The sequence below is a fragment of the Streptomyces sp. NPDC093094 genome (assembly GCF_044754345.1).
Taxonomy (GTDB): domain Bacteria; phylum Actinomycetota; class Actinomycetes; order Streptomycetales; family Streptomycetaceae; genus Streptomyces.
The window spans coordinates 1-56623 of the sequence record NZ_JBIVOX010000020.1 but is presented as its reverse complement, the minus strand read 5'-3'; the positions used below and the strand labels follow the sequence as shown (position 1 = coordinate 56623).

Genomic DNA, 56623 nt, shown 5'->3' with positions numbered 1-56623 from the left:
CCGCTGCCGTCGGCACCCGCGCGCACCCCGGCCGACGAGGCCCAGCGCCGCTTCGCGGACTTCGCGGCCTACGTCGCCGACACCTACGGCGCCCGGCTCGACCTTCCCTACGACGAGTTGGGGGTGCTGGACGACACGGCCCGGATCGATCTCGTCCTCAAGCTGCTCCAGGAGGCCGCCGACCTGCCGGCCGCCGTCCTGGCCCACCAGCGCACCTCGTACCTCGACCTGCGCAGCGGTGAGCGTCACACACCGGGCCCGTACGCGGGCCGCACCCTGCTGTACCGGGCGACCCGGCCGGCCCCGCACACCGTGCGCGACCCCCGCTACGAACGCACCGACGCCGCCCTCGGCTGGGACGCGTACTGCGGCGACCTCACCGTGACGCCGCTGCCCGGCCACCACCTGGAACTGCTCGACCCACCGGTCGTGGACACGCTGGCCGAACAGCTGGCCCGCGCGCTCCCCTCCCCCTGACCACCGGCAGGCACACCCTCTGGAGCACCCATGCCCCGACACCGCCGCCCGCACGGAACCACCCGTCCGGCCGCGCTCGCCGTCGCCGTCCTCCTCGCCGCCGGCGGGACGCTCACGGCCTCCACCGCGAACGGCGCGGCCCCCGCCTCCGCCGTACCCGCCGGCCGTGCCGCCGCCCAGGACGGTGCCCGGATCGTCGGGCAGCGCCGGCTGGACGAGCGGACCGTCGACCTCACCGTGCGCTCCCCGGCCGTGGGCGCCGACGTGCCGGTGCGCGTCCTGCTCCCGGCCTCGTACGACGACGCTCCGGAGCGCGAACGGCCGGTGCTGTACCTGCTCCAGGGCGCGCACGACGACCACACGTCGTGGACGCGGGAGACCGACGTGGAGGAGTTCCTGGCCGGGCAGGAGGTCATCACCGTCATGCCGTCGTCGGGGCCCACGGGCATCCCCACCGACTGGTGGAACTACGGCCGCCGCACACCCGACTACGAGACCTTCCAGGCGGACGAGCTGGCGCAGCTGCTGCGCGACACGTTCCACGCGGGCCCGCGGCGGGCCGTCGCCGGAGTGTCCACCGGCGGCTACGGCGCGCTCGCCCTGGCCGCGCGCCGGCCCGGCACCTTCGCGGCCGCCGCCTCCTACAGCGGGGTCCTCGACACCACGGCCCCGGGGATGGTCACCGTCGTCCACGCGATCGTCGCCCGTGAACTCCGGTCGCCGACGGCGCTGTGGGGCAGCTCCGTCCTGCACCGCGAGATCTGGAACGCGCACAACCCGTACGCCCTCGCGGACCGGCTCAGAGGCACACGCCTGTACGTCGCGCAGGGCAGCGGTGTTCCCAGCGACGACTTCGGCAACCTCGAAGGGGCCGTCCTGGAGGGGACGTTGTGGGCACAGGCCCGCAGGTTCACGGCACGCCTGGCCGCCCTCGGCGTACCCGCGCAGACCCATCTGTACCAGGGCGGCACACACGCCTGGTCGTCCTGGCAGGCCGAGTTCAGGGCGTCGTGGCCGACGCTCGCCGACGGCCTCGGACTCCCGCGGCGATGACCCCGCCCACCCCCCACATGTCCCGAGCACAGCCCGAGAGGAACGCGATGCGACACGATCCGCTCGCCGAGGCCGTGGTGGCCGGAGCCACCGCCGCCGAACTGGCCGAACTGCCCGTGCCCGCCGAGTACCGGGCGGCCCATCTGCGGGTCGAGGATGTCGGCATGTTCACCGGAGTCGACGACAAGGACGTCCGCAAGTCGATCCAGGTGGGTCCGGTGCCGATGCCCGAACTGGCCCCGGACGAGGTGCTCGTGGCCGTGTTCGCGAGCAGCATCAACTACAACACCGTCTGGTCGGCGATGTTCTCCCCCGTGCCGACGTTCTCCTTCCTCCGGCAGTTCGGCCGCCAGGGCGGCTGGGCGGCCCGGCACGACGCCGCGCAGCACGTCATCGGCTCGGACGCGGCGGGCGTGGTGGTGCGCGCCGGCGCGGGCGTGCGGCGCTGGCGGATCGGTGACCGGGTCGTGGTCACGCCCGCCTACGTCGACGAGGAGGATCCGGCCGCGCACGCGGACGGCATGCTCAGCGCCGCCCAGCTGGCGTGGGGCTTCGAGACGAACTTCGGCGGTCTGGCGCACTACTGCGTCGCCCGCGCCAGCCAGCTCCTGCCCAAGCCGGACCGTCTGACGTGGGAGGAGGCGGCGAGCAGCCCGCTGTGCGCGGGCACCGCCTACCGGATGCTCGTCGGCGAGCACGGGGCCCGGATGAAGCAGGGCGACGTGGTGCTGATCTGGGGGGCGGCCGGCGGACTCGGCGCGTACGCCGCGCAGCTCGTGCGGGGCGGCGGCGGGATCGCGGTCGGTGTCGTCAGCAGCGAGGAGAAGGCACGCCGGGCGCGGGAGTTCGGCTGCCACGCGGTCGTCGACCGGCGCGAGATCGGTCTCGGCTCCGCCGCACCCGCGGATCCGTCGGTGGTGGGCCGCCGTCTGGGCCGGGCGATCCGGGCGGCGGTCGGCGAGGACCCGCACATCGTGTTCGAGCACGTGGGCCGGGCCACGTTCGGTGTCTCGGTGTACGTGGTGCGGCGCGGCGGCACGGTGGTGACGTGCGGATCGACGACCGGCTACCGGCACGAGTTCGACAACCGCTACCTGTGGATGCGGCTCAAGCGGGTCATCGGCAGTCACGGCGCCAACCTCGACGAGCAGGCCGCCACCCAGCGCCTGCTGGAGCTGGGGCTGCTGCGTCCGGCCCTGTCGGTGACGTACCCGCTCGAAGCGACCGGTGAGGCCGCGCGTCTGGTCCAGCGCGGCGGGCACAGCGGAAAGGTGGGCGTCCTGGCGCTCGCGCCGCACACGGGGCTGGGCGCGTCGGAGCCCCGGGACCGGCGACCGGCCCTCCTTTCCTAGCAGTCGGCCGACACCGCACGGGAAGCGGACTGTCAGGGGTGTGACAGTGTTCGCCGGCGGGGCGGGGCAGGGGTTGGCACACGGGGCACGGCGGTCACACGATGACGCCCCCCTGTCCGAGCCGTTCGCCGGAGACTCCCCATGCCCACATGCCTGGCACAGCCCTACCCCTCCGCCCCGCCGCCGCGGGAGGTGCGCCGTCTGCTCGGCCCGCACGTCCAGGCCGCCGTCACGGAGATGGAGGATCAGGTCGCGGCCCGGCTGCCCCAGTACGCCGAGACGTTGAACCGCACCCGGGAATTCGCCCTGCGCCGCGTCATCGACCGCACGGTGCACCTGTTCCTCGCGACCCTCGGCACGGGCAGCGCCGACGGCTCGCACCTCTCGGACCTGACCTCGCTCTACGAGCGGATCGGGGCCCAGCATCACCGCGTCGGCTACCCGCTGGACACGCTGCACACGGCGCTGAGTGTGGCGGGGCGGGTGGCGCACCGGCGGCTGATCAAGGACGCGTACCGCTTCCGGTGGCCGGCGTCCACGCTGGAGTCGCTGGTCGAGAGCGCGTCCGCGACGATCCGGGCGGCGACGGAGTCCGCGGTGGGCGGCTTCGAGCACGAGGGCGGCCCGCGGTCCCTGGTACGGCAGCACCGGGCCCGGCTGCGTGACGCCCTGACCGCGGACCTCACCCTGGACCGGTCGTCGCTCGCTGCGCTGGCCGAGGCCGCGTCCTGGCCGCTGCCCGAGACCGTCGCCGTGCTCGCGCTGCCCCCGGGCACCCGCACCCACGGCATCGTCCTGCCGGAGGAGGTCCTGGCCCGGCACTTACCCGACGGGCCGTTCCTGATCCTCCCGGACGGGCGGCGGCACTTCCCGCTGCTGCGCACCCGAGGAGCGGCACTCGGGCCCGTGGTGCCGGTCGACCGGGCCGCGGACTCGCTGAGCTGGGCACGGCACGCCGTGGACATGATCCTCCAGGGCCTGCTGCCCCCGGACGCGCCGCTGGACTGCGTCGACCATCTCGCCGCACTGGCCGCGTCCCGGGCGGGGGACCTGCTCGACGCCGTGGCGGCGCAGACGCTCGGGCCGCTTCTGAAGCTGCCGGAGCGGCGTCGCGTGCCGCTGCTGCAGACGCTGTTCACCTATCTCGACAGCGCCGACAACGCCGTGGTCACGGCGCGGCGTCTGTTCGTGCACGAGCAGACGGTGCGCTACCGGCTGCGGAAGATCGCCGAGGTGACCCGGGACGAACTGCCCCGCACGGAGCGGCGGCTGGAGACGATGCTCGTCCTCGCCCGGCTGCTGGGCGGCTCGGCGGCGTCCCCGGTGCCGGCGGCATCCCCGGTGCCGGCGGTGTCGGTGGCGTCGCAGGTGTCGGTGAGGTCGGCGGTGAGAGAGGCGCCCTTGTGCGGTGACGGGGCGCCGCATGCCGCCCGGCCCGTGCGGGAGGCGCGATGAAGCCGATCGGCCACGGCACGGAGCCGTACCGGGACCACGAGCGCGCGGCCGCGCGCTCGTCCGCCGGGCCGCTGCTCACGCCCGAACCGCCCTGAGGCACGCCAGGAACGTCAGGTGCGTCTGGCGGGAGCGCGCTTGGGCTTTTCGGGTGAGGCGGACTTCCGGCTCCGCGCGGTTCTCGGGGCCCGCTCGGGTGCGGCCTCCGGGGCGCTCTCGGTCTTCTTCGCCGCGGTGCGGGCGCCGGAGGAGGGGCGCGTCGGCCACTTCAGTTCGATCTCCAGCTCGATCTCGCCGTCACCGACCTCCACCTCCACCTCCGTGCGGAGCTCGTCGGGGAAGCGCAGGCTCACCACTCCCGCGTCCAGCTCCAGCTCCGCCTCCCCGCCCTTCCTGAGCGCCTCGGCCAGCGCCGCGAGGCGGTCGGCGGCCTCATGACGGGACAGCGACTTCTTCCACTCGAAGCTCAGATCTTTCGCCATACCTCCACCAATCCCAATAAAACAGACGGACAGCCAAGACTCATTGTGGTGTCCCCTGTCCGATCCGCATCCCGCGGGACGGCAGGGCGGCACCGCGCGGAAGCAGCAGCGGGGTCGCCAGGAGGAGGACGCCGGCCAGGCCGATGGCCGTGCGCAGGCCGAGCAGGGCACCCAGCGCGCCCCAGAGGGCCGTCAGCAGCGCGGCCGAGGCCCTGGCCGTCACCGCCCAGGCCGACAGCGTACGGACGGCCCGGTCCGCCGGGACGCGCTCCAGCCGGCAGGTGGCCTGGACGGGATTGAAGACGCCGCAGCAGAGGACGAGGCCGAGTTCGACACCGATCACCAGCAGCAGCCCGCCGGTGCCCGGACCCGGGAAGGCCAGGCCGACGGGCCAGATCGCGCGCAGCGTCCCGGCCGTGAGCAGGACCCGGCGCCGTCCGAACCGGGTGACGAGCGGCCGGGCCAGCCATGAGCCGAGAAGCCCGCCGATCGAGGGTGCGGCGAAGGCGAGGCCGTACTGCCACGGCGCGAACCCGAGCCTTCCGAGCATCAGCACGGCCAGCAGCGGCTGCGCGGCCGTCACCAGGCCGTTGAACAGGACGGTGTTGAGGAACAGCGGGCGCAGCGCCGGGTCGGCGAGGATGTGGCGCCAGCCGTCGAGCAGGTCCCCGGCCCGCGCCGGCGTGTCCTTCCGGTGTCCGGGACGGGGCTCCCGGCCGCCCATCACGTACAGGCCCAGGGCCGAGAGCAGGTGGCTGACGGCGTCGGCCACCACCGTCACCACCGGGCCGAGGAGCCCGATGGCCGCGCCGCCCAGCGGCGGACCGATGATCGTGGTCGTCCAGGTCGTGGACTCCAGGCGGGCGTTGGCGACGAGCAGGTCCTCGGCCGGCAGCGACGCCTTCAGCCAGGCGCCGGAGGCGGCACGGAAGGTGATGTCGGCCGCCGCGACGACGACCGAGACCAGCAGGAGCTGGACGAGGGTGAGCACGCCGAGCACGTACGCGGCGGGGACCGTGAGCAGCGCCGCGCACCGCACCAGGTCCGCCCCGATCAGCACCGGCCGCTTGCGGCGGAACTCCACCCACGGGCCGAGCGGCACCGCCATCGCCGCACCCGCCGCGGACCCCACGCAGGAGAGCGCGGCGACCTCGGCCGGCCCGGCGTGCAGCACCCGGACGGCGATCAGCGGGAAGGCCCCGAAAGCGAGCCAGGTGCCGAGCGCGCTGGTCCCGTACGCTCCCCAGAGCCAGCCGAACCGACGGCCCAGCCTCGGTCCGCCCAGCCGCTGCCTGCGCCGCTGTCCGCTCCTCATGTCCGACGCCCCTCGTTCCCTCGGCCGCACGGCCGATCCGCGACGGGAAGCATCCAAGCGAGGGCCGGGCCCGAGGATCAAACAACCACGGAGCCGCCTCGGCACAACCCATGGTTGTGGCCGTACGGTGTCGGCATGGACCTCAACGCCGTACGGACCTTTGTCGCCGCCGCCGACGCGGGGCGGTTCCAGGAGGCCGCCATCGAGCTGGCGGTCACCCAGCAGGCCGTCTCCAAGCGCATCGCCGCGCTGGAACGCAGCCTCGGTGCGCGGCTGTTCAACCGCACACCACGCGGCGCCGAGCTGACCATCGACGGACAGGCGTTCCTGCCCCACGCCCAGAAGTTGTTGCGGGCCGCCGACCGGGCCGCCGCGTCCGTGGGCGCCGGCCGGCGTCCACTGCGCGTCGACGTGATCAACCTGCGCGGTGCGGCATCGGGCCTGATGCGTGGCTTCCACCGCACGCATCCCGCGACCGAACTCGACCTGGTGACGCTGTCCGGCATCGACACGGCCGTCGCCGCCGTCCGGTCCGGCACGATCGACGCGTCCTTCCGCGCCGTCGCCGCGCCCGGCCGGCCCCTCCCCGAGGACATCGCGTCGGTCCGGGTGATCGACGAGCCGCTCCAGCTCCTCACAGGCCCCGCCCACGCGCTGGCGTCCGCCCGGTCGGTGCCCCTCGCCCGGCTCGCCGGGCACCGGATCTGGATGCCCGGCATCGTCCCCGGAACCGAGTGGGCCGCCTACTACGACGACCTCGTCGGCGAGTTCGGCCTCACCATCGAGGCGACCGGCCCCAACTTCGGCTCCGACGCACTCCTCGACACCGTCGCCGACACCCCGGCCCTGGCCACCTTCATGGGCGAGCACACCCGCCTGGTGTGGCCCGCGGGCCACGGCCTGCGCCGCATCCCGCTCACCGGTCCGACCCCCGTCTACCCCCACTCCCTGCTCTGGCACCGCGACAACCCCCACCCCGCCCTGGCCGCGCTCCGCGCCCACCTCGCCGCGACGTCGACGGGGCCTCATGACGCCACCGGGACCTGGCGGCCGGACTGGGTCGTCCCGGCCTGAGGGCCGCGCGCCCCTCCCGGGGGACCGAGGCCGGCCGAGCAGCCAGGCGCGGGCCCAGGTCTCCGCCGGGTCGAACGCGTCCGCGTGCCAGGTGACCGAGGTCAGGGTGCCCCTTCCCCGGTACGCGCGCATGATCTCCCCATGGGACCGCAGGCCGACGAACCGGTGCTGTCCCGCCTCGACGAGACGCCGCTTCGCACCCAGGCCGCACTGGCCGGGGCCGTCCACGCCGACAAGACGCGGATCATCGCCGTACTCGACGACCCGGAGTCCCGCGAGCTGCTGATCCGCCGACCCGACCCCCAGGACCGCCGGGTGCGTCTGCTCTCCCTCACACCCGAGGGGCGCCGCCTCCGGGACACCGTCAGTGCGGCCGTCCAGGCGGGCGAGGAACGCCTGCCGGGGCAGATCCCCGCCGCCGACCGCGAGGTGTTCCTGCGGGCCCTCGGCGCCCTGCACGAGGCGAGCCGGGAGCGCGCGGGTCACTGAACGGCGAGGGCGCCGTTCACCTCGCAGGGTCTCTCGGGCCTCATCCGGTGTGGCGGACCCGGAAGCGGTCCGGATCCTTCGGGTCACGGTCGGCCACCTGGACCGGAGGCCAGGCCCATTGCCGGACACCGATGCCCGGTGTGCGGGTGAACCGGATCTTCCCGCGGGTGCCCTCGACCGCCACGTGCGGCCAGGACGCGGCGACACGGGCCCGGTCCGTGCCGCAGGAGCGCAGCACGTCGGCGAGGACGGCGCCGGTGTCGTAGCCCTCGAAGGCGACGAAGGAGGGCTCCTCCCCCAGGCGCTCGCGCAGGGCCGTCCCGGCCCGGGCCCCGAGAGGGGTGAGGCGATCGGGCAGGTAGCGCAGGAACGGGACACCCGCGCCGTCGGCGCCGAGCAGCGCGGCCCATCCTGCGAACTCCGGCTGTCCTGCCGGGGCGCCGAGCAGGAGGCCGGCGAGGCGCTCGTCCCGGCGGACGGCCCTGACGACCGACACGGCGGGTTCGGGCGTGCCGACCAGGAGGAGAAGGGCCGTCGCGCCGCTGCCGGCGAGTTCCTCGCACAGTGCCGCAGGCGTGAGCGCGCTCATGTCGAGTTCGACGACGGTACCGCCGCGCGGAGCGAGGTGGTCGCGCAGGACACGGGCCCCGGACGCCCAGTAGACACTCGGCTGGACCGCCAGGGCGATACGGCTGTGCCCCTCGCCGAGAAGGAAGTCCGCGTAGATCCGCCAGCCGTGGGACTGCGCCGGGGCGAGGCGCGCGACCCATCGCGTCGGCTCGTCGGTGAGCGCGTCGAGCACCGCCGAGGAGCAGAGGAACGGCAGTCCCAGGGCGTCGGCCCGCGCGGCGGCGGCGCGCGCGACGACGCTGTGGTACTCCCCCGCCAGGGCGGCCACGCCCAGACCGGCCAGCTCGTCCACGGCTGCCGCCGCTTTTTGCGGATCGGCCGCGGTGTCACGGACCAGCAGCTCCAGCGGTCTTCCGCCGATCCCGCCCGTGTCGTTGGCCTCGTGGACGGCCAGTTCGAGCCCGGCGAGCAGATGCCGGCCCGCCTCGACCCAGCCCGGCGCGGACAGCGGGGCGAGAGCGCCGATGCGGACCGACGCTCCGTCAGCCCGCTCCGTTTCGGGGCGCGATGGGGGCGTGCTCATGCGTGGGTGTCTCCTGATTCACGATGCCGGTGCCGTGCCGTGCCGTGCCGTGCTGTGCCTTGCCTTGCCTTGCCGTGCCGTGCCGGGGAAGGACCGTCCGACGCCGGCCGGGATGCGGCGGTCCGGCGCCCGGCACCACAGATCCAGAACGGCCGCCGGGATCAAGGAGTTCCCGGGGACCTCCCGCCCGTGGCCCGCGGCGCCCGGCCGGGCGGCCACACGCTCGACCGGGCCCTCGCGCACGCCCGTCAGACGTCCAGGGCCGCGAGGGCGGAGGCGGCCTCGCCGTGGCGCGGGCTTCTCAGCGCGGCGAGGGCGTCCCGTGCGGCGAGCAGCGTCTCGCGGGCCTCGGGATGACGCAGGGCGCCGAGGACATGGCCCAGATCGAGCCGCGCCGGTTCGGTCCAGGCCGGCATGCGCACGGCCTGGAAATGCGCCAGGGCCCGGCGCAACGGCGGTTCGGCCTCGTGCCAGCGTCCCAGGGCGGCGAGGTCGTTGCCGATCTGCTGCTGGGCGACGGCCCGGTACATCGCGATCAGCTCGTCGGGCAGATCCGGGTGCCCGGCGTCGCAGATCTGCTCGCAGCGGCGGTGGATGTCCAGGGCCTCCGCCGTACGGCCCGCCTGCCGCAGATAGGCACCGAGGGCGTTGAGGGTGGTCAGCTCGGCGAGACGGGCCTGCGGGGAGTCCTGGGAGGCGAGGCTGCGGGCCGCCTCGCGCATACGGGCGTGGGCCTCCTCCGTACGGCCCAGCCGGTGCAGCGCCCCGGCGCCGTAGCCGAGCGCCCACCCGGTCTGGAGTCCGTCACCGCTCTCGCGGGCCGCCGCGAGCGCGGCGTCGGCGGTCCTCAGGCCGGCGTGGTGGTCATGGGCGCAGAGGTTGTAGGCCCAGGCCAGGTAGTTCAGATGCACCGCCTCCTGCTGCCTGCTGCCCAGCGCGCGGGCCGCGTCGGCGGAGCGCCGGAACACCTCCACCCACTGCTCCCAGTGCTGGTTGAGGTCGGAGAACCAGTGCATCGCCTCCGCGGTGTCCACGACCTGCCGGTGCAGGCCGCTCTCGTGGGCGCGGCGCAGCGCGGCGAGCCACTGGAAGCGTTCGGCCTCCAGCCAGGCCCGCGCCTCCTCCCGGTCGGCGGGTGCTCCGGCGGGGTCGGGGTCGCCGTGCGGGTCGTCCCGGTGGTGCTCGACGTCGAAGCGGAGCGCGGCGGCGGTGGCCCGGCCGAGCGTCCACCGGGCGGTCCGGTCCAGCACGGCGTCCCGGACCTCGGGGCCGTCCTCGGCCGTCAACTGCTCGGCCGCGTACAGCTTGAGCAGGTCGTGGAAGCGGTAGCGCTCGGTGGCGGGGTCGCTGTGGAGCAGCCCGACATCGGTCAGTTCCTCCGCGCAGTCGGCCGCGTCGGCGCAGGACAGGCCGGCCAGGAGCGCACCGGTGGCGGGGCTGAAGTCCGGTCCGGCGGCGAGCGCGGCCCGGCGCAGGAACGTACGGGCGTCGGGACGGAGCTGGGCGTACGACAGTGCGAAGGCGGCGCGTACCCCGAGGCCGCCCGTCTGGAGGGTGTCCAGCCGGCGGCCCTCGGCGGCGAGCCGGGCGACGAGCTTGCCGAGGCGTTCGTGCGGCCTGCTCGCGAGCCGCTGGCCCACGATCCGCAGGGCGAGCGGCAGATGTCCGCACAGCTCGGCCAGGTCGCGGGCGGCCTGGGCCTCGGCCCGGACCCGGCGCGGCCCGACGATACGGGTCAGGAGCTCGACCGCCTCCTCGCGGCGCAGCAGCGTCAGATCGGTGCGGTGGACCGCTTCCAGACCGGCGAGGGCGCTGCGGCTGGTGACGAGGGCCAGCGACGGTCCCGTGCCGGGCAGCAGGGGGCGCACCTGCGCCTCGTCGGCGGCGTTGTCCAGCAGCACCAGCGCACGCCGGTCGCCGAGGACCGAGCGCCACATGCCGGACCGGTCCTCCGTCGCGGCCGGGATCGCGGCGTCGGCGACGCCCGCCGCCCGGAGCAGCCTTCCGAGCACGTCGTGCGGCGTGACGGGCTCGGGATCCATGCCGTGCAGGTCCACGGCGAACTGCCCGTCGGGGAAGCGCGGCGCGAGGCGGTGCGCGGCGTGCACCGCGAACGCGGTCTTGCCGAGCCCGGGCTGGCCCGCGACGACACCGACCACGGCATGGGCGGGGTCGGCCCGTTCGGCGAGGTCGAGCAGGCGGGCGAGGGCCGGGCCGCGGGCGGTGAAGTCCTGGATGTCGCGCGGCAGGGCCAGAGTGTGACCGGCGGACGGCAAGGGGGCCGTACGGGGGCGCGGCCGGCCCCGCGCGGCGGCCTCCTCCAGCCGCCGTGCGCCGGCCTCGTCGAGCGCGAGCCCCGCGGCCAGCGCCCGCACGGTGCGACGCTGCGGCCCGCGGGTCCGCCCCCGCTCCATGTCCGCGAGCGCGCGCACGCTCACGCCGCACGCGTGGGCGAGCGCCTCCTGGCTGAGCCCGGCGCTCGTCCGCAGTTCACGCAACTGCTGCCCGAAGTCCCCCGCGGCGGGCGTGCCACTGCCCACGGTCGATGCCCCCTGATCCCCTGCTCGCCCCGCTCGCCGGGACACGAGTCTCCGGCAGAAGTATCGCGGACGGCAGTTCTGCCGGTGGAACCGCCTGGGCCGCCGTCGAGGGGCGTGGTCGACTGAGGGCAGGCGAGGGACCGACCACCCCTCCATCCGCTCAGGAGCCCGCGCCCGCGCGGACCGCCGACCGACCATCGGGGAACTCCACATGACCGACACCGACCGGCGATCCACCGCTGTCTCCAGGCGTACGGTCCTGGCGGCGGGGGCGTTGACCGCCGTGGCCGGCCAGACGAAGTGGGCCCCGGGGGCCTCGGCCGCCGCCGAGCCGGCCATCTCCCGCTCGCCCCACCAGGACGACGGGGCGAAGGCCGAGCGGAACGCCGTCTACGCGTACAACACCCGGGCCCCGGGCCGGAACCTGTACGCCCTCGGCCACCACAGCGCCCCGGAACTCCTGAGCGCCCCGGAACTCCTGGAGGCCGCGCACGGCGATCCCCGCGAGTTCGTGTACACGCTGCCGTCCGGCTACCGCCCGGGCAAGGGCAACTGACCTTTTCCTGGAACGGGGGGCTCCGCCCGGCCGTGGCCGACACCTTCCGGCCGCGGTCGGGCGGGGGGGGCGCCCGCCCCTCCGCGTGCGCCGGCGGAGATCCCGCTTGCCCGAGCCGGTCCGGCCGTGGAACAGTGGGACCGGCTCTGCGGCCTCGCAGCAGCACTCACAGTGAGGAACGAAGTCCATGCTCTCGGCGTCCCCCAGCGGCCGCCGCCGGAACTGAGCACCTGCTCCACAGCGGTCTCGGTCCTTCCGCACCCTCTCCCGCGGCGGCCCCACGAAGCGGTGCCTGACGCACCGCCCCTCCTCCGCGCCCCGGACTCCCCGAGTCCGCCAGGGCCCCCGAGACTTCGTGAGGTCGACACCCATCATGGACATCCAGGTCCAGAGTTTCGCCGTCAGCAATCTCCGCCGCCGTCCCGTCGTCGTCGAGACGGGCGGCTTCGTCGCCGGCTTCAGCCCCGACACCGACAGCCCCTACCTCAACTACGCGACCCCGCTGCCCGGCGCCGAGCCGACCGCGCAGGACGTCGCGGCCCTGATCGGGGTGTTCCGGGAGCGCGGTCTGCTGCCGCGGCTGGAGTTCGCCCCGCAGGCCGCCCCCGGCGTGGAACCGGCCCTGCGGGCGGCGGGGTTCGGCACCGAGGCGGCGCACGAGTACCTCGTCTGCACTCCCCGCACGCTGGCACTCCCCGTGGCGGCCGGCTCCCCGCTCGTCGAGACCCCGGCGACCGACGAGGAGTTCGCCGGGCTCGACGCCGCGCTCGCGGAGGCGTTCGGCGGCGTGTTCGCGCCGTCCGCGGAGGGCGCGGCACGACTGCGGCGTACCCAGCACAGCGGTGGAGCGGTGCGCTTCGTGCGCGCCCCGCAGGGCGGCGTCGCCGGCGGGGCGACCTGTTCCCCGCCGGCCGAGGGCACCGCCGAACTGGCCGGTGTGGGCACCCGCCCCGCCCACCGCGCCCGGGGCATCGCGGCCGCGGTGACCGCCGCCCTGACCGAGACGATGTTCGCCCGGGGAGCCGGATCGGTGTGGCTGGAGTACTCGGGGGAAGGGTCACGCCGCGTCTACGAACGCGTCGGCTACCGCCCCCGGGGCACCCGCCTCTACGTCTCCCTGCCCGCGACGCGCCAACTCTGAGGGGGCGCCCCGTCGGTGACTGTGCGTGAGGTGTCTCCCGCGCAGGGCGTTGTCAGTGGGCGCGGCTACTGTCTGCCGTATGAGGATCGAATCCCTTCTGGAGGACCTGGCCTGCGACGACACCGCGCGGGCCGAGGCGGCCGCCGGGCGGTTGGCGGCGCAGGCCGGCCATGTGGTGCCGGAGCTGTTGCGCGGCGTGGCCGGTGTGCGCAACGCCGACCTCAGACCGGCCGCCCGGGCGCTGCGGCACATCGGGCCGCCGGCCTTCGACGCCGTCCTGGCGGCCTGGCGCCGCGGGGAAGTGACGGACTCACAGGTGGGCGTGCTGCTCGCGGGGTTCGACGAGCGCTCCGCCGATCAGTACGCGGCCCTGGCCGCCGACCCGCACCGCGGCAGGTCAGGCGACGGCTTCCAGGGGCTCCTCAGACTGAGGACGGACTCCGACGCGGGGCTGCGGGCGCTGGTGGACACCTGCGCCCGCAGCCGCCTCGTCCCCTACAAGGCGTCCGACTACGCCCGGCTGATGCACGCGTCCTTCCGGCCGCGGCTGCGTTCCCTGCGGCGTGATCCGGCCGCGTCCCCCGGGACCCGGCGGGGCGCGCTGGCCGCGCTGGTCACGGGCGGTGGCGCCGACGCGCTCGACGACCGCGACCGCGCTCTGATCCAGCGGCTGATACGGGTGAAGATCCTGACCGAGACCCCACGGTTGCCGTCGTCGACCCTCTTCGGCTGGTGGATGGCCGTGCCCGGGGCGTCGTACGAGGGGGTGTTCGAGGTCCTGGGCCTGCACGACCGGCAGCCGGTGACGGTCTCCGCCGGTGTCGAGGCGGCCGAGGGCCGGAGGGTCCTGGTGCCCGGACCCGACGGCGGCGGCCGTACCGCGGGGCGGGTCTTCGTCACCCCGGAACTGGACGGCTGGCGCCTCGTCCTCGGCCCGTTCGACCTGCTCGTCGGCGACGACGACCCCTGGGGCGGCATGATCGGGACGGTCGAGCGGCTCAGCGTCCGCTGCGGCCAGGCCCAGCTCTTCTTCCTGGACGACGCGGGCGGCTCGGACCTGTGGTTCGTCGCCGAGAACGGCCGGGTGATCCGCCGGTACGCCGCCGAGAGCGACCCCGAGTGGGAGGGCGACCCGCTGCCGTGGGAGACCCTCGCGGTCGACGACCCGGAGTACGACCCCGAGTACGACGACGCCGAGCCCAACGCGGGCACCACAGGCGCCCGGTCCGCCTGCCGGTACCTCTCCCTCGACCCCGGTGAGGTCGGCCCGGACACCCGGGTGCGCGGCCACGGCTGGCTCGCCGTCACCGAACCGGACGTGGGCCACGGCGCGTTCCCCGGGACGCTGCACATCTGAGGCGCTGCGGACGCCTGGTCCCGAGGACCTGGAGGAGGTGACGGGCGGGAGGCGGGACCGGCCGGATTCGAACCGGCGTCCTCGCGGTTTTGGAGACCGCGCGCGACGACCTCTGCGCTACGGCCCCGCCCGGCCCGTCACCCTAGCCCATGCCCCACCGTGCCTCAGCCGGTCAGCTCCTCCAGGCGGCCGAGGTCCTCGGCGGCCGACTCCCGTTCCTCAGGGGTGAGCCGGATCGCGGCGGCCTCGGCGAGGGCTGTCGCGGCGGTCTCCTCGTCCCCGAGCCGCACGGCGACGTCTGCCCGCAGCACCAGCAGGCGGAGCAGCTGCACGGGCGTGGGCCGTTCGTCCCGAAGGTGCAGCACCCGGTCGACGACCTTCGCGGCGCCCTCCCAGTCCTCCTTGGAGTCGGCGAGGAGGGAGGCGTGGTGCAGGGCGCGGGCGAAGATCTCCTCGGGGGCCCGGCGATGATGCCGGTCCTCGCTCGTGGGCTGCCCGATGCGGAGGCAGTTGCCGCCCGGGTCGGTCACGAGGAACTGACGCACCCCGTACGACATGTCCTTGAGCGGCCCGATCCGCGGCAGCCCCCGGGCCGGGACCTTGCCGTACGCCGCCTTGAGACCTGCCCGGAAGGCGGCGTGCAGCCCGTCGACGTCGTCGGTCCGGACGTAGCACGTGCTGAACGACTCCGCCGGCTCGTACCGCTTCATCGCGAAGAACTGGAGTTCGATGCCGCCGCGTTCCACGACCGCGTACGGGTTGGGGCTCTTCTGCCGGAAGGTCACCTCGAACCCGAGGGCGACATAGAAGTCGATCACTGGCTGGACGGTCCGGCACGGCAGGATCGGAATGGTTCTCTCGGCCATGCCGTTCACTCTAGTCAAATTTGACCAACCGAGGAAACGGCTGTTTCCGGCCACGCCGGCCGGCGGTCTCGGGCCAGGGTCAGGACGTCAGGTCCAGGTCGGCGCGCAGCATGTGGTGGTCGGAGTACGCGGTGGGCTGCACCTGGTGGCCGGCCCGGGCGACACCCCGCAGGAAGACGTAGTCGAACTTGAGGTTCCAGTCGGTGGTCGGCTCGCAGGCGTCGGCGGCCGCGGGATCGCACTGCGGGTCCGCGTCCGTGGCCAGTTCCCACAGGGGGGCCAGTTCGGGAGCCTGCGGCACGGCGTTGAAGTCGCCGAGGACGATCGCGCGGTCGTACCCGGCGACCGTCGCGGCGAGGACACGCGCCTGGTCCGACCGGACCTCTTCCTGACTGCGCTGCGCGAGGTGGGTGTTGAAGACGCGGACGGGCCTGCCGTCCACCAGGGTGGTGACCGCCAGGTACCCCCGGTCCTCGGATCCTCCGTCGGGGTACTCCGCCCTGACGCGGTCGGTCATCGGCGCGGCGGAGAGAAGGGCCTGGCCGAAGCCTCCCGGGTTCCACGGCGTTCCCCCGCAGCGGCCCCAGTCCTGGAGGACCGGCCCGTACTCGACGTGGTACTCCAGCCCGTAGAAGATCTCCAGGTAGTCCCGGATCCGCTCGACGTCACGCACGCACGCCTCCTGCATGCCGACGACCTGGGGCGCGTAGGTGGCGATCTCCGCGGCCCGGTCGGCGTTGCTCTCCTCGCAGGGGTTGCACATGTTCCACGTCATGACCCGGTTCGGCACGACGTCCTTGACGGCGCCGGCGGGCAGCGATCTGGCGAAGAGGGCACCGCCGCCCGGCGCGCTGGGGCCGACGAGCACCATGCAGGCCACGATCACCGCACTCGCGAAATACCGCGTGCCCCTTGCGAGCACCATCGCCTCCTCCGTACGGATGCACGGGGCATCCGGCTCCCGCTTCCCCCGCCGCACAGTGAACGCGGCGGGCCCGGCGGATGGTTCCCGGGCCCCGGAGCCGGGGCGCGGCCCTGGCCCGGGCGGCATCGGGGCGCCGCCGCCCGGGTCGGCACCCGGGCGGCGGCACGGGGCCGGTCAGGCCGCCGCGGCGGCCGGCGTCCGTTCCTCGGCGTCGTCCAGCCAGCAGATCAGTGTGGTGCGGGCGCGGGCGACCCTTGAGCGCACGGTGCCGACGGGACATGCGCTGACGTCGGCCGCCTCCGCGTAGGGAAGGCCGACCAGCTGGGTGAGGACGAACGCCTCCCGGCGGTCGCGCGGAAGCATGTCCAGCAGTTCGGCGAGCGCGATGCCGTCGTCGAAGCCGGGCAGATCCCGCGGCTGCGTCCGCTCGGCGGCCGTCTGCCAGTCCTCGGTGTCCGACAGCCGGGGCCGGGTGGAGGTGTAGCGGATGCTGTCGACGACGGCACGCCGGGCGATGGACAGCAGCCAGGTGCGGGCCGAGGAACGTCCCTCGAAACGGGGCAGACTGCCCAGGGCCCGCAGGAAGGTGTCCTGGGTCAGGTCGTCGGCACTCTGCGGGTCCGCGCCGAGGAATGCCACGTAGCGGCGGACGTCCTGGTGCAGAGCCCGGACGAAGCGCTCCACGGCGACGGGGTCTCCGCCGCGCGCGTCGAGCGCCCAGGCCGTGATGGATTCCTCCCTCGACGCGTCCGTGACGTCTGCGCGCGACGAGGACGATGAAGACAGGGCAGGCGTGATCACCGGGTGTCTCTCCTTCTCGGAAAGCACCGGACCGGCTGTCCGCGTCCGGGCGCGCCGAAGCGCCGCAGGCACGGTGCGGTCCGGTGAAAGGGGTCGGGCGGCCGGGCACGGAGGTGCGCGGCCGATGCCCGAGGCGCACGAGGACGGTCGTCGTCCTCGTGGCACGCCTCGGGAAGCCGGCTGCCGTCAGACGGCGGCAGCGGTCCCCGAAGGCGGTCCCCGAGAAGTGATCGCGTGGGTGAGAAGGAGCTGCCGGGGGGCACGGTCCGACCGGCTCCGGCGGCCGCGGACACGCGGCCGGTGGGGCGGCGCGGGCAGCCGCAGCAGCACACGCAGCGGTGCGACGAGCCGGCCGGCGAGCGCGCGCAGGATACGGAAGGCGGCCCGCTCGCCGTGGGCGAGCCACAGACCGCACAGCAGCGCGGCCAGCAGGTGAGCGGCGAGCATGCCCGTCGAGGACATGCCGCCCATGGCGTGGTCCAGGGGGTGGCCGGACACCGTGTGGTGCATGGGTCCCATGGAGTCCATGTCCATGGGACCCATGCTCATGCCCATACCGTCCGTCACCCGGCCCGGCATGGTGTCGGACGGTGTGCCCGGCCCCGTGGGTGCACCGCACAGCAGGTGGCCCAGCCACCTCTGGCCCAGCGACCCGGCGCCGGAGGTCCGCGGCTGCGCGAGTGCCTGGGCCAGCGAGAACGACGTGTGGAGCAGGGCCTGGGCGGCGACCGTGACGGCACCGACGAGGAGCGGTCCGCGTTCACGGCCGGCCAGCAGCCAGGCCGCGCCGCCGGTCGTTGCCGCGCCCACGGCCACGGCCCACCAGGGCACGGCGGTCCCCGACATCATGATGTGTCCCAGGGAGGCGAGCAGCACACAGACGGCCGCGAAGACCGCGGCCCTGAGTATGCGGGAACACCCCCCGGCATTCATGTCGGCCTCATCCTCGCAGTCCTGTGCTCACACGTCACGAGAGGGTACGAAAGCGGTCCGGGTTCCCCACTCAGCGGCCTGTTGTGATACATGCCACAGCAACGGCCCGGAACCCGGGGGCTGTTCGCGCCGACTCCTGCCGTGGACCCGTGAGGACCAGCGGGCTTGAGGAGGGGGCGCCGGTGGCGGCGGAGCGGAGCAGCGGGACACGGGCCGACGCGGTGGGCGGCCCCGTGGACCCGGGTACGTCACGGGCGAGTACGCGGATGACCGTGCTGCTGACCTTCGCGATGGCCTTCTCGATGATGCAGCTGTTCCTGCTCGGCGCTCTCGGGCCGCGGCTCGTGGACGATCTCGGCGTGTCACCGACGGTGCTGGGTCTGACCACGACGGTCGGTTTCGGGGCGGCTGCCCTGCTCTCGCCGGCCGGCGGACAGGTGGTGGACCGGATCGGCCCGAGGCGCTGCCTGGTGGCACTGCTGCTGGTGTCGGCGGCGGCTCTGGCGATGATCGGGGCGGCGCCGGGGGCGGGGTTCCTGCTGGCGGCGGTCGCGCTGGGCGGAGTGCCGCAGGCACTGGCGAACCCCGCCACCAACAAGACGATCCTGGCCGCCGTTCCCGCCGGGCGGCGCGGCTCGGTGACGGGGACGAAGCAGTCGGGGGTCCAGCTGGGCGCGTTCACCGCCGGGCTGCCGCTCGCCGCGCTGGCCGGCGGCATCGGCTGGCGCGGCGCGGTGTGGACGGCCGCCGCGGCCGCCGTGGTGACGGCCTGCTGGGCGGCGCGCGTGCTGCCCGCCGATCCGCCCCCGGCGTACACCCCCGGGTCATGGGTCCCGCGCGGCACGATCGCCTGGCTGGCCGTCTTCTCCCTGCTGCTCGGCTGCGGCACCGCCTCCGTGAACACCTACCTCGCCCTGTACGGGGTGCGGCGGCTGGGACTCGGTCCGACCGCGGCCGCCGCCCTGGTGGCCGTGCTGGGCGTCGCGGGCGTGGCCGGGCGCGTGGGCTGGTCCCGGGTCGCGGGGCGGCCACGGCGTGCCCTGTGGCTGCCGGCGGGCCTGGCGGCCGGGGCGGTGGGGGCGGCGCTGCTGCTCGCGGCCTCGGCGTCCGCGCGTCCGCTGGTCTGGGTCGCGGCGGTGGCCGTGGGCGTCTTCGCGGTCGCCGCCAACGCGGTCTCGATGGTGCTGGTGATGCAGCGCGCGGCGCCCGGCCGGGCCGGGCAGGACTCGGCTCTGGTCTCGGCCGGTTTCTTCGCCGGGTTCGCCGCCGGTCCGCCGCTGTTCGGCCTGCTGGCCTCGGCCGGGCGCTACGGCGCGGGCTGGCTGCTGGTCGCGGCGGAGTTCGCGGGGGCGGGCGGGGTGGCCCTGGCCTGGGCGGTGCGCGAACGGCGACGGCAACGGATCGACGGGCGCGGCGCGGAACGGGCGACAGGGCTTCGGCGATGACCACGGCACAGGAACAACGACGAGACCCCGGCCACGACCACGACACACGACACACGACACACGACGACATCAGAACCCCGGCCACGACCACGGCACAGGAACAACGACGAGACCCCGGCCACGACCACGGCACGGGAACAGCGGCGAGGCCCCGGCCATGAACACGACACAGAACGACATCGGAACCCCGGCCACGGCACGGGAACAACGACAAGGTCCCGGCCATGAACCCACCGCAGGAACAACAGCGAGGCCCCGGCCGTGAGCATGGCGCATGAGAACCGCGGCCCCGCCCGGCGCCCCGCCGACGTGCCCGCCCGGGAGCCCGTCGGCGTACCTGTCGGCGCCCCTGAGTGGGCGGCACCCGCGCTGAGCGCCCTCCTCGACCGGGCCGCCGCGACCCGCGCCGAGGCCGGCGACCGCTTCCCGCTGTTCGCCGAGCCGGGCACGGGCGTATGGACCACGACCGGACGGGCGTCCTGGGCGGGCGGGTTCTGGGCGGGCCTGCTGTGGCTGCGGGCGCGGCACACGGGTCTGGCGTCCGACCGCGAGGCCGCGGCGCGGTCCACCGGCCGCCTCGCGAACCGGCTGGACGCCGACACCGTCACCCGCGGACTGATCTTCTGGTACGGCACCGCCCTGGCCGACACCGAGGAGGCCGCCGCCCTGCGGGACCGCGCCGCGCTCGCCTGCCGGGCCGCGTACGACCCCGTGCCGGGCGTGGTCCCGTGGGGTGCCGCGTTCGGCGGCCCCCGTCTGCTGGCCCGCGCCGACGGCGTCCCCGGCACGGTTCCGCTGCTGGCCGCGCCGGCACCCGAGGTGGCCGGGTCCCATCTGCGCCGTCACCTCGAACTCTGTCTCGGCACCGGCTCCTTCCGCTGGTCCTGGCAGTACGAGGGGGCCGCGGGATGGATCCCGCGCGACGATCCGCCGTCCGGCTGGAGCCGTGGGCGGGCGTGGCTGCTGCTGGCCGTCGCCGACGCCGCCCACCGGCTGGACGCCTGCGATCCGGCGGAGCCGGTGGGCCGGCTCCTGCCGGGGCTCACGGTCCCGCCGGCCGACGAGGCTCGTCCCGACGGCCCCCGCGACACCTCCGCCGCGGCGGTCACGGCGGTGGCCCTGCTCAAGCTCGGCCGCCGCGACGAGGCCGTCACGCTGCTCGACGCGCTGGTCCACGGCCATCTCACCGCCGACGGCCGTCTCCTGAACGGCTGTCACGACCTGGGCGCGGGGACGGCCACACGGCACGAGCTGATCTGGGGCAGCTTCTTCCTCGCGTACGCGCTGGCCGTGCTCACCGGTCTCGTCGACCCGCACACCGCCTAGTGACCCGAGTCCTTGATTCCCTACGGTGGTTGCCGCACACCGAAGGGGTGGACGGCGAACCGCGGCACGGGCCCGGTCGCCGTGAGCACGGGGGGTAGCAGTGGGACAGCCGACGACACGTCCGGGTACGCCGCCGCCGGGGACGCCGCCCCGCCTGGCCCCCGTACCCGTCTTCCGTACGGTCCCCGCGGCGCGGCGCGGCGTCCTGTGGTGGCTGGGCTGGCTGGTGCCGGTGATCGCCGCGCACCGGCTGTGCTCGCCGACCCGTCCCGACCGGGTCGTGGACCCCGCGATGGGCAGGCTCCAGTTCTGGCGTGCCGCGCTCGGCCTGGCCCTGACCGTCGCCGCGTGGCTGACTCTCGGGCTGGTGCCCCTGCGCGAGATACCCGGCCGGTTCGGGGAGAGCCTCGCCTACGGCTTCAGCGCCATTCAGATGATCTTCTACGTGGCGTGGGTCGCGGTCTCGATGACGCCCAAGGGCCGCAAGTGGGCCGCGACCCTGCGGTGGCGCGGCCCGTTCCTCGCCTTCGTCCTCACGGTCACGGCGTGGATCGTCTTCATGCAGACCGACCTCTCCGACTGGCCTCCGCATTCGCCCGGGTCCGCCGTCTGCGGCCTCTGGCTCGCTCTCTTCGGCGGATACGGAGGCATTCTGCTCCTGCTCAACGGAGGACGTACCGCCGACATCAACGACGGTCTGCCGGCCCTCCTGCCCATCTTCTCGATGGTCGCCCTGACCCTCCCCACGCTCGGGGACCCCATGTACGACAAGGTTTCCATGCCGGTACGCCTGATGCTGGGCCTCACCGGCCCGCTGACCCTGGTTCTCCTGGCCCGCTGGCAGCTGCGGCGCCTGCGCCGGCTGCACGGCGTACGTCTGTCGGACATGTGGCACCGGATCTGACGACACGCGGACCGGCGGGGCGGACGGCGACGGTGCACAGCCGCTTGGTGGCGCGGGTGAGGGCGACGTACAGGTCGCGCTCACCGCCGGGGCGGGCGGCGGCGATCTCGTCCGGGCCGACGACGACGCTCGCGTCGAACTCCAGGCCGCGGGCCTCGGAGGCCGGCACGAGGCGTGCCCATCGTCCGGCACCGGCGGCCGCCATCTCCGCCACCCGGCCGTCCGCGCAGATCACGGCGAGCAGTTCGCCCGGGTGCGCCGCGGCCTGCGCCCGGAGTTCCTCCGTCACCGTGGCGGCGAGTGTGTCCGGACCTGCGGTGAGACGGCGGGGAGGAGCGCCGTGGCGGATCGACCGGCTCGGTTTCCGGCCGGGTGCGATCCGGGCGAGCAGGCCGTGGGTGCTCTCCAGGATCTCCGCGGTGGTGCGGTAGCCGACGGTCAGGGTGTGCAGGCGGTACCGGCCGCCGAGGTGCGGGCCGAGGGCCTGGGACCAGTCGCCCGCCGTCGCCGCGGGGCCGGCCTGGGCGAAGTCGCCCACCAGCGTCATCGACCTGGCAGGACAGCGGCGCATCACCATCCGCCACTGCATGGCGGTCAGTTCCTGGGCCTCGTCGACCACGACGTGCCCGTACGTCCGCTCCGGCGGCCCGTCCACCAGGTCGGCCGCCTCGTCCAGCAGCGGTATGTCGGCGTCGGTCCACGGGGCGCCGGGAGGACGCGCCAGCCGGGAACGCTCGTCGTCGGTGAGCGAGGACGGACGCCCGGCCGGGGTGCGGGGGTCCGCCGACAGGGCCCGTACGACCGCTTCGGGCGTCAGCCGCGGCCAGAGGGACTCCACCGCGCGGTCGACGTGGGCGTCGTCCAGGAGGTTCGCGCGGGCGGCGTCCGCGTCGAACACCTCGGCGGGGTCCGCGGGCGGTGCGTCGTCGAAGCCGAGCGCCCGCAGATCGTCCCCGGCCGCGGCGTCGAGGTCCAGGCCCGTGCTCTCGGCGATCTCGGCGTCGATGTGTTCGAGGGCCTCGACGGTGCCGCGCTCCAGCGCGCCGGTGACCGCGCCGATCAGATGCTCCTTGAACACCTGCCGCGCACGGTTGTGCGGCAGGCCGCTCGCCACCGCGGCCCGGCGTGCCGCCGCGACGTCCGTGTCCGTCAGGCGGACCCGCTCCTGCCCCACCCGCACCGCGAACCCGCCGTCCGGTGCCTGCCGGGAGCGCACCAGGTCCGCCAGCGCCACGGCCAGCGCCGGACTCCCCTTGAGGCGGGCGGTGTCGGACGGTTCCACCGCCGCGGGCTCCGGCCCGGCCAGCTCCGCGCACGTCGCCAGGACCACGTCGTTCTCCCCCAGCGACGGCAGCACCTGGGAGATGTGGTCCAGGAACCGCGCGTTCGGCCCGAGCACCAGCACCCCCTGGGCGGCGGCGCCCCGGAACGCGTACAGCACGTACGCCGCCCGGTGCAGCGCCACGACGGTCTTGCCGGTGCCGGGGCCGCCCTGCACCACGGTCACCCCCCGGTGCGGGGAGCGGACGATCTCGTCCTGCTCCGACTGGAGCGTCGCCACCGCCGCACGCATCCGCCCCGTGCGCCTGGCCTCCAGTGCCTCGGTCAGCGGGCCGTCGCCGACGATGTCACCGGCCGCGGGAGCCGATCCGTCGAGCAGTTCGTCGCTGACCGCGCGCACCGTACGGTCCTCGACCCGGAGGTGACGGCGCCGCCGCAGCCCCATCGGGTGGACGGCCGTCGCCGCGTAGAAGGACCGCGCCGCCTCCGCCCGCCAGTCGACGAGCAGCGGCAGGTCCCGGCCGCCCTCGTGCAGGCCGATCCGTCCGATGTGCAGGGCGGTTCCGTCCGCGCGGTCGATCCGGCCGAACGCCAGCCCCTCCTCGGCTCCCTCCAGCCGGCGCAGCCGACGTGCCAGGCGCTCGGCGGCGACATCGCGTGCGTACACCTCGCCCGCGCTGTCGGCCGGGGACCCGAGCACGTCCGCCAGCTGGGCCCGTGTCTGCGCCGACTGCTCGTCGAGCAGCGTGTACAGGGCGGTCACGTGTTCCTGCTCCCTCTCGGTCTGTCCTGCGGTGTCCTCGTCGGTCTGCGGCAACAGCGGTTCTCCTCCCGGCTCGGCCCCTCACTATGCAGATTGATTTCCGTAAAAGTAAGGCTTGACTTACTTGTCCGGGTCGACCGCCCTGGTGCTTCCGGCGCCGGTGGTCCGCAGGACGCGGCGGGCGACGGAGGTGATGTGCAGTTCGTCCGGGCCGTCGAGGATGCGGGCCGCCCGGCCGGTGCGGAAGAGGGCGGGCAGGGCGGTGTCCGGGCCGAGGCCCGCGGCTCCGTGCACCTGGATGGCCGCGTCGGCCACCTGCTGCAGGGTGCGGGCGGCGGCCACCTTGGCCAGTCCGACCTCCACATGGGCGTCCCGCCCCGCGTCCAGGAGGGCCACGGCCTCGTACACGAGGGGCCGGGTGGTGCGCAGGGCGAGCAGCGACTCGAACACATGGCGCTGGACGAGCTGGAGGTCGCCCAGCGGCCCCTGGGAGCGGCCCCGGGTCGTGGCACGCTCGCGCATGAGGTCGAAGGCCCGCCGTGCCTGCCCCAGCCAGCGCAGACAGCGCAGGGTGCGGCCGAGCTGGAGGCGTTCGCCCGCGACGGCCAGGGCCCCGCCCCGGCGGCCGACGAGGTGATCGCCGTCCACGACGACGTCGTCCAGTGCGATCTCCCCCTGTCCGCCCGCCCCGAGCACGGGCAGCTCGCGCACCACGCGGAAGCCGGGCGAACGGGCGGGCACCAGCAGCAGCGTCAGGCCGTCGCGGTCCGGCGGGTCGCCGTCGGTCCGTGCGAGGACCGTGACCAGGTCGGCTCCGGCGGCGCCGCTGACGAACCACTTCCGGCCGCTCACCCGCCAGGTCCCGTCCTCCCCCGGCACCGCGCGGGTGGCCGTGAGGAAGGGGTCGGTGCCCGGCGTCCCGGGCTCGGTCATGGCGTAGCAGGCCCGTGTCCTGCCGGCGGCCAGCGACTCGGCGTACCGGTCACGGACCGCCGCGCTGCCGTGCCGCCACAGCATCAGCACGTCGAGCAGGGGTGCGGAGCCGAGGGCGGCGGGCCCGTGGTCGCTGGCCCCCTCGGCCTCCGCGACATACGCGTACGTCCTCAACGGCATTCCTCCGCCGCCCAGTTCGGCGGGCAGCGGCAGCGCCCACAGCCCTTCGGCGCGCGCCTCCTCCTGCAAGGCGCGCAGCACGGCGGCCGCCTGGGGTCCGCCGCCGTCCAGCACCTGCTCGCACGGCACCACCCGGTCGCGTACGAACGCCGTGACGCGATCCCTCAACTCGGCTGTCTCCCGCGGGCATCGGGGGCCGCCTGTGATGTCCGGCATAGGGATGTCTCCTCACTTTCCACGGCGTCACGGGAACCCCGGCCGTCAGCCGTCCGACTGCTTCTTCCGTGGAACTGGTCGGGGGCGACCGTCCCCGGGTTCCCGCGCGTCACAGAAGGAGAGGCATGGCAACTCCAGCCACACCGGTCATCGCGCGGACGGCCGGACCGCTCGGCGGACTGCGCTTCGAGGGGTCGGGCCCACCGGGTGCGGCGGACACCCTGGTCGCGGAGCATCTGCGCATGCTCGGCGCCCGGTGCGACGGCGGTCCGGGAGGCCGGTTCACCGTCACCGGAGGCGGCCTGGGCGACGTCACCGCCACCACCTCCTGGGGCGGGGCCGCGACCGACGAGGCCACCGTCCAGGCGGCCACCGGCGTCATGGCGGTGCACGGGCGCCGCACCGGCGCTCCGCGGGGTCTCGCCGTCGACTACACCTCCACCGCCGCCGGCGTCCTCGCCGTGCAGGGGCTGCTGGCCGGGCTGCTGGCGCGTGCGCGCGGCACCGGGGACGTCGCCGAGGTCGGGGTGAGCGCCGAGCGGGCCGGACTGCTCGCGGTCTCGCAGTATCTGGCCGCCGCGGGCGCCGAGGAGGGCGAGGCCGTGGAACCGGCCCCCGGCGGACCGCCGTTCACCTCCGCCGACGGGGTGGTCTTCGAGCTGGAGACGCTCGACCCGGGGGCCTGGGCCGCGTTCTGGCGTGCCCTCGGCGCCCCCGAGGACGCGGTACGCCGGGGCTGGCGTCCGTTCCAGTTCCGGTACGCCACCGCCTGCGCGCCGCTCCCGGACGGCCTGCACGCGACCGTGCGAAGCAGCCCCTGGAGCCACGTCCGGGACGCCGCCGAGGTGTCCGGCGCCGAGGTGTGCCCGCTGCGCTCCCTCGCCGAGCGGGCGGCCGAGCACGACGGGGCGCCGCCCTGGGAACTGCGCTCGTTCGAGGCGTCGTACACCGCGTCGGGCGTGACCGGCGCCCTGCCGCTCTGCGGCTTCACGGTGCTGGAGGCGGGCCGCCGGATCCAGGCGCCCCTCGCCGCGCACCTGCTCGGCCTGCTGGGCGCGGAGGTGATCCGGATCGAGCCGCCGGGCGGCGACCCGTTGCGCGGCATGCCGCCCGCCTGTTCCGGTGTCTCGGCCCGGTGGCTGGCGCTGAACCGGGGCAAGAAAGCCGTCGAGGTGGACCTCAAGGCCCCGTCCGGCCGTGAGCGGCTGCGCGCGATGGCCGCGGACGCGGATGTGTTCCTGCACAACTGGGCGCCGGGGAAGGCCGCCGAATTCGGCCTGGACCACGAGCACCTGGCCGCCGCCGGCCCGTCGCTGGTCTTCGCCCACACCAGCGGCTGGGCGGACCGGCTGGCGGACGCGCCGATGGGCACCGACTTCATGGTGCAGGCGCGCACCGGGGTGGGTGAGGCGGTACGGCCCTGCGACGAGCCCCCGGCGCCGTCGCTGATGACGCTGCTGGACGTGCTCGGCGGGCTGCTCGGGGCGGAGGCGATCACGGCGGCGCTGCTGCTGCGCGAGCGCACCGGGCACGGGGTCCGGGTGGATTCGTCGCTGCTCGGGGCCGCCGACGTCCTCACCGCTCCGGCCCGGGCCCGGGCGGCGCGGGGCCTCGACCCGCGCCGCCCGGCCGGGTTCCGGCGGCCGCTGCGCACGGCCGACGGCTGGATCGCGCTCCCGGACCGCCCGGCCGCCGGCCACGACGTGAGCGGGCTGGCCTCGGAGCAGGCCCTGGCACTGCTCCGTGAGCGCGGCCTGGACCCCGTCCCGGTCGTCACCGACCTCGCCGACCTCCTGGCCCGCGACGTGACCGGCCGCGACCCGCACGGAGCGCCCGCCGTCCCGACTCCCTGGAGCTTCGCATGACCGTGGACCTGCACGACCTGCTGCCCGCCGGCCTGCGCCGCTCCTGGGCCCTCGACGGCACCTGCCCCGACCTGGACCTGTACAGCCTCCACCGCGCCCGCCAGATCGCCGGCCCGCACCGCACCGCCGTCCTCGACGCCAGGGGCAGGCTCTGCTACACCGCCCTGGACCGCAAGGTGCGGCGGCTGGCCGCCGGGCTGTCCGGGCTGGGCGTACGCGCCGGTGACGTGGTGGGCGTGCAGCTCCCCGACGGCCGCGACGCCGTCGTCACCGACCTCGCGCTCGCGGCGCTGGGCGCGGTCGCGCTGCCCTTCCCGGTCGGCCGCGGCGGACGGGAGGCGGTGTCGCTGCTGGGCAGGGCGGAGGCGGTCGCCGTGATCGCCGCCACCGAGCACCGCGGCAGCCGGCACGCGGCCGGTCTGCTCGCCCTGACCGGTGAACTGCCGGCGCTGCGCACGGTGGTCGCCGCCGGACCCGGTGAGGCTCCCGAGGGCGCCGTCGCGTTCTCCGCGCTGCTGCGCACCGACCCCGGTTCCTTCGTCCCGGCCCGCCCCCACCCCGACTCCGCCGCCCGCATCCTGGTCTCCTCGGGTTCCGAGGCCGAGCCGAAGATGGTGGCCTACTCGCACAACGCGCTGGCCGGCGGGCGGGGCAACTTCCTCGCCTCCCTCATCCCGGGCGGCGAGCCCCCGGTGTGTCTCTTCCTGGTGCCGCTGGCCTCCGCGTTCGGCAGCAACGGCACCGCCGTCACGCTCGCCCGGCACGGCGGCACGCTCGTCCTGCTGGACCACTTCACCGCCGACGCGGCGCTGGAGGCGCTCGCCGGGCACCGGCCCACCCATGTCTTGGGTGTGCCCACGATGATCCGGATGCTGCTCGACCGGATCGCCGAGGGGCGCGCTCCGGCGTTCGCCCCGCCGACCGCGGTCGTCGTCGGCGGAGCGCCGCTGGACGACGCCACCGCCGAGGAGGCCCGCAGGGTCTTCGGCTGCCCGGTGGTGAACCTCTACGGCTCGGCCGACGGCGTCAACTGCCACACCGGTCTGTCCGGCGGACCCCTGCGCGGAGAGGGCCCGGGCATTCTCGCCGGGCACCCGGACCCCCGGGTCGCCGACATCCGTATCGCGGTCCCCGGCACGCCCGGCCTGCGGGAGATGCCGAACGGGTCCGTCGGCGAGATCGTCGCCCGCGGCCCCATGACGCCGCTGTGCTACGTCGCCGCCCCCGAGCTGGACGCCCGCTACCGCACGGCCGACGGCTGGGTGCGCACCGGCGACCTCGGCGTCCTGCAGGACGACGGCACCCTGCGGGTCGTCGGGCGTCTGAAGGACGTCGTCATCCGGGGCGGGGCCAACATCAGCCCGGCCGAGGTGGAGATCGAGTTGGCCGCCCATCCGCTCGTGCGGGACGTGGTGTGCGTCGGGGTGCCCGATCCGCTGATGGGCGAACGGCTCGCCGCCTGCGTCGTACCGCGCGAGCACGGCCGGGCGCCGGCGCTGGCGGCGCTGTCCGCGCACCTGGACGCGCGCGGGCTGGCACGCCGCAAGCATCCCGAGAGGCTTCTGGTCCTGCGGGAGCTGCCGCTGACCCCGGCCGGCAAACCGGACCGGGTCCGGCTGCGGGAGCAGTGCGCCGCGAGAGAGCCGGAGCCCTGTCCGCGGACGGGCTGACCGGCGGCTAAAGGAAGGGGCCGCCGGGAAACCCCGGCGGCCCCGCTCCCGTGCCGGGGACCGTGTTACGCGGTCATCGCCTTCTCGATCGTCTTCGCGGCGTCCCGGTAGACGGCCAGCAGGTCCAGGTCCTCGCCGGGATAGTTGACGATCTCCACCTGTTCGGCGCCCGCGTCGGGCAGGACCTCGCCCGTGGTCATGTGCGCGTTGTCGAAGACGTACGCGGGCTTCTTCTCCGCCAGGCCGGACAGCTGCGCGGCGGTGACGGCCTCGGGCCCGTAGGTCCCCGTCACCCGCGCGCCCGCCATCTTCGCCGACCACACGGAGAAGACCTGGGCGACGACGGCCGGCGCCTCACCGCCGGGCCAGGCGGCCTTCAGCTTCTTCCGGAGGGTTGCGTACTCGCTCTTGAAGGCCGCGTTCCACTTCGCCGCGGCGTCCTCGGTGCCGAACAGCTTCCCCAGACGGGTGACTTCCTCGCTCACCTTGCCGGCGTCGTTGTCGAGGCCGACCTCGACCAGCCGGGCGTCGGACCCGGCGGCCTCCTTGATCTTCTCCGCGTACGGCTCGAAGGGCGCGTAGAGCACGAAGTCGGCTTCCGCGACGGCCGCGAGGTCGGACGGCCTGGGGTCGTAGTCCGGGGCGTGCTGCGCGGAGGAGGGGACGACGACCTTCACGTCCTCGGCGCCGGCCGCCTCGGCGAAGGCGCCCTCCCAGGTGGTGGTGGCCACGACGACGGGGGCGTCACCGTCCTTCCCGCCCGTGCCGGCGGAGTCGTCCTCGCCGGAGCCGCACGCGGTGGCGGTCAGCACCAGCGCCGTGCTCAGGGTCAGTGCGAGGGCGGAAGGGAAACGGGTGGTGCGGACGCGGATGCGCGCCATGAGCTGATTCTCCGTTCAGGGACGAGATGGACGGCCAGGACGACAATCCCGGCGGTCAGGACGAGCACGGGCCCGGGCGGCCAGTCGAGTTTCAGTGCGACCAGGAACCCGGTCAGGTTCACGGCGACGCCGATGCCGACCGCCCATACGGTGATCGACTTCAGGGACGTGCCGAGCCGCCGTGCGGCCAGCGCGGGCAACAGGGTCAGCGCGTCGACGAGCAGCGCGCCGGTCAGCTTGAGGGCCCCGGCCACCGACACCGCGACCAGGACGAGGAGCAGGAGGGTGAGCCGGTCGACACGCACCCCGCAGGCGAGGGCGAGTTCGCGGTCGTGGAGCAGGAGGGCGAGATCGCGGCGGCGCCACAGGAACAGCGCCGGGACGACGACGGCGAGCACGCCGAGCAGCCACAGGTCGACCGTGTCCACGGACAGGATCGACCCCCACAGCAGGGCGAACGCGCCCTGCGCGTTCACCCCGGACACCGACAGGACCAGCAGGGCGGCGGCGATCGCCAGGCTCATCAGCAGGCCCATCGCCCCCGACAGCCCGTCCGGGGTGCGGGCGAGCGGCGCGACCCCGGCCCCCGCGAGCGCACAGGCCACCAGCGCGCACAGCAGGGGATCGAGCCCGGCCAGCAGGCCGACCGCGATACCGAGCAGCGCCACGTGCATCATCGCGAACCGCACCGGCATGATGTCCAGTCCGACGATCACGACGCCGACCACCGGCAGTCCGACCGCGGCCAGCAGCAGCGCCACGCCGGCCCGCTGGACGGCGAGCAGCTGGAGAAGCTGCCCGAGGTCGGCCGCGGCGAGGGCGGTCACCGGACCTCCCTCAGCCGGCCCGCGGCCATCTCCAGCACCCGGTCGCAGCGGTCGGCCAGCGCCCGGTCGTGCGTGACCACCACGAGCGTCACCGGCAGGGACAGCAGCACGTCGGCCGCCTCCTCCTGTCCGGCGAAGTCCAGCGCGGCCGTGGGTTCGTCGGCCAGCAGCACCCCGGCGCCCGCGGCCACACAGCCGGCCGCCCGGGCCAGGTACATGCGTTGCAGCTGGCCGCCGGACAGCGTGTGCAGCGGGCGCGCGGTCAGCTCCCCCACACCCAGCCCGTCCGCCGCTTCCCCCGCCTTCCGGCCGGCCCCGCTGCTGGCCAGCAGCTCGCCGGCGTGCAGCGGGAACCGGCCCGCGGCGGGCTTCTGAGGGATCCAGGCGCACGCTCTGCGCCGCCATGCCCACTCGGCCGCGGAACCTGTGTCCCGGCCCCCGACCAGGATCCGCCCCTCGCTCCGGCGGTGCAGGCCGAGCACCGCGCGGATCAGCGTGGTCTTGCCCGATCCGTTGGTGCCGGTCAGCGCGACCCGCTCGCCCGGCCCGATGTCGAGGTCCACACCGCGTACGGCCTCGATGCGGCCGTGGCGGCAGGCGACACCGCGCATCCGCACATCCAGCCCGTCCATCCCACCTCCTGGTCGTCGTCCGTGAGAGGAGTCGGAGGAGGACGGCGGTGAGTTCCCGGCGCTCTCGGCCGAGTCGGTCCCGGCCGCGGACGCCCCGGGCGCGAGCGCACCGGTGACGGTCAGCCGCCTCCCGTGTGCCCGTCGCCGTGCCCGGTGCCGTCGTGCCCGGTGCCGTCGCTGTGGCTTCCGCCGTCGTGCGTGGTGCCGCCGCCGTGGCTTCCGCCGTCGTGCGTGGTGCCGCCGTCATGGGTGCCCGGGGCCGTGGGACGCGCCTTCGTGCCGACGGCGTAGGACACCGCGAAGACGAGCACGAGAAGCAGCAGGAACCCGTACAGGGCGGGCGGCGGCCCCGGTCTGCGCCGCGCCGCGCCCTCGCCGCGGGTGGTGGAGGGTGAGGACTCGTCCATGGTCGGATCTCCCGGTAGCCCGGTACGGCGTCGGTCCGTGTCGCGCCGTACCGGTTCAGAGGTCGGAGCCGCGAGAAACCGGGTTCCCGCCCGCAGGTGTGGTGCCCGTCACGCGGACCACCGGGTCAGTCCTCCTCACGCGGCGGCGACGCGGTGCGCAGCCGGTCCAGGCGCGCGACGACCGGCCCGGCCGTGACGCCGTGCAGCACGACGGAGGCCAGCACGGTGAAGGTCACGACCGCCCACAGCTCACGCGCCGGTACGGGGAAACGGTGCTGCCCCAGGGCGTAGGCGAGGTAGTACAGCGAACCGATGCCGCGGATCCCGTACACCGCGATCACCTGGCGCTCCCGGCGTCCCAGCCTCCTGCCGAGCAGCCCGGCCCAGCCCGACAGCGGCCGGACCACCACCAGCAGCACCAGCCCGGTGACCGCGCCCCGCCACGTCAGCGCGGCGAGGCCGCCCAGCGCGACGAAGGCGCCCAGCAGGAACAGCACGACAGCGGTGAACAGCCGCTCGACCTGCTCCACGAAGTCGTGCAGAACGTTGTGGAAACCATGAGCACGCTCCGCCGCCCGGATCGAGCAGGCCGTGACGAACACGGCGAGGAAGCCGTAGCCGTGCAGCAGCTCGGTCACCCCGTACGACAGGAAGGTCGCGCCGAGGGCGACGAAGCCCTCCCGGTGCTCCGACAGCCGCAGCACCGGGGACCTGGGCCGGAAGAACAGCCAGCCCAGCGACCGGCCGATCAGCCATCCGCCCAGCAGCCCGACGGCGCACTTGAGCGCCACGTCCCGCAGGACCCACGCGCCGAGCCAGTCCGCCGACCAGCCGTTACCCGCGGCGGCCGCCAGCGCGACCGCGGCGAGGGTCAGCGGGAAGGCGAGGCCGTCGTTCAGGCCCGCCTCGCTGGTGAGGCCGAACCGCACCTCGTCCTCGTCGTGCTCGTCCTCGGTCGGCTCCCCCACCCGCACCTCCGAGGCGAGCACCGGATCGGTCGGCGCGAGGACGGCGGCCAGCAGCAGCACGGCGGCGGGCGGCCAGTCCAGCAGCCACCAGGCCGTGAGGGCGGTGAGGGCCACCGTCAGCGGCATCGTCACGCCCAGCAGCCGCCAGGTCGTGGCCCAGCGGTGCCTCCCGGGAGGCCGGTTGAGGGCCAGTCCGGCGCCCATCAGCGCGATGATCACGCAGGTCTCCGTGAAGTGCTCCGCCGCCTGGCGGTGCTCCACGGGATCGACGTCCGGCAGCGGCAGCGGCAGCAGGTACACACCGATGCCGGCCAGCAGGAACACCAGGGGCAACGACAGCGGACGGCCCGCCACCACCCGTGGCAGCACCGCCGCGAGCAGGGCACCCGCTCCCAGCCATGCGAACACCGCGTCAGCGATCGTCACCGCGCTGCGCCTCTCCCTCCGCTCGGCCTCGCTCCCGCCCCGCGTACCCCGGCACAGCCACGCACCACGCGGGAGCGGTCGTGTTTCCCCGGACACGTGCGGTTGCCCGCGGGCCGCCGCGCTCGCCGCGACCGTGCGCGGGGAGGCCGGCCGCGGCATCATCCGGGAGGAGTGGCGTACGTACCTCCCGGATGTGCCCCGTCGCAGCCCGTGCCGGGCGGGCCCGCCCGGCCGGAGGTGGCCCGGTTCAGCGGGCGGTGCGGGTGAAGACGTGCGAGCGCCCGGCCGGGGAGAAGCCGCGGCGGGCGTACCACGTGCGGGGCCAGTCGTCGGGGTCGGCGAGGAGGAAGACCAGGCCGCGGCCCGACGCGTGCCACAGCGCGGTGGCGAGGACGGTGTCGGCGTAGCCGCGCCGCCGGTGGCTGTCGGCGGTGACGAGGTCCTCGATCTGCGCGATCTCGCGGTCCGTGTCGAGATAGAGGTCGGCCCAGGAGCCGACCACGCCGCTCTCGTCCCGTACGGCGAGGAAGCGGACCTGATCGGCGCCGCGCGTGCGCGCCTCGCGGCGGTCGGCGAGCTGGCCGATCACGTCGTCGCCGGCCTGCGGCATCCAGACTCGGAGCTGCCGGAGGAGCGCGTCACGCAGCTCTGCGGGAGCGACCGTCTCGGCGGGTGGCACCGGAGCAGCGGGTGGCACCGGAGCAGCGGGGGCCGTCGCGGCAGCGGGGGCCGTCGCGGCAGCGGCCGGCACCTGTACGCCGGGCGACGGCCGGGCGGCCGGTGACCCGGCGGCCGTGGGAGGGCCGGCGTACGTGGGAGGGCCGGCGTACGTCATGACGAGTTCGCTCTCATGGCTGTAGCCGGCCGCGGCGAGAGCCGGGGCGCACGCCTCCCCGACGGTGTCGTCCAGGACCGTGATCTGCCGGTGGGGAAGGTGGCCGAGCACCTCCTCGGCCAGGTCCGGGAGCGCGGAGACGTCGGGCGTGCCGTCGACGACGAGCTGGTTGTGCTCGTGCGAGCCCCTGAACCGCGGGTCCAGGACCACCACGCCGCCGGACACCTCGAGCACGACCGCGGCCTGACGCCGGGCGAAGGACGCGCGGAAGGCCGCGATCCGCTCAAGCTCCATGGCAGACATCCGGTCACCCTAGGGGGCCAACCGCCCCAGGTCGATCGACTCGTCCGGGAGGCAGGGAACTTGAGGAACGGCGGTCCGCCGCCGCCGGGCGGGCGTTCACCCTTCCGGGCCGCCCGGCGCTGCGCCCTCCCGGGGACCGGGTGACATTGGAGACGCACAGGGCAGACGACAGGCGACAAGCGACAGAGGACAGGCGACAGGCCCCACCGGGCCGCCCCGAAAGGACCGTCAGATGAGCCGTGGCACATCGCCCCAGCCCGGGCGCCCGCCCCGCAGAACGATCGTCTGGGGCGTGTGCGCGGCCGTCACGGCCGTGCTGACCGTCACGTCGTGCAGCAGCGACGACGACGGCGGCTCCACCGCCACGCCGACCCGGAGTGCCCCCGTCACCTCGAACTTCTCCGGCGAGGCGCCCTCGGCCCTCGCCTCTCTGGCGGAGTCGAAGAAGGCGCGGGCCAGCGCCTCCGCCTCCGCCGCGGCCTCGTCCGCCTCCGTCCGCGCCTCGGAGTTCGAGGCGTCCGTGTCCGCGGACATCGAGCGCTCCCGCGCGGAGGCCCAGAAGCAGCTGAGCAAGGTCGAGGGGCGGGGCAACGCCATCGGCGACGTCTCCCTGACGGGCCTTCCGCTGAACGAGACCAACAATGTGCGCGCCTTCCTCGTCACCATCACCAACCGGACCGACGACACGGCCTCGTACGCGGTGCAGGTCGATCTCAGCGACTCCGACGGCAAGGTGGCCGAGACCGTCTTCGTGGGGGCGCAGGACCTCGGACCCGGCAAGAGGGTCCAGCGCTTCGCCATCAGCCGCAAGCCTCCCCAGCCGCCGCTGACGGCGAAGATCGCCAAGGCCCAGCGGTACTGACGCCGGCACGTCGCTCCCCCGGCCTCTCGCACGACTTCCGGAAGCTCACCCGTGATTCGGAAATCTCCTGTCTCAACCATGTACAGCTGAACTAACCGCCGGTAACTTACTCGCCGGTCACAAAGCATGTCCATGTGAGACACCGGGGGAGCCATGAATCGCAGTACCACCGTTCTGCTGTGTACCGCCCTCGTCACCGCCCTCGCCGCAGGGGCGGCACCGGCCGCGACCGCCGCACCCGCCACCGCGGACGCGCACACGGCGGCCGCCACGACCGACCCCTTCTACCGCTACGACGGCGGCAGGCCCCTGTCGTCGTACGCGCCGGGCGACGTCCTGAAGAAGCGCACACTCGACTACCACGTCCTCGGCATCCCGACACCGGTCGAGGCCGTCCAGCTGCTCTACCGTTCCACCGACGCCCAGGGCCGGCCCTCGGCGAACGTGACCACGGTGGTCCGCAGCCACCTCGGCGACGGCAGCAGGGCCGTGTCGTACCAGTCGTTCTACGACTCCCTCGACCCGGAGCACGGCCCCTCCCGGGCCATCGCGGGCGACGTCTCCTTCGGCGGTGTCATCGCGAACGCCGAGTCCCTCGTCATGGCGCCGCTCCTGCTCAAGGGCTACGACCTGATCATCCCGGACACCGAGGGCCAGAACGCCGACTTCGCGGCCGGCCCGGGGTACGGGACGAACACGCTGGACTCGATCCGCGCCGCCACGCGGGCCGCGGAGACCGGGCTGCGCACCGACACGAGGATCGGCCTGTTCGGCTACTCCGGCGGGGCCATCGCCACCAACTGGGCCGCCGCCCTGGCCCCGGCGTACGCGCCCGAGGTGAACCGGCAGCTCGTCGGCTTCGCCGAGGGCGGTCTGCTCGTCGCCCCGGCCCACAACCTCAGATATGTCGACGGCTCCCTGGTGTGGAGCGGAGTGATCCCGATGGCCCTCATCGGCGTCTCGCGCTCCTACGACATCGATCTCACGCCCTACATGAGCGCGAAGGGCCTCAAGGTCCTCGACGAGCTCGAACGCGCCTCGATCGTCGACGCGCTGGGCCGCTACCCGGGACTGACCTGGAAGGACATGGCGAAGCCCGCGTACGCGAACCCGAACTCGGTGCCCGCCTTCGTCGACGCGGTCAACAAGGTCAACCTGGGACAGGCCGCCACCCCCACCGTCCCCGGCTTCATCGGGCAGGGCGACGGGGGCTGGCTGGAGGGCACGTTCAACAGCCCCCGGGGGGTCGGGACCGGAGACGCCGTCATGGTCGCCGGGGACGTCCGGGCCCTGGCCCGCCAGTACTGCGCCACCGGCAACAAGGCCGTCCGGTACGAGCAGTACGACCTGCTCAGCCATGTCGGGGCCATGCCCTACTGGGCGCCCCGCGCGATGTCCTGGCTGGACGACCGCTTCGCGGGCGAGGCCGCCCCGAGCAGTTGCGGCAGGATCCCCGCCGGCAACTCGCTGGAGCCGGAGACGCCCACCGCCGCACGGTGACCGCGCGGGCCCGGACCGGCGCCGAGCACCGGTCCGGGCCGACCGCCGCGCTGCCGCTACGGCATGCCGGTCTTGTTGAACCCCCTGTCGAGGTAGGGGTACTGGTCGGGTACGTGGCCGTCGGCCGCGACCAGGCGGGCGATGCCGCCCTCGTCACGCCAGACCTGGCCGGTGGAGGCGAAGGAGAACCCGCCGAACTCGGGATGGACCTCGTTGGTGTAGACGCGGTAGCGCTGGCCGGGCTGGATGACCGTCCCCGCGGGGAAGGGGAAGGAGTACCCGGTGGTCTTGCACTCCACGAGCCAGCCGGTCAGGTCCTGGGGAGCGCCGCCCTGGTTGAAGATCTCCACGTATTCGTCGGCCTGCCCCTGGGCGGTGCCCAGGTAGCGCAGGTCCGAGATGATCACGTCCGGCTCGTCCAGCGTGAACATGCAGACGACCTCGGCGAAGTTGATCCCGCCCTCGGGGCTGCGGAACTGCCGGACGATCTGGCCGCCCCGCTTGAACCCGCTCAGCACCGCCCGGTACTGCTTGCCGTCGATCGTGACGGGCTGCGGGTGGATGAACTCCTGGAGGTCGACGAGGTCGTCGTCCACGGGGCTGCTGCCGGTGGTGTTGGGGGTCTCGTTGTGATGGAAGCTGAAGGTCAGGTCCGTCGTGCTCCCGTCCTCGAACATCACGTTGACGGTGAGCATGACGTCGAACTGGCTCGGGCTGACGGTGGTGGGGACGTTGCGGTGCACGAAGGTGCCGACGACGAACTCGGTGCCGTCGAGCTCGACGTCCGCCGCCGCACCGCGGAACTGGTACCCGCTCTGCGAGCCGCTGGTCCCCCACCGGACGTCGGCGGTCCCCAGCCCGGTGACGGGGGAGATGGCCGGATTCGTGGACGGGAAGACTCCGGAGGTCACTACGGTGGTCATGGTGTGCTGCTCCCGCTCTCTCAGTCCTCGTCCTCGACGACCTCGGCCTTGAGCTTGGCCGGGGGCGCCGTCCCGATCTGGGCCACGCCGTCGGTGAAGCGGCCGAGGGCCGCGCCGTCGACGGCTTCGAGGCCGCAGGTGTAGACGATGCAGTCCTTGTCGTCGGCGGTGGTGTTCAGGTGCACGTGGTACGTGAACGTCAGCGTGCGCCCGTCCGCACTCACCTTGGCCTGGACGGGAGGCAGATTGCCGCCCGTGGTCTGGTCCATGCGCTTGTACTGGGCGCCCACGATGCCGTTCCAGCGGAACCCGGTCGGGGCGGTGAACTCGTGCTCGCGTTCACCGGCGTCGACGGTCTCGCTCCAGTTGGGCGTGCGGACACAGATGTTGATGGTGGTGCCGAGGCCGCCGGGAGCGTCCTCGACCCCGCCCTCCTGCCACACCACGAGGTCCAGCTTCTGGGCGCGGCCCTGCTCGTAGCCCCAGTCGTAGCCGTTGGCGTACTGGTCCTGCTCACCGCGCCTGCCGTCGCGCGGCGGATCGGCGTGGGGCCGGCCCGCGATCGCGTCCGCGCGGCCCTGGTCCTCCCCTCGTTTGTAGGCTTCCTTCTTCGACTGCACGTCGGTGGTCATGTTCGGGTCCTCCTGGGGGTGTGGTCGCAGCGTGCGACGGAGACGGACGTCCTGCGGGCAGGCCCGGCACGGCTCACCGGACAGGATCCGGGCAGGACCCGGACAGGGTTTCGCCGTAGGGCACCGGGTGGGGGAAGAGAACGCAGGTACGTCGCCTGCGGTGTCGGACGAAGCGTTCGCGCAGGCCGGACGGCACGCACGGGGCCGTCGTCCGGGACCATCGTTAGCCCGGGTCCGCAGACGGTATGCCTCCGTTCCCCCGTTCGCGAATGCCGGATCGATTCTGCGTCGCTTGTTCGAGTGGAACGGGGGCAGAACGGGCGCACATGGAGGTGGGCACGTCCGCCCTGTACCCCCCGGCGTCCGCCCCTCGTGCCCCCTCCCTCGTGCGGGTGGAGCGTTCGCCGCGCTGCTCCTGCGGAGCCGACACCGCCGTTAGGCAGGACCGGGTTCCATGACCGCTCGGAAGGAGACACACATGCGGGAGACGAGGTCGTCGAGAGGGAAGGCGCCGGGCGCCGCCCAGGCAGGACCGCGGCGACGCCGGACGGTGACGGCATGACGGCCGGGACGACGCCCACGGCGACGGCGACGGCCCGGCGGCTGACGGCGGGAGCTCCGGAGGGGGACGCGGTCCTGACCACCGTGGCGGGCGACGGCACCGCCGGTTTCTCCGGGGACGGCGGCCCCGCGCCGGAAGGACGGCTGGCCTTCCCCGCCGACGTGGCCGTGGCGGTGGGCGGCGGCGCGGTGTTCGTCGCCGACCACGCCAACCACCGGGTCCGCAGGATCGACCCCTGCGGAACCCTCACCACCGTCGCCGGCGACGGCCTGCGGGGCTCGGCCGGGGACGGGGCGGAGGCGGTGCGGGCGCGTCTGGGCTTTCCCTCCGCTCTCGCGGCCGCCCCGGACGGAGCCGTCTACGTCGCCGACGAGATGAACCACCGGGTCCGCAGGATCGACCCCTCGGGCGCCATCGGCACGGTCGCCGGAGACGGCTCCCGGGGGGACGGCGGGAACGACGGCGACGGCGGCCCCGCCGTCCGCGCGCGGCTGGACTCCCCGTGCGCACTGGCGGCGGACGGCTCGGGGACGCTGTACGTCGGCGAGGCCGGCGGCCGCAGAGTACGCAGGATCGGCGCGGACGGCGTGATCGGCACGGTCGTCACGGCGGCCGGGCGGTCCGGGGACTCCGGCGCACCCGAGGCGGGCGAGGCGTTCCTGCCCGCGGGGCTGACCGTCGACGAGGCCGGGCGGCTGCACATCGCCGACCCCGTGGGCCGCCGGGTGCTGCTCCTGGACACGGACGGGGCACTGCGGGTCCTGTACGGCCCGCCCGACGGCACCGACGGCGCCCCGGCCGTCGACTGGAGCGCACCCTGCGCCGTGGCGGTCGACGCCCGGGGCTCCGTCTACGTCGCCGACATGAACGCCCATCGCGTGTGGCACCTGACCGACGGAACGGCCCGGGTCGTGGCAGGCCCGGATCCGGCGGGCGAGGAGACGGCCGGACCCGGCGACGCGACCGGGGACGGCATCACGACCGGGGACGGCATCACGACCGGGGACGGCATCACGGCCGGGAGTGCTGCCGCGGCGCGGTCCGGTGCTCCTGCCGCGTCCGGTGTCCCCACCGGGTCCGGTACCCCGGCGGCCGCCGGCCCGCCGGCCTACCCGTGCGGGCTCGCCGTGGATCCGGCGGGGCGGCTGCTGGTGGCGGACAACTTCCGTCACAGGATCGTGTCCCTGCCCCTCGCGCCCGCCGAGCCGGTCGACCACCCCGAGCCCGACGAGCCCGCCGAGCCCGACGAGCCCACAGAGCCCGTCGAGGCGGAACAGGACGAGGTCCGTGAACCGGACCGCGGGGCCGACAGCGCGCAGTTGCTGATCCGTCAGGAGGTCGGCGTGGAAGTCCCGCGCGGAGGCAGCGAGTTGCTCCATGTGCGGGTCTCGTCCACCGACCCGTGGGTGCCGGGCCGGGTGGAGCACCGCTTCACGGCGCCGACGGGCTTCGTCTTCGACGGCCGGGCGACCTGCGCCTACTACCGCGCGGACCGCACGGTGATCCCCGGCGGGGTGCCGGACGCGAGCGTGCGGGACGGCGGCAGATCGCTGACCGTCACCGACGAGCCCCGGCTGAACACCGCCGACCACCCTGCGGCGGCCCTGGTCTACACGCTCGGTGTCCGGGCCCCGGCGGACGCCGAGCCCGGCCGGTACACGGACGGCGGCGCGGTGATCGCGGGCCGGCCGGAGGTGCGTCTGCGGGCGAGCGTGCTCGGGGACGACGAGGACTGACGGCAACGGCCCGCGCGGCCAGGACCGGCGACAGCGGGCCACGAGAGCCCCGGCGCCTGCGGCGAGCCATCGCCGCAGGCGGTTCTTTGCGATGCCAAACCCTGAATATGCAAGTAAACGTTTCTCTGCTCCCAGGTCACCCGACTGATGCTTACGCATTGTGATGACTCGACGACTGTGAGTTAGCGTTCGGGATGTGTCCACGCCGACCCTGCCGCGGCTCGGGCCCCCGGGCCCCTTCCCGCACGCCCCGCTCACTCATCCGCTCGACCGCAAGTGGCTGCACTACGCGTTCCTGTCCCGGTGCGGCCGAGAGGCACTGATCGCCAACCTGTCCGTCCTGGGGTCCTCCAGCGGCTCCGTCCTCGCCGACCCCGGCGCCCCGGCCACTGGCCGGCGCAGCGGCACCGGCACCGCGGCCGAGGGCCAGCACATGGCGATCCTGCTCCTCTACCGGGAGGGACACGGCTGGAGCGCCACGCAGTTCAACGCCGAGCAGCCCGAGGTCCCCTGGTCCGCCTTCCGGCTGCCCCATCCGCACGGCGACGCCGGCGCGTTCCCGGTGGCCGCCCGGTCGAAGGCGCCCGCGGCCGACGTACGGCTCACCCGGACCAGCCGGCCCTGCACCTCGCAGTGCGCGCCGTTCGGCGAGGACGAGCACCTGCGCTGGCAGTCGGAGCCCGGCGTCCTGGGCACGGGCACCCTGCGGCACGGCGACGGCACGGCCACACGGACCGACCTTCTCGGCTACCACGAGCGGGTGCGCGGGCGCTGGTCCTGGCCCACGCTCGGCGGCTGGGTCTTCGGATTCGTCAACGACCCCTTCGGGCCCGCCGACGCCGCCCCGCCGTCAGCGGTGGTGTTCACCCTGATCCAGCCCGCTCACCCGCCCGACGCGGCCAACGGGTCGGTGATGCTGTGGCGCGACGGGCGCATGATCCGCCACTTCCCGCGCCGCAGTCTGCGCGTCGCCGTCAGCGGCAGCCTGGACCGCGACCGGGTCACGATCGTGCCGCCGCTGGCGGACGTCCTCGGCACCCCGCCGATGGCCTCGGTGCCCGGCCGGCTGGTGATCACCGCCCGGCTCGGCGACGACCACCTCGTGCTCGACTTCCGCTCGCACACGGCGGGCCGGATCGCCAACCCCTCGGAGACGAGCCTGCACCCGTTCAGCGTGCACGAGACGCTCGGCCCCTGCACCGTGGAGGGCCGCGTCGGCGGGCGCCCCGTCGGCTTCCGCGCCGAGGGCATCGTGGAGTTCGCCGGGGGTGCCCATGACTGACACACTGACCGCGTTCACCGGGGCCCGGCTCCTCGACGACACCGTCCGCGCCCTGTCCGACCGCGCGCCGGCCGTCCTCGCCGCGGCCGCCGACCAGCTGCGCGACATCCGGCTCGGCCTGCACTTCAACGACGGCAGCCACGCCACACTCGCCGCACGGCACAGCCGTGTCGTCGTGCACCAGGACCGCTGCCCCGACCCCGACGTCGAGGTCGTCTTCGACGACCGGGCCATGAACCTGCTGTTCGACCTCCAGCGTCCGCCCGTCGACCAGGTGCTGCCCGACAGCCTCGACGTCCGCGGGTCCCGCGACGACACCCTCGCGGTGTGGCGTGCCTTCACCCTGCTGTCCCGGCGCGCGGCCGGCCTGCGCAGCATGCAGGAACTCTGGGGCTCCTACCGCGAACAGGCACCCACCCTGTGGGGCAGCGCCGTGCCCGCCGCGCGGGAAGAGGCCGCCGACCCGGTCGGCTGGACGGCGCTGGACTACCTCGCCCGGCGCTCCCCCGAGGACGTCCCCAAGGTCCCCGAACTGATCGGCGGCACCACCGTCACGGCGCCGCGGGTGCTGTGGGACGGGCGCACCAGCGTCAGCTGGTCGCTGGAGGACACCGTCCGGGACGCGGACCTGCTGGAGACCATGCGCCGGTGCCGGGCCCGCACCAACGAGGAGATCGAACGGCTGCTGCCGGACCGTGAGCCGCGCGCCGAGCTGTACGACCTCATGCGGTCCTATCCCGCCCGGCAGGGCAAGGGCCTGCGGCCCACCCTCACGATCGCGGCCTGCGCCGCGTTCGGCGGACGCCCCGAGGACGCCGTACGCGCCGCCGCGGCGCTGGAGCTGTTCCACAACGGCTTCCTCGTGCACGACGACATCGCCGACGAGTCCACCCATCGGCGCGGCCTGCCGACCATGCACGAGGAACACGGCCTGGGCCTGGCGGTCAACGTCGGCGACGGGCTGAACCTCCTCGCCGTCGACGCGGTGCTGTCCAACCTGGAGACACTCGGCCTGGTCCGCACCCTCGGCCTCATCCACGAGGCGATCCACATGTGCCGGGAGTCCATCGAGGGCCAGGCCATGGAACTGGGCTGGATCCGGCACGAGTTCGTCCCCGAGGCCGACGACGCCTACTTCACGATGAGCACCAAGAAAACCGGCTGGTACACCTGCATGAGCCCGTGCCGGATCGGCGCGGTCTGCGCGGGCGTCACCGATCCGTCGGTGCTCGGCCGGTTCGACGAGGCGTTCCGGCTCATCGGCATCGCCTTCCAGATCCAGGACGACATCCTGAACCTGGTCGGCGAGGAGGCCCTCTACGGCAAGGAGCCGCTCGGCGACCTGCTGGAGGGCAAACGCACGGTGATGCTGATCCACCTCTTCCGCACCGCGTACGCCCACGAGCGGCCCCGCCTCCTCGACGTGCTGCGGCAGCGCCGCACCGACAAGACCCAGCAGCACGCCGAGGAACTCCTCGCCGCCATGCGCCGGCACGGGTCCATCGAGTACGCCACCGAACTCGCCGACCGGCTCGCCGCCGAAGGCATCGCCCGCTTCGAGGAAGACCTGCGGGTCATCCCCGAGAACGAGGGCAAAGCCGTCCTCCGCCAGATCGCCCACTACGTGACGTCAAGGCCACTGTGACCACCGAAACCACCACGCCCCCGCCGTCCGGCCCCGCCGCCGGCCCCCTGTCCCCCGTCGACCACCGCGCCCTCGCCTTCGTCGGCCAGGTCAACGACTGTCTGCGCCAGTGCCTGTGCACGCTCGCCCGGCACGGCGTGGCACTGCGCGGACGCGAGCCCGAACGCGCCCGTCTCCTGCTGGACACGCTCCGGCCCTGCCCCTTCTACAAGGGCGGCCAGTTCCTCTTCGACCTGATGGAGTGGGAGGACCTCATGGTCGACGGTGAGCCTCCGCCGCTGATGCCGGCCGAGCGGATCGTGTCCGCCTGCACCTTCCCCGTCCAGTGGATCGCCGCCTCCACCGCGGACGCCCCGGCTTCGGCGAAGCTGATCCCCGGCCAGCGCACCGCCACCGCGCTGGACCTCCCCCTGCGGCTGCTGGCCACCACCGCCCGTACGGCCCTCCTGGGTGCCGCGCAGGATCTCACCGACCTGCTCGGCACGCCCGCCGGCCCGGTCGCGGCCGAGACCGCCGCCGACGACGCCGGGTACGCCGTCGGCCAGGAATCCGGCCATGAGGCGGGCGAAGCCGAACTGCCGCCCCTGGAGGCGGGGTTCTACCTCTACGAGGACATCGTGCTCGGCGGCCTGGTCGTGCTCGGCCCGCTCCTGGCCGAGCACGCGCCCGCGCCCGCGGAGCCCGTGGAGCCCGCAGAGCCCGTGGAGCCCACTCCCGCCGGGACACCGCCCGCGCCCTAGCTCGCGGCGTCCCGCCCGACGGTCCCGAGCGGAACCGTCCCCCCCGAGCCCGCCACCGGCGGATCCGCCCCATGCGGACATCACCCATCCACCGAGAGGAAATCCATGGCCACGCAGACCCAGGCCCCCGTACAACCGGGGTCCGAGAACAAGCTGTACATCCTTCAGCAGGGGATCGTCGAGGACGCGCCGGGCGGGGTCCCGGCGCACCTCAGCTTCGGCATCCTCAGCACCGTCCCGGATCCGGTGAACCCCGGCGACATCACCTTCGCCCTGAAGGCGCCGACGGGCTTCGTGTTCACCAGCTGGCTCTCCTGGGCCTACCACGACGTCAACACCCTCCAGGCGAAGGGAAATCTGCAGACCACGCAGGGCACCCTCGGTGACGGGGGCCGCACCCTGACCTTCACCCAGAACCCGTACCTGGCCACCAACCAGGAAGCCCTCGGTTACGCCGCCCAGGTCACCGCCGTCGACGGCGCGACCCCGGGCCGCTACACCGACGGGCAGCTCAAGGTCGGCGCCGCCAGTCCGATCAAGCTGAAGGGCCGCGTCCTCGACCCGAACGAGGACTGACCCCGGACACCGACCGTCCGACACGGCCGGCTCCGGGGCGCACTCCCCCGGAGCCGGCTCCGCACGCGGCGGCTCGCTATAGGAAGTCCGTACTTTTGCGGCATTCGGGGGATCCCGGGAGAAGAGTGCAACCAGGACAGCCCGCCCTGCGACTTCACAGGGCAGACAGACACCCCAAGCAAGGGAGAACCGCGGTGAACGCAGCCAGCGACACGCTCGCCCCGACCGAGGACGTCTGGCCCCTCTGCGACCCGTACCTCCACGCGCCGCCGCGCGATGCGGACCGCCTCCTCGACCAGCACGACGGCAGTGACTTCCTGCTGCCTCCCCCCGACCCGAAGCAGCGTCTGAACATGCATGTCAGCCCCGCGGACCAGCGCCGGCTCGATCTGCACGCCGCACTGACCGTCCGCGGCATCGCGCCACGGCCCGGCGACCAGGACGCCATCGAGGCGATCAGCTCCCTCGGCACCGCGGTCACGGCCTCCGTGCTGCGCTGGGTCACCGACCCCGGCGGCTGAGGACCCGCTCGTCATCCCAGGTCACGGGGCGGCCGCGGACTCCGGGCGCACTGCGCCCCCAGGACGGTCGCCTCCAGGATCCGGGTGAGCTGTTCACGGAAGCGCAGGGCGTCATGGGCCCAGCGGGGCTCCTGCGCGTAGAGCTGCCGCAGGGTGGGACTGGGGCGGCCGAGCTGGTAGAGGTAGGCGGCCGTGCTCATCGCGGTGGTGAGCACGGTGCGCGCCCCTTCCGGATCCAGCCCCGCCCCCGCCGCCACCAGCGCGTCGGTCATCTCGTCGTACGCCTCGGTCGCCGCGGCCTTGTAGCTCCGCGCACGTTCGAGGCGCACCGCTCCTTCGAGGCTGAGCACGACGTGGGTGAGCAGGTCGCAGAACAGCGGCAGCCGCTCCAGCGACACGGCGAGCGCCCGGGCGACCTCGCCGGCCGTCCGTGAAGGCGCCTCCGCCAGGGCGTCGGTCAGGCCGGTGCGCCAGTCCCTCCAGCCGAGTTCGGCGAGTTCGAGGAGCAGTTCCTCGCGCGACTCGAAGTAGCGGCGCAGGGCGGAGGGATGCAGTCCGACCTGCGTGGTGACCGCCGTGAGCGTGACCTCGCGCACACCGTGCGCCAGTCCCAGCTCCGTCGCGGCCACCAGGAGGGCACGCCGCCGCTCCTGCTTGGCCTCGGCGGACCGCGCTCGCTGCCTGGGCTCGTTCACCGGGCCAGGTTAACGCAAGCACATTGACATACATCCTCTCGGGTGCTGAAGTGATAACGCACATCCATTGCGTTATCCAGGAGGAACCATGACTTCGGTCTTCTTCGTCACCGGAGCCTCACGGGGCCTGGGCCGGGCGATCACCGAGGAGGCTCTCGAAGCGGGGCACCGCGTGGTGGCGACCGCCCGCCGCGTGGGCGACCTCGACGATCTGCGTGCCCGGTACGGCGACCGTGTCCACGTCGAACCCCTCGACGTCACCGACGCCGCCGCGGCCGACGCCGCCGTGGCGAACGGGCACGCCGCTTTCGGCCGTCTGGACGTCGTCGTCAACAACGCCGGTCAGGGTGACCGGGCCGCGCTGGAGGACACCAGCCTGGAGGCGTTCCGGAGGCAGGTGGACACCAACTTCCTCGGCACCGTCCATGTGACCAGGGCCGCCGTACCCCTGCTGCGCCGGCAGGGCGGCGGCCGGATCATCCAGGTCTCCTCGCTCGGCGGCAGGATCGGCAGCCCCGGCATGACGGCCTACCAGTCCGCGAAGTGGGCCGTCGGCGGCTTCAGCGAGGCCCTGGCCGCCGAGGTCGCGCCGCTGGGCATCAAGGTCACCGTCCTGGAGCCCGGCGGCATGCGGACGGACTGGGCGGGCTCGTCCATGCGGACCCCGCCGATCAGCACGCCGTACGAGGAGACGGTCGGCGCCTCGGCGCGCGCCATGGACGGCTTCGAGAAGGTCGCCAACGGCGACCCGCGCAAGGTGGCACGTCTCGTCCTGCGGGTCGCCGCGATGGACGAGCCGCCGATGCGTCTGCTCGCCGGCAGCGACGCCTACGAGTTCGGGCGGACGGCGTGGCTGCGGCGCCTGGCGATCGACGAGGAGTGGGAGGCGCTGAGCCGGAGCACCGACGTCGACGCGTCCGACACGACCTGGCAGGACCAGCGCGGCGCGAGCGTGCCGGAGGTGAACGCCTGATCACCGGCCGGCCGGCTCATCGGCCCGCTCGCTCACCGGTCCACGCCGAGGGCCGTCCGCGTCCGGCGGGCGCGGCCGTCACCTCGCGGGCGACGCGGCTCCACTCGGCCCGGCCGCCCGGCAGGGGCCAGGCCCAGGTGGGCCGCGGGGCCGTACGCAGTTCCGCGAGGCGGCGGGCGAGAAGCGGGCCCGCGACGGCGGCACCGTCCGGGACGGCGGTGCCGTGGAGGGTGCGGAGCTGTGCGAAGCGGGCCAGTTCGGCCTCGTAGGAGTGCACCGCCCGCTCGGTGCCCGCGGCCACCTCGTCGCCCGGTGCGGTGCGATGCACATGGAGCAGCGGAGGCGCGACCGACTCGGCGATCGCGGCGGCGAGCCGTGCGTGACCGTCCAGGAGCAGATGGCAGTCCAGGCCGCTCACCCACCACAGGAGGACGGGCGGGAGCGTTCCGTCACGGGCCTGTCTGCGGTAGGCCCTGACCCGGCCGTCCGTCGCGCCGGGCACGGGGCGCAGCGGGAGGATCTCCCACGAGCCGTTGTGGACGAACCAGTCGATGTATCCGTCCGGATGACCCTCGACGAGCATGGACGTCCAGTACTCGTCCTGCGGCAGCCGTCCGTGGTTCCGGCGCAGCAGCGGGCTCTCGCGGGTGAGCAGCCATCGGCCCTCGTGCAGCGGACTTCCCGGTGAGCCGGCCAGATGCCGGGCGAAACGGTGGGCCCAGCGGTCCGGCCGTCCGGCCAGGGCCCGCGCCGTGTCGGCGCGCAGGGGCGGAACGACCGAGCGGTAGGAGTCCGTGCGCCGGAACTCTACCCCGCAGTGGTCCTCCTCGACCGCCGCGAGGAGCACGGGCCGCGACTGCTGGGTGAGGAGCAGCCGCCGTTCGGCGCTGAACAGGCACAGGCCGGGCCGGCCGCGTGACGGCACCTCCAGGGACAGCCCTGTCCATGTGCCGTCGTCCCCGGTGATGTCCGTGCGTCGCATGCCGGGACGATAGAGGGCGCGCGCGGTGACGCGCCCGGGGATTTTCCGCGGTCCTCAGAAGGCGCGGCGGACGCGGAGCCAGGGAGTGTGCCGGCCGCGGGCTCGGCGAGGATCTCCCGCACGGGCAGCAGCCGGCGTGCGGCGGCGGAGTCCCGGAAGAAGGGTCCGTCACCGGTCCCGGACGGGCCGGGGCCGAGGGCGTCCGGCCCGGACAGCGTGCCGGAGCCGTCGTCCGGGACGGGGGACGGGTGGTGCGGGCCCGTGCCACGGGGGGGGCGGGACGGCGGTCCTCCGGTGCAGGAGGCACCGGGCGTGCGACGGCCCGGGCACCGGTACGGCGGCCCGCCGGGTGCGGGCCGCCGTGGTGGTGGGACGGGCCGGGATCAGTTGCGGTTGATCACGAACTGGGAGCCGGGCTCGACACAGACGTCGCTCTCCGCCGAGTTGGTGACGGTGACGTTCGTCAGGGTCGCGCTGCCCCTGGCCCCGCCCATCGCGAGGACGCCGCAGCCGTTGACCGACTTGTCGATACGGACGTTGTCGACCTTCACGTTCGGCATGGCGCCGCCGCCGGTCTTGAACTGGATGCCGTCGTACGTCGAGTCGTGGATCTCGGTGTCCCTGATGGTGACTCCGGGGATGTCCGGGCCCTGCGCGAAGAGCGTGATGGCGCCGAACTCCTGGGCCTCGCCCCAGAACGCCCCGCCGGTGCGGTACAGGCCGTTGCCCGCGATGAGGGTCTGGCCCGAGAAGGGCAGCGGGTCGTGGTCGGTGGCCAGCATGATCCCCGGGTAGTTCATGGTGTCGGAGACCAGGTTGTTCTCGATGGTGTTGCCGTGACCGCCGTAGACCGCGATGCCGTTGGCCCGCCAGGGCAACTGGACGGTGTTGTTGCGGAAGTGGTTGTCGTGGCCGATGTCGACCGAGGTGTCCTTGACGTACTTGCTCGCCCACACGGCGAGGGCGTCGTCACCGGTGTTGCGGAACGAGGAGTTGTACACGGTCGAGTTGCGGGTGCCGTTGGCGAAGTTGACACCGTCGGCGTAGGTGTTGCGGATCCGTACGCCGTTGAACTCCAGCCCGTCGCCGGGTCCCCACAGCTCGGGGATGTTGGAGTAGTCGCGGCCGACCCAGGCGCCGACGTTGGCGTGCTCGATCCAGACGTTGGTGATCTTCGTGTCCTTGCCGAAGCGGCCGTTGAGCGCGACGCCGCCCTCGGCGTTGCCGTCGCCGCCCCGGATGGTGCCCGAGCCGAAGATGGCGATGTCGGAGATCTTGGTGTTGTCGTCGATGTCGAACCCGAAGTTGCCCTCGTGCGGGTGGTTGATGCCGCCCGCCTGGTGCGGCGGGGTCAGCGAGTACAGCTGGGAGTGCCACATGCCGGCGCCCCGGACGGTGACGTTGCGGATGCCGACCTGGTTGTACTGGCCCCGGTTCTGCGGGTCGTCGGTCAGGATCTTCTTCTCCTGCCGCCACTGGCCCGCGGGGATCCACACGCAGGGGATCGTGCCGTTCTGGTCGGCGGTGACGGCGCGCTGGATGGCGTCCGCGTCGTCGATGCCGTCGTTGGGCACGGCCCCGTACTCGGTGATGGAGACGCACTCGGCGGGCTTGGCGGCCGGAGCGGCGACCTGCTCCAGGTCGATCAGGTCGACGACGTAGTACTCGGCGTCGTCACCGGCGTCGCGCTGGAGGCGGAAGGTGGTGCCCGCCGGGTAGGTGTCGGTGAGCAGCGCGTGGGACTCGTCGAACAGCCGGCGCGCGTCCCCGCCGGGCCGGTTGGTCAGCCCCTCCGGGTCGTCGGTCGAGCCGTAGAGCCAGCTGTGCTTGGAGGACAGGGTCAGCTTGCGGACGAACCTGCCGTCCGCGTAGAGGCTGAGGGTGGCCTCGCGGCCGCCGCCGCCCGCCGCGTCGGGGATGGAGTTGCGCACGACGATCGAGTTGGACGGGGTGGTGGAGGTGAACTCCACGTACTGTCCGGTGGAGTTGAGGCGGACCGACTCGCGGCCGGAGGACTCGGTGGCGAAGTTGGTGTGGCCGAAGGTGCGCTTGGCGTCGGCCTTCAGCAGGGTGCCGTTGTACCGGCCTGCCTCCGCCTCGTACTCGGTGTACGGCACGGCCGCGCCGCGTCCGACCACGAGGGAGCGGGCGAAGACGTTGTTGTCCTCGTTGGTCTCGGCGACCGTGCCGGTGGCGTCGGCCGTCGCGGTGAGGGTGGCGCCGCCGCCGGTGGCGGTCCAGCTGCCGTCGACGGCCACGGTGACGGAGCCGCCGGCGGGGACGCTGCCGGTGGTGCCGTTCAGGGTGGTGCCGCCGACCGTCAGCCGGGTGACGGAGCCCGCGGGCACGGCGCTGGTGCCGCGGTTGCGGACGGTGACGCCGAAGGTGACCCTGGAGCCGACGGCCGGGTTGGCCGGGCTGCTGGTGATGCCGGTGACCTCCAGGTCGGGGCCGGGGGCCTGCCCGACGACCAGTCTGGTGGCGGCGTTGCGGCTGTTGTTGGTGTTGTCGAGTTCGGCGACGGTGTCGGTCGGGTCGACGACCGCGGAGACGCCGTAGCTGCCCATGGGCCGCTTGCCGACGGCGACGGGGACCGTCACCGACTCACCCGCGGCGAGCGCGCGGACGGCGGCGCTGCCCGCGACCGTGCCTTCGAGGCTGACGTTCACCGTCGTGGCGGGAGAGGCGGCGCTGCCGGTGTTGCGGACGGTGGCCTGCACGGTGACCGGGTCCGCCTCGGACGGCGAGGCCGGTGACCAGGTCAGCTCGTTGACGGTCAGGTCGGGTGCGGGTGCCGCCTGACCGAGGACCTCCAGCTCGGCGACCTGTGCGCCGCCCGCGCCGGAGTTGCCCGAGAACTGCAGCCGTATGTCGGCGTAGCGGCCGGAGACCGGGATGGTCACCGTGTTCTTGTTGCCCGACGGGCTGAACGCGTAGTCGGCCCGGTCCTTCAGCGAGGTGAAGGCGGACTCGCCCGCCCTGCGTCCGAGGACCTGGATGCTCTGGGTGCGCGGGCCCCAGATCGGGTCGGGGTTGAGCTTGACCACGACGCCCGACAGGTCGGCGTCGGCACCCAGTTGCACGGTCAGCGAGGACGACTGGCCGCCCGCCTCCCAGTAGGTGCCGGTGTTGCCGTCGTTGGCGTTGGGGGCGACGTAGTTCTGCGTGGTCGAGGTGGCCTCGACGGGCTTGCGCAGGGCGAGGTTGGTGCCCTCGACCGGCGGGTCGACCGGGCCGCCCCCGCCGTCCTCGCCGTAGACCTCCAGCTCCGACAACTGGGCTGCGTTCCAGCCCGAGTTGGAGGCGACCTGCACCCGCACGAAACGGGCGGTGGCGGCCGGCAGATCGATGTTCACCGTGTTCGCCGCGGACGGGTCGAAGCCGCGGGCCTGCCCGGCGACGAGCGTGCTGAAGGAGTTGCCGTCGGTGCTGCCGAGGACGGCCAGGGACTCGGAGCGCGCCTCCCAGCCGGTGGGCAGCTTCAGGGCGAGCCGGTCCAGCGGGACCTGGGTCCCGAGGTCGACCTGCACCCACTGCGGGAACGAGCCCGACGGGCCTTCCCAGTAGGAGGCTTGGCTTCCGTCGGTGACGTTGGAGGCCGGGTAGCCGCCGAGCGTTCCGCCGGCCGTGGCGGTCCTGCCCAGGGCGAGGTTGGTGTCCGCCGCCTCTGCCGCGGCGTGCGACGGGGCGGGGAGCAGTCCGACTGTCATCAGGCCCGCTGTCAGCAGGCCGGCTCCCAGCCGTCTGCCTGGTTGTGCGCGTCTCATGGTGACCTTTCCGCGATCCGGGGCACCGCGCACGGCCTCGCCCGTCTCCCGGATCCGGCCTCGGGCAGAGCGCGCGCGAGGGGTCGGGGCGGGGCTGACGAGTGCTCGTGCGGGAGCCCACGGAGTCTCTGGTGGGGGAACGGCGCCGTACAGCCAAATAATTGAGTGATTCTGCGATACATTTGCGCCAACAGGCAGACAGGTTTCTACCGCGTGACGTGTTTGTCAACGGTTCGGTCAAGTTCCCGACAAGCGGATGGCGCGCGACAGGTCCCCGGAAACGCCGACGGCACCGGTGTCGGAGCCGCTCGGAGCGGCGGCGACACCGGTGCCGCGGGGTGACACGGGGTCAGATGCGAAGGGGGCGGGCGCCGTTCAGGGCTTCCCGGGAAGGGGCGGTCAGCGGTTCGACGGAGGGGCCGTCGAACCGCGGACGACGAGTTCGGGCTCGAAGAGCAGCTCTCCCGGGTGCGACTGCGCCCCCTGGATCTGGGTGCACAGCAGATCGACGGCGGCGCGGCCCATCGCCTCGATGGGCTGGCGGACCGTCGACAGGGGCGGCTCGGTGCAGTTCATGAAGGCGGAGTCGTCGAAGCCGATGACCGACACGTCGGAGGGGACGGAGAGCCCCCGTCGGCGGGCGGCCCGCACCGCCCCGAGCGCGAGCGGGTCGCTGCCGCACACGATGCCGGTGACACCGCGCTCCAGGAGCCTCGCGGTGGCGGCCTGTCCGCCTTCCAGCGAGAAGATCGACCGCTCCACGAGCTCGTCGTCCCACTCCACACCGGTGGCCTTCGCCGCCATCCGCGCCGCCTCCAGCTTGCGGCGGGACGGCATGTGGTCGACGGGGCCGAGGACCAGGCCGATCCTCTCGTGCCCGAGCGAGACGAGATGGCGCCACGCCTGCTCGATGGCGACGGCGTCGTCGCAGGCGACGCACGGGAAGTCGAGCCCCTGGATGGAGGCGTTCACGAGGACGACGGGGATCTTGCGCTCGGCCAGCTGGTGGTAGTGCTCGTGCGGCGCGTCGGCCTGCGCGAAGAGACCTCCGGCGAAGATCACGCCGGAGACCTGCTGCTGGAGCAGCAGCTCGACGTAGTCCGCCTCGGAGACACCCCCTCTGGTCTGTGTGCACAGCACGGGAGTGAGCCCCTGCTGGGCGAGGGCGCCTCCGATGACCTCGGCGAACGCGGGGAAGATCGGGTTCTGGAGCTCCGGCAGCACCAGGCCCACGAGCCGGGCGCGTTCACCGCGCAGCTGGGTCGGCCGTTCGTACCCGAGAACGTCCAGGGCCGTCAGCACGGACTGACGGGTCGCCTCGGACACCCCCGGCTTGCCGTTGAGGACCCGGCTGACCGTCGCCTCGCTGACCCCCACCTTCTTCGCTACCAGAGCAAGTCGTCGCGTCATGAGTGCAAGACTATCGCAAGCCTCGCAAGAATGTTGCAGCCTGCCCTCATCCTTTCAACGTGATGTAGGCGTCTGGTTGCGCTTTCCGGTGCGCTCGTACTGCACTCGTGTTGCGCTCCGCTCCGGTGCGGCGGCCCGCGCACGGTGGAAGACCCCGGCGGCGCACTCCCCCACAGTGCGCGGCCGGGGCCGTTCCGGGAGGCGGTCCGGGGACCGCCGGGCGGGAGCCCTCGGGTCAGACCCGCAGCCACACCGCCGTGTCCCGCGGCAGCAGACCCCGGGCGTCCAGGGGGCCGCTGGACAGCAGCACCCTCTCGTGCGACGGGAGGTCCACGGCCTCGGCCGAGAGGTTCACGACACAGATCAGGCCGTTCTCGCGGCTGAAGGCGAGGACGCCGTCCGGCGCGGGCAGCCAGGTGAGGGGGCCGTCACCGAAGCCGGCCTCGGCGCGCCGCAGTTCCAGGGCCGTGCGGTAGAGCGCGAGCATCGACGTGGGGTCGGCGCTCTGCCGGTCGACGGCGTGGCGGGCCCAGTCGGCGGGCTGCGGCAGCCAGGTCTGCGTGCCGGCCGCGGTGCCGAAGCCGTACGAGGGCGCGTCGGCCTCCCATGGCAGCGGGACGCGGCAGCCGTCACGGCCGGGGTCGATGCCGCCGGAGCGGAAGTGCATCGGGTCCTCGATGCGGTCGAGCGGGATGTCGGCCTCCGGCAGGCCCAGTTCCTCGCCCTGGTAGAGGTACACCGAGCCGGGCAGCGCCAGCGTCAGCAGCGCCGCCGCGCGGGCCCGGCGGGTGCCCAGCTCCAGGTCGGCGGGCGTGCCGAAGCGCTTCTTGGCGAACTCGAAGGACGTGTCCTCACGCCCGTAGCGGGTGACCGTGCGGGTGACGTCGTGGTTGCACAGCACCCAGGTGGCGGGGGCCTGCACGGGGGCGTGCTCGGCGAGGGTGTCGTCGATGGTGGCGCGCAGCCGCTGGGCGTCCCAGGGGCAGACGAGGAAGTTGAAGTTGAAGGCGGTGTGGAGCTCGTCGGGGCGCAGATAGCGGGCGAAGCGCTCGGCGTCCGGGAGCCAGACCTCGCCGACGAAGACGGCGCCGTACTCGTCCGCGATGGCCCGCCAGGCGCGGTAGACGTCGTGGATCTCGTCCTGGTCGATGTACGGGTGCGGGTCGACGCCCTCGACGAAGTCGCGCAGTTCGGGGTCCTTGGTGAGCAGCGCGGCGGAGTCGATGCGGACGCCGGCGACGCCGCGCTCGAACCAGAAGCGCAGGACGTCCTCGTGCTCGCGGCGCACGTCGGGGTGCGACCAGTTCAGGTCGGGCTGCTCGGGGGTGAAGAGGTGGAGGTACCACTCGCCGTCGGGGACCCGGGTCCAGGTGTTCCCGGAGAACTGGGAGGGCCAGTCGTTGGGCGGGAGTTCGCCGTGCTCGCCGCGGCCGGGCCGGAAGTGGAAGCGCTCCCGCTCCGGGCTGCCGGGGCCCGCCGCGAGGGCGGCCCTGAACCAGGCGTGCTGGTCGGAGACATGGTTGGGGACGATGTCGACGATGACGCGCAGACCGAGTTCGGCGGCTTCGGCGATGAGCTTCTCGGCCTCGTCGAGGGTGCCGAAGGCGGGGTCGATGGCGCGGTAGTCGGCCACGTCGTAGCCGCCGTCGACCATCGGGGAGGCGTACCAGGGGGTGAACCAGAGGGCGTCCACGCCGAGTTCGGCGAGGTGGGACAGTCTCGCCCGGACGCCTGCGAGGTCACCGGTGCCGTCGCCGTCGCCGTCTGCGAAGCTGCGCGGGTAGACCTGGTAGATGACGGCGTCGCGCCACCAGTCGGTGGTGCGGGACGAGTTGGGGGCTGCCACGTGACTGTCCTTTCGGGCAGGGAGGGGTTCTTCGCCGCCGCCCCTGTGCTGCGGGGCGACGGAAGGAGCGGCGGCGAAGGCTGGGGGACGAGCGGCGGGGCGTGACGGGAAGGGCGTCAGCCCTTGAGTCCGCCCGCGGTCAGACCGCTCATGATGTTGCGCTGGAAGACCAGGAAGATCAGCAGGGTCGGCAGTGAGGCGATGGTGAGCGCGGCGATCAGCACGTTCACCGGTACGCCGTTGGAGAGCGAGTAGATGCCGACGTTGAGGGTCTGCTTCGAGGGGTCGGGCAGGGTGAGCATCGGCCACAGGAAGTCCTTCCACACCCCCACCACCGCGAAGATCGACACGACGCCGAGGATGGGCCGGGAGATCGGCAGGACGATCGACCACAGGATGCGCAGCGGGCTCGCGCCGTCCATGGAGGCGGCGTCCAGGAGTTCCTTCGGGATGGAGTCGAAGAACCGCTTGAGCAGGAAGATGTTGAAGGCGTTGGTCACCGACGGCAGCCAGATCGCCCACGGGGTGTTCAGCAGGTTGCGCTCCACCACCGGCACGTCCAGGACGGTCAGGTACTGGGGCACGACGAGCACGGTCGCCGGGATCATCAGCGTGGCCAGCATCATGCCGAGGACGGCCTTGCCGAAGATCGGCCGCAGCTTGGACAGCGAGTACGCGGCCGCCACGTCGAGGACCAGCTGGAAGGCCAGCGCGCCGAAGGCGTAGTAGAGGGTGTTGAACAGGAGGGAGGACAGGTCCATGACCTCCCAGGCGCGGCTGTAGTTGTCGGGCTCGAAGGTCTTGGGCACCAGGGTCGGCGGGGTCTGGATCACTTCCTGGGGATCCTTGAAGCCGCTGGACACCAGCCAGTACATCGGGCCGAGGAACGCCAGGGTGAAGAGGACGACGACCAGGCCGAAGACGAACCAGTAGAGCCTTCGGCCGCGCGGCCTGGCGAGTACGGCGGGCGAGATGAGTGTGCGTGTGGACATGCTGGTCTCCCCGGTCCTACTCGTCCTCGGCGCGGCTGAGCTTCACGTACGCGGCGGAGAATCCGGCGAGCAGTACGAGGAGCATCAGACCGAGGGCCGCGGCGGCGCCGTAGTTGTTGAAGTTGAAGGCGTACTGGTAGATGAGGTAGACGACCGTGGTGGTCGAGCCCTCGGGGCCGGCGCCGCCGGTGAGCAGGAAGGGTTCGACGAAGACCTGCATGGTGGCGATGACCTGCATGAGCAGCATCAGCGACAGGATGAGGCGGGTCTGCGGGATGGTGACGTGCCAGATCTTGCGCCACAGGCTCGCGCCGTCCAGCTCGGCCGCCTCGTACAGCTCGCCCGGGATGCCCTGGAGCGCGGCGAGGTAGATGAGGGTGGCGCCGCCCATGTTCATCCAGGTCGAGGCCAGCACGACGGAGAGCATGGACAGGTCGGGGTCCTGCAGCCATTGCTGTTCGGGCAGGTGCAGGAAGCTGAACAGCTCGTTGAGCAGGCCGTATCCGGGGTCGTAGAGGTACTTGAAGAGCAGGACCGAGGCGACCGGCGGCAGCATGACGGGCAGGTAGACCAGCAGGCGGAGGTAGCCCTGGCCGTGCTGGAACTCGTTGATCACGATCGCCACGACGAAGGGCACCGCGAAACCGAAGATCAGTGCCAGCACCGTGAACAGGAGGGTGTTGCGCCATGCCTGCCAGAAGGCGGGGTCGTTGAAGACGGTGGTGAGGTTGTCCAGGCCCACCCAGGTGGTCTGTCCGCTCTCGGTCTTCTGGAAGGCGAGGAAGAACTCCCGGATCATCGGATACCAGGAGAACACCATGAAACACAGCACGGCTCCGATGAGGAAGCCGTGGGCCGTCAGGTTGCGCTTGAGGCTCTTGGCGAAGTGGCCACCGGGGGCCGTGGGGGCCGTCTTGTGCGGCTTGGAGTGGCGGGGAGGTCCCGCCTTGCTCGGGGTCAGGCTCGGGGCCGACATCGTCGCTCCTTGGTACTGGACTGCCGTTTCTGCTGCCGGGCGGGGCGGGGCGGCCTGGTGCCGGCCGCCCCGCCCGGTCGGGTCACTGGTTGGCCAGGACCTGGTTGACCTGTGACTCGGCCGTGTCCAGGAGCTTGTCGATGTCGGCGTCCTCGTTGGTCAGGATGCCCGACAT

Annotated in this window: 48 protein-coding genes and 1 tRNA gene (1 of these 49 cut by a window edge); 23 read left to right on the top strand and 26 right to left on the bottom strand. The window is 73.7% G+C overall.

Features of this window, described 5'->3' with window-relative positions; translation table 11 throughout:
- The 4 genes from ACIQGV_RS32510 to ACIQGV_RS32495 form a co-directional block, all read left to right on the top strand.
- Positions 1-477, top strand: the 3' portion of a protein-coding gene (locus ACIQGV_RS32510; protein WP_402500966.1) for a beta-ketoacyl synthase N-terminal-like domain-containing protein. It extends 3843 nt beyond the left edge of the window; the window shows 477 of its 4320 coding nt (coding positions 3844-4320); the start codon falls outside the window, past its left edge; the stop codon is at positions 475-477.
- A 30-nt stretch (positions 478-507) separates the two neighbouring features.
- Positions 508-1530, top strand: a complete 1023-nt coding sequence (locus tag ACIQGV_RS32505; RefSeq protein WP_402500963.1) for an alpha/beta hydrolase — start codon at positions 508-510, stop codon at positions 1528-1530.
- 47 nt (positions 1531-1577) lie between these two features.
- On the top strand, positions 1578-2882 hold the full coding sequence (ccrA, locus tag ACIQGV_RS32500) for a crotonyl-CoA carboxylase/reductase (RefSeq protein ID WP_402500962.1): 1305 nt from the start codon (positions 1578-1580) through the stop codon (positions 2880-2882).
- A 141-nt stretch (positions 2883-3023) separates the two neighbouring features.
- On the top strand, positions 3024-4337 hold the full coding sequence (locus ACIQGV_RS32495; protein WP_402500960.1) for a helix-turn-helix domain-containing protein: 1314 nt from the start codon (positions 3024-3026) through the stop codon (positions 4335-4337).
- 110 nt (positions 4338-4447) lie between these two features.
- On the opposite strand, the gene ACIQGV_RS32490 is transcribed toward ACIQGV_RS32495, so the two are convergent.
- Positions 4448-4816: an amphi-Trp domain-containing protein gene (locus ACIQGV_RS32490; RefSeq protein WP_402500957.1), complete on the bottom strand. Its 369-nt coding sequence runs from the start codon at positions 4814-4816 to the stop codon at positions 4448-4450.
- 40 nt (positions 4817-4856) lie between these two features.
- Positions 4857-6131, bottom strand: coding sequence for an MFS transporter (locus ACIQGV_RS32485; RefSeq protein WP_402500955.1), 1275 nt, complete (start codon positions 6129-6131; stop codon positions 4857-4859).
- 135 nt (positions 6132-6266) lie between these two features.
- On the opposite strand from ACIQGV_RS32485, the gene ACIQGV_RS32480 reads away from it, so the two are divergent.
- Together ACIQGV_RS32480 and ACIQGV_RS32475 are read left to right on the top strand one after the other, a co-directional pair.
- Complete coding sequence (locus ACIQGV_RS32480; RefSeq protein WP_402500952.1) at positions 6267-7205, top strand: LysR family transcriptional regulator; 939 nt, start codon at positions 6267-6269, stop codon at positions 7203-7205.
- A 141-nt stretch (positions 7206-7346) separates the two neighbouring features.
- Entirely contained in the window at positions 7347-7694 is a 348-nt protein-coding gene (locus ACIQGV_RS32475) for a MarR family winged helix-turn-helix transcriptional regulator (protein ID WP_402500950.1), read from the top strand.
- A 40-nt stretch (positions 7695-7734) separates the two neighbouring features.
- Here ACIQGV_RS32475 and ACIQGV_RS32470 read toward each other — a convergent pair whose 3' ends face one another.
- Both ACIQGV_RS32470 and ACIQGV_RS32465 read right to left on the bottom strand, forming a co-directional pair.
- Positions 7735-8847 carry an ABC transporter substrate-binding protein gene (locus ACIQGV_RS32470; RefSeq protein ID WP_402500948.1) on the bottom strand — a complete coding sequence of 371 codons (1113 nt, stop codon included), beginning with the start codon at positions 8845-8847 and terminating at the stop codon, positions 7735-7737.
- A gap of 248 nt (positions 8848-9095) precedes the next feature.
- Entirely contained in the window at positions 9096-11387 is a 2292-nt protein-coding gene (locus tag ACIQGV_RS32465) for an ATP-binding protein (RefSeq protein ID WP_402500946.1), read from the bottom strand.
- 211 nt (positions 11388-11598) lie between these two features.
- Here ACIQGV_RS32465 and ACIQGV_RS32460 point away from each other — a divergent pair, with 211 nt between their 5' ends.
- From ACIQGV_RS32460 to ACIQGV_RS32450, 3 genes are all read left to right on the top strand, one after another.
- The gene (locus ACIQGV_RS32460) at positions 11599-11943 is read left to right on the top strand and encodes a hypothetical protein (RefSeq protein ID WP_402500943.1); all 345 of its coding nucleotides are present in this window, start codon (positions 11599-11601) and stop codon (positions 11941-11943) included.
- A 373-nt stretch (positions 11944-12316) separates the two neighbouring features.
- Positions 12317-13084 carry a GNAT family N-acetyltransferase gene (locus ACIQGV_RS32455; RefSeq protein ID WP_402500940.1) on the top strand — a complete coding sequence of 256 codons (768 nt, stop codon included), beginning with the start codon at positions 12317-12319 and terminating at the stop codon, positions 13082-13084.
- 79 nt (positions 13085-13163) lie between these two features.
- Positions 13164-14441 (top strand): hypothetical protein, encoded by a 1278-nt coding sequence (locus ACIQGV_RS32450; protein ID WP_402500937.1) that lies wholly within the window; start codon positions 13164-13166, stop codon positions 14439-14441.
- Positions 14442-14493: 52 nt separating this feature from the next.
- Here the strand turns inward: ACIQGV_RS32450 and ACIQGV_RS32445 are convergent.
- From ACIQGV_RS32445 to ACIQGV_RS32425, 5 genes are all read right to left on the bottom strand, one after another.
- A tRNA-Trp gene (locus tag ACIQGV_RS32445) sits at positions 14494-14568 on the bottom strand.
- Positions 14569-14605: 37 nt separating this feature from the next.
- Positions 14606-15307: a bleomycin resistance protein gene (locus ACIQGV_RS32440; protein ID WP_402500935.1), complete on the bottom strand. Its 702-nt coding sequence runs from the start codon at positions 15305-15307 to the stop codon at positions 14606-14608.
- Positions 15308-15386: 79 nt separating this feature from the next.
- Complete coding sequence (locus ACIQGV_RS32435; protein WP_402500933.1) at positions 15387-16232, bottom strand: endonuclease/exonuclease/phosphatase family protein; 846 nt, start codon at positions 16230-16232, stop codon at positions 15387-15389.
- Positions 16233-16406: 174 nt separating this feature from the next.
- On the bottom strand, positions 16407-17033 hold the full coding sequence (locus tag ACIQGV_RS32430; protein ID WP_402500931.1) for a sigma-70 family RNA polymerase sigma factor: 627 nt from the start codon (positions 17031-17033) through the stop codon (positions 16407-16409).
- Positions 17034-17219: 186 nt separating this feature from the next.
- Complete coding sequence (locus ACIQGV_RS32425) at positions 17220-17966, bottom strand: hypothetical protein (protein WP_402500928.1); 747 nt, start codon at positions 17964-17966, stop codon at positions 17220-17222.
- 266 nt (positions 17967-18232) lie between these two features.
- Here ACIQGV_RS32425 and ACIQGV_RS32420 point away from each other — a divergent pair, with 266 nt between their 5' ends.
- The 3 genes from ACIQGV_RS32420 to ACIQGV_RS32410 all read left to right on the top strand — a co-directional run bounded on the left by ACIQGV_RS32420 (position 18233) and on the right by ACIQGV_RS32410 (position 21641).
- Positions 18233-19411 (top strand): MFS transporter, encoded by a 1179-nt coding sequence (locus tag ACIQGV_RS32420; protein WP_402500926.1) that lies wholly within the window; start codon positions 18233-18235, stop codon positions 19409-19411.
- Between the two features lie 267 nt (positions 19412-19678).
- Entirely contained in the window at positions 19679-20737 is a 1059-nt protein-coding gene (locus tag ACIQGV_RS32415) for a sugar ABC transporter permease (RefSeq protein ID WP_402501096.1), read from the top strand.
- 100 nt (positions 20738-20837) lie between these two features.
- Complete coding sequence (locus tag ACIQGV_RS32410; protein WP_402500923.1) at positions 20838-21641, top strand: hypothetical protein; 804 nt, start codon at positions 20838-20840, stop codon at positions 21639-21641.
- On the opposite strand, the gene ACIQGV_RS32405 is transcribed toward ACIQGV_RS32410, so the two are convergent.
- Together ACIQGV_RS32405 and ACIQGV_RS32400 are read right to left on the bottom strand one after the other, a co-directional pair.
- Positions 21541-23739 carry a HelD family protein gene (locus ACIQGV_RS32405; protein WP_402500920.1) on the bottom strand — a complete coding sequence of 733 codons (2199 nt, stop codon included), beginning with the start codon at positions 23737-23739 and terminating at the stop codon, positions 21541-21543. The genes ACIQGV_RS32410 and ACIQGV_RS32405 overlap by 101 nt on opposite strands.
- A 66-nt stretch (positions 23740-23805) precedes the next feature.
- Positions 23806-25014 (bottom strand): acyl-CoA dehydrogenase family protein, encoded by a 1209-nt coding sequence (locus tag ACIQGV_RS32400; protein ID WP_402500918.1) that lies wholly within the window; start codon positions 25012-25014, stop codon positions 23806-23808.
- Between the two features lie 125 nt (positions 25015-25139).
- Here ACIQGV_RS32400 and ACIQGV_RS32395 point away from each other — a divergent pair, with 125 nt between their 5' ends.
- Together ACIQGV_RS32395 and ACIQGV_RS32390 are read left to right on the top strand one after the other, a co-directional pair.
- The gene (locus ACIQGV_RS32395) at positions 25140-26879 is read left to right on the top strand and encodes a CoA transferase (RefSeq protein ID WP_402500915.1); all 1740 of its coding nucleotides are present in this window, start codon (positions 25140-25142) and stop codon (positions 26877-26879) included.
- Positions 26876-28549: a class I adenylate-forming enzyme family protein gene (locus ACIQGV_RS32390; protein ID WP_402500913.1), complete on the top strand. Its 1674-nt coding sequence runs from the start codon at positions 26876-26878 to the stop codon at positions 28547-28549. The genes ACIQGV_RS32395 and ACIQGV_RS32390 overlap by 4 nt, the downstream gene beginning before the upstream one ends.
- Before the next feature lie 65 nt (positions 28550-28614).
- Here ACIQGV_RS32390 and ACIQGV_RS32385 read toward each other — a convergent pair whose 3' ends face one another.
- From ACIQGV_RS32385 to ACIQGV_RS32360, 6 genes are all read right to left on the bottom strand, one after another.
- The gene (locus tag ACIQGV_RS32385) at positions 28615-29430 is read right to left on the bottom strand and encodes a metal ABC transporter solute-binding protein, Zn/Mn family (protein WP_402500910.1); all 816 of its coding nucleotides are present in this window, start codon (positions 29428-29430) and stop codon (positions 28615-28617) included.
- A complete protein-coding gene (locus tag ACIQGV_RS32380; protein ID WP_402500907.1) occupies positions 29379-30257 on the bottom strand; it encodes a metal ABC transporter permease in 879 nt (292 codons plus the stop codon). Before ACIQGV_RS32380 ends, ACIQGV_RS32385 begins: the two co-directional genes overlap by 52 nt.
- The gene (locus tag ACIQGV_RS32375; protein WP_402500905.1) at positions 30254-30889 is read right to left on the bottom strand and encodes an ATP-binding cassette domain-containing protein; all 636 of its coding nucleotides are present in this window, start codon (positions 30887-30889) and stop codon (positions 30254-30256) included. The genes ACIQGV_RS32380 and ACIQGV_RS32375 overlap by 4 nt, the downstream gene beginning before the upstream one ends.
- Positions 30890-31008: 119 nt before the next feature.
- Positions 31009-31296 (bottom strand): hypothetical protein, encoded by a 288-nt coding sequence (locus ACIQGV_RS32370; RefSeq protein ID WP_402500902.1) that lies wholly within the window; start codon positions 31294-31296, stop codon positions 31009-31011.
- 125 nt (positions 31297-31421) lie between these two features.
- The gene (locus tag ACIQGV_RS32365; protein ID WP_402500899.1) at positions 31422-32690 is read right to left on the bottom strand and encodes a cation:proton antiporter; all 1269 of its coding nucleotides are present in this window, start codon (positions 32688-32690) and stop codon (positions 31422-31424) included.
- A gap of 247 nt (positions 32691-32937) precedes the next feature.
- The gene (locus ACIQGV_RS32360; RefSeq protein WP_402500896.1) at positions 32938-33828 is read right to left on the bottom strand and encodes a GNAT family N-acetyltransferase; all 891 of its coding nucleotides are present in this window, start codon (positions 33826-33828) and stop codon (positions 32938-32940) included.
- A 232-nt stretch (positions 33829-34060) separates the two neighbouring features.
- Between ACIQGV_RS32360 and ACIQGV_RS32355 the strand changes: the two genes are divergently transcribed.
- Entirely contained in the window at positions 34061-34690 is a 630-nt protein-coding gene (locus ACIQGV_RS32355) for a hypothetical protein (protein ID WP_402500894.1), read from the top strand.
- 153 nt (positions 34691-34843) lie between these two features.
- Complete coding sequence (locus ACIQGV_RS32350; protein WP_402500891.1) at positions 34844-36190, top strand: lipase family protein; 1347 nt, start codon at positions 34844-34846, stop codon at positions 36188-36190.
- Positions 36191-36246: 56 nt separating this feature from the next.
- Here ACIQGV_RS32350 and ACIQGV_RS32345 read toward each other — a convergent pair whose 3' ends face one another.
- Together ACIQGV_RS32345 and ACIQGV_RS32340 are read right to left on the bottom strand one after the other, a co-directional pair.
- On the bottom strand, positions 36247-37113 hold the full coding sequence (locus tag ACIQGV_RS32345; protein WP_402500888.1) for a choice-of-anchor K domain-containing protein: 867 nt from the start codon (positions 37111-37113) through the stop codon (positions 36247-36249).
- Positions 37114-37133: 20 nt separating this feature from the next.
- Positions 37134-37745: a hypothetical protein gene (locus tag ACIQGV_RS32340; protein WP_402500886.1), complete on the bottom strand. Its 612-nt coding sequence runs from the start codon at positions 37743-37745 to the stop codon at positions 37134-37136.
- A 558-nt stretch (positions 37746-38303) separates the two neighbouring features.
- Between ACIQGV_RS32340 and ACIQGV_RS32335 the strand changes: the two genes are divergently transcribed.
- The 6 genes from ACIQGV_RS32335 to ACIQGV_RS32310 all read left to right on the top strand — a co-directional run bounded on the left by ACIQGV_RS32335 (position 38304) and on the right by ACIQGV_RS32310 (position 44807).
- Positions 38304-40043 carry a serine/threonine protein kinase gene (locus ACIQGV_RS32335; protein ID WP_402500883.1) on the top strand — a complete coding sequence of 580 codons (1740 nt, stop codon included), beginning with the start codon at positions 38304-38306 and terminating at the stop codon, positions 40041-40043.
- 196 nt (positions 40044-40239) lie between these two features.
- Positions 40240-41325, top strand: a complete 1086-nt coding sequence (locus ACIQGV_RS32330) for a hypothetical protein (protein WP_402500880.1) — start codon at positions 40240-40242, stop codon at positions 41323-41325.
- Entirely contained in the window at positions 41318-42970 is a 1653-nt protein-coding gene (locus tag ACIQGV_RS32325) for a polyprenyl synthetase family protein (protein WP_402500878.1), read from the top strand. Before ACIQGV_RS32330 ends, ACIQGV_RS32325 begins: the two co-directional genes overlap by 8 nt.
- Positions 42967-43710, top strand: coding sequence for a hypothetical protein (locus ACIQGV_RS32320; protein WP_402500875.1), 744 nt, complete (start codon positions 42967-42969; stop codon positions 43708-43710). The genes ACIQGV_RS32325 and ACIQGV_RS32320 overlap by 4 nt, the downstream gene beginning before the upstream one ends.
- A gap of 105 nt (positions 43711-43815) precedes the next feature.
- Positions 43816-44286, top strand: a complete 471-nt coding sequence (locus ACIQGV_RS32315; RefSeq protein WP_402500872.1) for a hypothetical protein — start codon at positions 43816-43818, stop codon at positions 44284-44286.
- A 194-nt stretch (positions 44287-44480) separates the two neighbouring features.
- On the top strand, positions 44481-44807 hold the full coding sequence (locus tag ACIQGV_RS32310) for a hypothetical protein (protein ID WP_402500871.1): 327 nt from the start codon (positions 44481-44483) through the stop codon (positions 44805-44807).
- Between the two features lie 11 nt (positions 44808-44818).
- Here the strand turns inward: ACIQGV_RS32310 and ACIQGV_RS32305 are convergent, their stop codons facing one another.
- A complete protein-coding gene (locus ACIQGV_RS32305) occupies positions 44819-45502 on the bottom strand; it encodes a TetR family transcriptional regulator (RefSeq protein ID WP_402500868.1) in 684 nt (227 codons plus the stop codon).
- An 88-nt stretch (positions 45503-45590) separates the two neighbouring features.
- On the opposite strand from ACIQGV_RS32305, the gene ACIQGV_RS32300 reads away from it, so the two are divergent.
- Positions 45591-46475, top strand: coding sequence for an SDR family NAD(P)-dependent oxidoreductase (locus ACIQGV_RS32300; RefSeq protein WP_402500866.1), 885 nt, complete (start codon positions 45591-45593; stop codon positions 46473-46475).
- A gap of 16 nt (positions 46476-46491) precedes the next feature.
- Here the strand turns inward: ACIQGV_RS32300 and ACIQGV_RS32295 are convergent, their stop codons facing one another.
- The 6 genes from ACIQGV_RS32295 to ACIQGV_RS32270 form a co-directional block, all read right to left on the bottom strand.
- Positions 46492-47457, bottom strand: coding sequence for a hypothetical protein (locus ACIQGV_RS32295; protein ID WP_402500864.1), 966 nt, complete (start codon positions 47455-47457; stop codon positions 46492-46494).
- A gap of 383 nt (positions 47458-47840) precedes the next feature.
- The gene (locus tag ACIQGV_RS32290; protein ID WP_402500861.1) at positions 47841-51224 is read right to left on the bottom strand and encodes a CARDB domain-containing protein; all 3384 of its coding nucleotides are present in this window, start codon (positions 51222-51224) and stop codon (positions 47841-47843) included.
- A 399-nt stretch (positions 51225-51623) separates the two neighbouring features.
- Complete coding sequence (locus ACIQGV_RS32285; protein WP_402500859.1) at positions 51624-52634, bottom strand: LacI family DNA-binding transcriptional regulator; 1011 nt, start codon at positions 52632-52634, stop codon at positions 51624-51626.
- Between the two features lie 235 nt (positions 52635-52869).
- Positions 52870-54480: a glycoside hydrolase family 13 protein gene (locus tag ACIQGV_RS32280; RefSeq protein WP_402500857.1), complete on the bottom strand. Its 1611-nt coding sequence runs from the start codon at positions 54478-54480 to the stop codon at positions 52870-52872.
- A gap of 116 nt (positions 54481-54596) precedes the next feature.
- The gene (locus tag ACIQGV_RS32275; RefSeq protein ID WP_402500855.1) at positions 54597-55472 is read right to left on the bottom strand and encodes a carbohydrate ABC transporter permease; all 876 of its coding nucleotides are present in this window, start codon (positions 55470-55472) and stop codon (positions 54597-54599) included.
- Positions 55473-55488: 16 nt separating this feature from the next.
- Positions 55489-56448 carry a carbohydrate ABC transporter permease gene (locus ACIQGV_RS32270; RefSeq protein ID WP_402500852.1) on the bottom strand — a complete coding sequence of 320 codons (960 nt, stop codon included), beginning with the start codon at positions 56446-56448 and terminating at the stop codon, positions 55489-55491.
- Positions 56449-56623: the final 175 nt, after the last annotated feature.

Excerpts from the sequence above, each read along its gene's own strand:
- ACIQGV_RS32505 (WP_402500963.1), top strand. The coding sequence starts at position 508 with ATGCCCCGACACCGCCGCCCGCACGGAACCACCCGTCCGGCCGCGCTC.
- ccrA (WP_402500962.1), top strand. The coding sequence starts at position 1,578 with ATGCGACACGATCCGCTCGCCGAGGCCGTGGTGGCCGGAGCCACCGCC.
- ACIQGV_RS32495 (WP_402500960.1), top strand. The coding sequence starts at position 3,024 with ATGCCCACATGCCTGGCACAGCCCTACCCCTCCGCCCCGCCGCCGCGG.
- ACIQGV_RS32490 (WP_402500957.1), bottom strand. The coding sequence starts at position 4,816 with ATGGCGAAAGATCTGAGCTTCGAGTGGAAGAAGTCGCTGTCCCGTCAT.
- ACIQGV_RS32485 (WP_402500955.1), bottom strand. The coding sequence starts at position 6,131 with ATGAGGAGCGGACAGCGGCGCAGGCAGCGGCTGGGCGGACCGAGGCTG.
- ACIQGV_RS32480 (WP_402500952.1), top strand. The coding sequence starts at position 6,267 with ATGGACCTCAACGCCGTACGGACCTTTGTCGCCGCCGCCGACGCGGGG.
- ACIQGV_RS32475 (WP_402500950.1), top strand. The coding sequence starts at position 7,347 with ATGGGACCGCAGGCCGACGAACCGGTGCTGTCCCGCCTCGACGAGACG.
- ACIQGV_RS32470 (WP_402500948.1), bottom strand. The coding sequence starts at position 8,847 with ATGAGCACGCCCCCATCGCGCCCCGAAACGGAGCGGGCTGACGGAGCG.
- ACIQGV_RS32460 (WP_402500943.1), top strand. The coding sequence starts at position 11,599 with ATGACCGACACCGACCGGCGATCCACCGCTGTCTCCAGGCGTACGGTC.
- ACIQGV_RS32455 (WP_402500940.1), top strand. The coding sequence starts at position 12,317 with ATGGACATCCAGGTCCAGAGTTTCGCCGTCAGCAATCTCCGCCGCCGT.
- ACIQGV_RS32450 (WP_402500937.1), top strand. The coding sequence starts at position 13,164 with ATGAGGATCGAATCCCTTCTGGAGGACCTGGCCTGCGACGACACCGCG.
- ACIQGV_RS32440 (WP_402500935.1), bottom strand. The coding sequence starts at position 15,307 with ATGGCCGAGAGAACCATTCCGATCCTGCCGTGCCGGACCGTCCAGCCA.
- ACIQGV_RS32435 (WP_402500933.1), bottom strand. The coding sequence starts at position 16,232 with ATGGTGCTCGCAAGGGGCACGCGGTATTTCGCGAGTGCGGTGATCGTG.
- ACIQGV_RS32425 (WP_402500928.1), bottom strand. The coding sequence starts at position 17,966 with ATGAATGCCGGGGGGTGTTCCCGCATACTCAGGGCCGCGGTCTTCGCG.
- ACIQGV_RS32420 (WP_402500926.1), top strand. The coding sequence starts at position 18,233 with ATGACCGTGCTGCTGACCTTCGCGATGGCCTTCTCGATGATGCAGCTG.
- ACIQGV_RS32415 (WP_402501096.1), top strand. The coding sequence starts at position 19,679 with ATGGCGCATGAGAACCGCGGCCCCGCCCGGCGCCCCGCCGACGTGCCC.
- ACIQGV_RS32400 (WP_402500918.1), bottom strand. The coding sequence starts at position 25,014 with ATGCCGGACATCACAGGCGGCCCCCGATGCCCGCGGGAGACAGCCGAG.
- ACIQGV_RS32395 (WP_402500915.1), top strand. The coding sequence starts at position 25,140 with ATGGCAACTCCAGCCACACCGGTCATCGCGCGGACGGCCGGACCGCTC.
- ACIQGV_RS32390 (WP_402500913.1), top strand. The coding sequence starts at position 26,876 with ATGACCGTGGACCTGCACGACCTGCTGCCCGCCGGCCTGCGCCGCTCC.
- ACIQGV_RS32385 (WP_402500910.1), bottom strand. The coding sequence starts at position 29,430 with ATGGCGCGCATCCGCGTCCGCACCACCCGTTTCCCTTCCGCCCTCGCA.
- ACIQGV_RS32375 (WP_402500905.1), bottom strand. The coding sequence starts at position 30,889 with ATGGACGGGCTGGATGTGCGGATGCGCGGTGTCGCCTGCCGCCACGGC.
- ACIQGV_RS32370 (WP_402500902.1), bottom strand. The coding sequence starts at position 31,296 with ATGGACGAGTCCTCACCCTCCACCACCCGCGGCGAGGGCGCGGCGCGG.
- ACIQGV_RS32360 (WP_402500896.1), bottom strand. The coding sequence starts at position 33,828 with ATGTCTGCCATGGAGCTTGAGCGGATCGCGGCCTTCCGCGCGTCCTTC.
- ACIQGV_RS32355 (WP_402500894.1), top strand. The coding sequence starts at position 34,061 with ATGAGCCGTGGCACATCGCCCCAGCCCGGGCGCCCGCCCCGCAGAACG.
- ACIQGV_RS32350 (WP_402500891.1), top strand. The coding sequence starts at position 34,844 with ATGAATCGCAGTACCACCGTTCTGCTGTGTACCGCCCTCGTCACCGCC.
- ACIQGV_RS32345 (WP_402500888.1), bottom strand. The coding sequence starts at position 37,113 with ATGACCACCGTAGTGACCTCCGGAGTCTTCCCGTCCACGAATCCGGCC.
- ACIQGV_RS32340 (WP_402500886.1), bottom strand. The coding sequence starts at position 37,745 with ATGACCACCGACGTGCAGTCGAAGAAGGAAGCCTACAAACGAGGGGAG.
- ACIQGV_RS32335 (WP_402500883.1), top strand. The coding sequence starts at position 38,304 with ATGACGGCCGGGACGACGCCCACGGCGACGGCGACGGCCCGGCGGCTG.
- ACIQGV_RS32325 (WP_402500878.1), top strand. The coding sequence starts at position 41,318 with ATGACTGACACACTGACCGCGTTCACCGGGGCCCGGCTCCTCGACGAC.
- ACIQGV_RS32315 (WP_402500872.1), top strand. The coding sequence starts at position 43,816 with ATGGCCACGCAGACCCAGGCCCCCGTACAACCGGGGTCCGAGAACAAG.
- ACIQGV_RS32300 (WP_402500866.1), top strand. The coding sequence starts at position 45,591 with ATGACTTCGGTCTTCTTCGTCACCGGAGCCTCACGGGGCCTGGGCCGG.
- ACIQGV_RS32295 (WP_402500864.1), bottom strand. The coding sequence starts at position 47,457 with ATGCGACGCACGGACATCACCGGGGACGACGGCACATGGACAGGGCTG.
- ACIQGV_RS32290 (WP_402500861.1), bottom strand. The coding sequence starts at position 51,224 with ATGAGACGCGCACAACCAGGCAGACGGCTGGGAGCCGGCCTGCTGACA.
- ACIQGV_RS32285 (WP_402500859.1), bottom strand. The coding sequence starts at position 52,634 with ATGACGCGACGACTTGCTCTGGTAGCGAAGAAGGTGGGGGTCAGCGAG.
- ACIQGV_RS32275 (WP_402500855.1), bottom strand. The coding sequence starts at position 55,472 with ATGTCCACACGCACACTCATCTCGCCCGCCGTACTCGCCAGGCCGCGC.
- ACIQGV_RS32270 (WP_402500852.1), bottom strand. The coding sequence starts at position 56,448 with ATGTCGGCCCCGAGCCTGACCCCGAGCAAGGCGGGACCTCCCCGCCAC.